The sequence below is a fragment of the Mycobacterium sp. genome (genome assembly GCF_035314905.1).
In the GTDB taxonomy this organism is placed as follows: Bacteria; Actinomycetota; Actinomycetes; order Mycobacteriales; family Mycobacteriaceae; genus Mycobacterium.
Genome location: NZ_DATFYW010000140.1, coordinates 1 through 56,473 on the forward strand (window position 1 = coordinate 1; position 56,473 = coordinate 56,473).

At 67.5% G+C, this 56,473-nt stretch carries 55 protein-coding genes and 1 pseudogene (1 of these 56 cut by a window edge); 22 read left to right on the top strand and 34 right to left on the bottom strand.

What is annotated here, in order from left to right:
* Positions 1-2,249: phosphoketolase family protein (locus tag VKG81_RS11890; RefSeq protein WP_324396131.1), on the top strand; the 2,249-nt coding region annotated here is incomplete at its 5' end.
* Between the two features lie 32 nt (positions 2,250-2,281).
* Positions 2,282-3,181 (top strand): NAD(P)-dependent oxidoreductase, encoded by a 900-nt coding sequence (locus tag VKG81_RS11895; RefSeq protein ID WP_324396133.1) that lies wholly within the window; start codon positions 2,282-2,284, stop codon positions 3,179-3,181.
* Here VKG81_RS11895 and VKG81_RS11900 read toward each other — a convergent pair.
* Complete coding sequence (locus VKG81_RS11900; protein WP_324396135.1) at positions 3,178-4,008, bottom strand: SDR family oxidoreductase; 831 nt, start codon at positions 4,006-4,008, stop codon at positions 3,178-3,180. The two genes, VKG81_RS11895 and VKG81_RS11900, sit on opposite strands and share 4 nt — an antisense overlap.
* A gap of 71 nt (positions 4,009-4,079) precedes the next feature.
* The gene (locus VKG81_RS11905) at positions 4,080-5,003 is read right to left on the bottom strand and encodes an enoyl-CoA hydratase (protein ID WP_414685248.1); all 924 of its coding nucleotides are present in this window, start codon (positions 5,001-5,003) and stop codon (positions 4,080-4,082) included.
* A gap of 26 nt (positions 5,004-5,029) precedes the next feature.
* Between VKG81_RS11905 and VKG81_RS11910 the strand changes: the two genes are divergently transcribed.
* The 4 genes from VKG81_RS11910 to VKG81_RS11925 all read left to right on the top strand — a co-directional run bounded on the left by VKG81_RS11910 (position 5,030) and on the right by VKG81_RS11925 (position 7,971).
* A complete protein-coding gene (locus tag VKG81_RS11910) occupies positions 5,030-5,569 on the top strand; it encodes an RNA polymerase sigma factor (protein WP_414685249.1) in 540 nt (179 codons plus the stop codon).
* Entirely contained in the window at positions 5,566-6,267 is a 702-nt protein-coding gene (locus tag VKG81_RS11915) for a ubiquinol-cytochrome c reductase iron-sulfur subunit (protein ID WP_324396141.1), read from the top strand. Before VKG81_RS11910 ends, VKG81_RS11915 begins: the two co-directional genes overlap by 4 nt.
* Before the next feature lie 78 nt (positions 6,268-6,345).
* Positions 6,346-6,510, top strand: coding sequence for a hypothetical protein (locus tag VKG81_RS11920; protein WP_324396143.1), 165 nt, complete (start codon positions 6,346-6,348; stop codon positions 6,508-6,510).
* Positions 6,511-7,971 (top strand): trehalose-6-phosphate synthase, encoded by a 1,461-nt coding sequence (locus VKG81_RS11925; protein ID WP_324396145.1) that lies wholly within the window; start codon positions 6,511-6,513, stop codon positions 7,969-7,971. It abuts the gene before it with no gap.
* Positions 7,972-7,993: 22 nt separating this feature from the next.
* Here VKG81_RS11925 and VKG81_RS11930 read toward each other — a convergent pair whose 3' ends face one another.
* The 13 genes from VKG81_RS11930 to VKG81_RS11990 form a co-directional block, all read right to left on the bottom strand.
* Positions 7,994-8,476 (bottom strand): mammalian cell entry protein, encoded by a 483-nt coding sequence (locus VKG81_RS11930; protein ID WP_324396147.1) that lies wholly within the window; start codon positions 8,474-8,476, stop codon positions 7,994-7,996.
* Positions 8,476-9,162 carry a mammalian cell entry protein gene (locus VKG81_RS11935; RefSeq protein ID WP_324396149.1) on the bottom strand — a complete coding sequence of 229 codons (687 nt, stop codon included), beginning with the start codon at positions 9,160-9,162 and terminating at the stop codon, positions 8,476-8,478. The genes VKG81_RS11930 and VKG81_RS11935 overlap by 1 nt, the downstream gene beginning before the upstream one ends.
* Complete coding sequence (locus tag VKG81_RS11940) at positions 9,163-10,917, bottom strand: virulence factor Mce family protein (RefSeq protein WP_324396151.1); 1,755 nt, start codon at positions 10,915-10,917, stop codon at positions 9,163-9,165.
* A complete protein-coding gene (locus VKG81_RS11945; protein ID WP_324396153.1) occupies positions 10,917-12,113 on the bottom strand; it encodes an MCE family protein in 1,197 nt (398 codons plus the stop codon). Before VKG81_RS11945 ends, VKG81_RS11940 begins: the two co-directional genes overlap by 1 nt.
* Positions 12,110-13,567 (bottom strand): MCE family protein, encoded by a 1,458-nt coding sequence (locus tag VKG81_RS11950; protein WP_324396155.1) that lies wholly within the window; start codon positions 13,565-13,567, stop codon positions 12,110-12,112. Before VKG81_RS11950 ends, VKG81_RS11945 begins: the two co-directional genes overlap by 4 nt.
* Positions 13,564-14,610, bottom strand: a complete 1,047-nt coding sequence (locus VKG81_RS11955) for an MCE family protein (RefSeq protein WP_324396157.1) — start codon at positions 14,608-14,610, stop codon at positions 13,564-13,566. Before VKG81_RS11955 ends, VKG81_RS11950 begins: the two co-directional genes overlap by 4 nt.
* Positions 14,603-15,670 (bottom strand): MCE family protein, encoded by a 1,068-nt coding sequence (locus tag VKG81_RS11960; protein WP_324396159.1) that lies wholly within the window; start codon positions 15,668-15,670, stop codon positions 14,603-14,605. The genes VKG81_RS11955 and VKG81_RS11960 overlap by 8 nt, the downstream gene beginning before the upstream one ends.
* 159 nt (positions 15,671-15,829) lie before the next feature.
* Positions 15,830-17,032: an MCE family protein gene (locus tag VKG81_RS11965; RefSeq protein WP_324396160.1), complete on the bottom strand. Its 1,203-nt coding sequence runs from the start codon at positions 17,030-17,032 to the stop codon at positions 15,830-15,832.
* An 8-nt stretch (positions 17,033-17,040) separates the two neighbouring features.
* Positions 17,041-17,883, bottom strand: a complete 843-nt coding sequence (locus VKG81_RS11970; RefSeq protein ID WP_324396161.1) for an ABC transporter permease — start codon at positions 17,881-17,883, stop codon at positions 17,041-17,043.
* A 526-nt stretch (positions 17,884-18,409) separates the two neighbouring features.
* Entirely contained in the window at positions 18,410-18,916 is a 507-nt protein-coding gene (locus tag VKG81_RS11975) for a hypothetical protein (protein ID WP_324396163.1), read from the bottom strand.
* 10 nt (positions 18,917-18,926) lie between these two features.
* Entirely contained in the window at positions 18,927-19,640 is a 714-nt protein-coding gene (locus tag VKG81_RS11980; RefSeq protein ID WP_414685252.1) for an MlaE family ABC transporter permease, read from the bottom strand.
* Between the two features lie 294 nt (positions 19,641-19,934).
* On the bottom strand, positions 19,935-20,825 hold the full coding sequence (locus VKG81_RS11985) for a 3-oxoacyl-ACP reductase (RefSeq protein ID WP_324396166.1): 891 nt from the start codon (positions 20,823-20,825) through the stop codon (positions 19,935-19,937).
* 58 nt (positions 20,826-20,883) lie between these two features.
* On the bottom strand, positions 20,884-21,075 hold the full coding sequence (locus VKG81_RS11990; protein WP_324396168.1) for a ferredoxin: 192 nt from the start codon (positions 21,073-21,075) through the stop codon (positions 20,884-20,886).
* 156 nt (positions 21,076-21,231) lie between these two features.
* Here VKG81_RS11990 and VKG81_RS11995 point away from each other — a divergent pair, with 156 nt between their 5' ends.
* The 3 genes from VKG81_RS11995 to fadD17 are packed head-to-tail and all read left to right on the top strand — an operon-like array spanning position 21,232 to position 25,044.
* On the top strand, positions 21,232-22,413 hold the full coding sequence (locus VKG81_RS11995; RefSeq protein WP_324396170.1) for an acyl-CoA dehydrogenase family protein: 1,182 nt from the start codon (positions 21,232-21,234) through the stop codon (positions 22,411-22,413).
* Positions 22,414-22,422: 9 nt separating this feature from the next.
* Complete coding sequence (locus VKG81_RS12000; protein WP_324396172.1) at positions 22,423-23,544, top strand: acyl-CoA dehydrogenase family protein; 1,122 nt, start codon at positions 22,423-22,425, stop codon at positions 23,542-23,544.
* A gap of 3 nt (positions 23,545-23,547) precedes the next feature.
* Positions 23,548-25,044: a long-chain-fatty-acid--CoA ligase FadD17 gene (fadD17, locus tag VKG81_RS12005; protein ID WP_324396174.1), complete on the top strand. Its 1,497-nt coding sequence runs from the start codon at positions 23,548-23,550 to the stop codon at positions 25,042-25,044.
* A gap of 12 nt (positions 25,045-25,056) precedes the next feature.
* Here the strand turns inward: fadD17 and VKG81_RS12010 are convergent, their stop codons facing one another.
* Both VKG81_RS12010 and VKG81_RS12015 read right to left on the bottom strand, forming a co-directional pair.
* The gene (locus VKG81_RS12010) at positions 25,057-26,187 is read right to left on the bottom strand and encodes a nitronate monooxygenase family protein (RefSeq protein WP_324396176.1); all 1,131 of its coding nucleotides are present in this window, start codon (positions 26,185-26,187) and stop codon (positions 25,057-25,059) included.
* A complete protein-coding gene (locus tag VKG81_RS12015) occupies positions 26,187-27,836 on the bottom strand; it encodes an acyl-CoA synthetase (protein ID WP_324396178.1) in 1,650 nt (549 codons plus the stop codon). The genes VKG81_RS12010 and VKG81_RS12015 overlap by 1 nt, the downstream gene beginning before the upstream one ends.
* A gap of 60 nt (positions 27,837-27,896) precedes the next feature.
* Here VKG81_RS12015 and VKG81_RS12020 point away from each other — a divergent pair, with 60 nt between their 5' ends.
* Positions 27,897-28,697, top strand: coding sequence for a crotonase/enoyl-CoA hydratase family protein (locus VKG81_RS12020; RefSeq protein WP_324396180.1), 801 nt, complete (start codon positions 27,897-27,899; stop codon positions 28,695-28,697).
* Between the two features lie 36 nt (positions 28,698-28,733).
* Positions 28,734-29,570: a hypothetical protein gene (locus VKG81_RS12025; protein ID WP_324396182.1), complete on the top strand. Its 837-nt coding sequence runs from the start codon at positions 28,734-28,736 to the stop codon at positions 29,568-29,570.
* Positions 29,571-29,621: 51 nt separating this feature from the next.
* Here the strand turns inward: VKG81_RS12025 and VKG81_RS12030 are convergent, their stop codons facing one another.
* A complete protein-coding gene (locus tag VKG81_RS12030) occupies positions 29,622-30,836 on the bottom strand; it encodes a cytochrome P450 (RefSeq protein WP_414685250.1) in 1,215 nt (404 codons plus the stop codon).
* Positions 30,837-30,873: 37 nt separating this feature from the next.
* On the opposite strand from VKG81_RS12030, the gene VKG81_RS12035 reads away from it, so the two are divergent.
* Positions 30,874-31,596 (top strand): acetoacetate decarboxylase family protein, encoded by a 723-nt coding sequence (locus tag VKG81_RS12035; protein WP_324396184.1) that lies wholly within the window; start codon positions 30,874-30,876, stop codon positions 31,594-31,596.
* A 114-nt stretch (positions 31,597-31,710) separates the two neighbouring features.
* Here VKG81_RS12035 and VKG81_RS12040 read toward each other — a convergent pair whose 3' ends face one another.
* Entirely contained in the window at positions 31,711-32,742 is a 1,032-nt protein-coding gene (locus VKG81_RS12040; RefSeq protein WP_324396186.1) for an LLM class F420-dependent oxidoreductase, read from the bottom strand.
* A gap of 56 nt (positions 32,743-32,798) precedes the next feature.
* Here VKG81_RS12040 and VKG81_RS12045 point away from each other — a divergent pair, with 56 nt between their 5' ends.
* Genes VKG81_RS12045 through VKG81_RS12065 form a run of 5 tightly spaced genes read left to right on the top strand, consistent with a single transcriptional unit; the run spans position 32,799 to position 37,333 of the window.
* On the top strand, positions 32,799-33,791 hold the full coding sequence (locus VKG81_RS12045) for a Zn-ribbon domain-containing OB-fold protein (protein WP_324396188.1): 993 nt from the start codon (positions 32,799-32,801) through the stop codon (positions 33,789-33,791).
* 12 nt (positions 33,792-33,803) lie between these two features.
* Complete coding sequence (locus tag VKG81_RS12050; RefSeq protein WP_324396190.1) at positions 33,804-34,871, top strand: thiolase domain-containing protein; 1,068 nt, start codon at positions 33,804-33,806, stop codon at positions 34,869-34,871.
* Position 34,872: 1 nt separating this feature from the next.
* Positions 34,873-36,042, top strand: a complete 1,170-nt coding sequence (locus VKG81_RS12055) for a thiolase domain-containing protein (RefSeq protein WP_324396192.1) — start codon at positions 34,873-34,875, stop codon at positions 36,040-36,042.
* A 5-nt stretch (positions 36,043-36,047) separates the two neighbouring features.
* Positions 36,048-36,929, top strand: coding sequence for a TIGR03619 family F420-dependent LLM class oxidoreductase (locus VKG81_RS12060; RefSeq protein ID WP_324396243.1), 882 nt, complete (start codon positions 36,048-36,050; stop codon positions 36,927-36,929).
* Positions 36,926-37,333 carry a nuclear transport factor 2 family protein gene (locus VKG81_RS12065; protein ID WP_324396194.1) on the top strand — a complete coding sequence of 136 codons (408 nt, stop codon included), beginning with the start codon at positions 36,926-36,928 and terminating at the stop codon, positions 37,331-37,333. The genes VKG81_RS12060 and VKG81_RS12065 overlap by 4 nt, the downstream gene beginning before the upstream one ends.
* On the opposite strand, the gene VKG81_RS12070 is transcribed toward VKG81_RS12065, so the two are convergent.
* On the bottom strand, positions 37,330-37,860 hold the full coding sequence (locus VKG81_RS12070; protein ID WP_324396196.1) for a gamma carbonic anhydrase family protein: 531 nt from the start codon (positions 37,858-37,860) through the stop codon (positions 37,330-37,332). The two genes, VKG81_RS12065 and VKG81_RS12070, sit on opposite strands and share 4 nt — an antisense overlap.
* Positions 37,861-37,960: 100 nt before the next feature.
* Here VKG81_RS12070 and VKG81_RS12075 point away from each other — a divergent pair, with 100 nt between their 5' ends.
* The gene (locus VKG81_RS12075) at positions 37,961-39,130 is read left to right on the top strand and encodes a Rieske 2Fe-2S domain-containing protein (RefSeq protein ID WP_324396198.1); all 1,170 of its coding nucleotides are present in this window, start codon (positions 37,961-37,963) and stop codon (positions 39,128-39,130) included.
* Positions 39,127-39,582, top strand: coding sequence for a hypothetical protein (locus VKG81_RS12080; protein WP_324396200.1), 456 nt, complete (start codon positions 39,127-39,129; stop codon positions 39,580-39,582). The genes VKG81_RS12075 and VKG81_RS12080 overlap by 4 nt, the downstream gene beginning before the upstream one ends.
* Positions 39,583-39,586: 4 nt before the next feature.
* On the opposite strand, the gene VKG81_RS12085 is transcribed toward VKG81_RS12080, so the two are convergent.
* From VKG81_RS12085 to VKG81_RS12095, 3 genes are read right to left on the bottom strand one after another with little or no spacing between them, the layout of a single operon-like run.
* A complete protein-coding gene (locus tag VKG81_RS12085; RefSeq protein ID WP_324396202.1) occupies positions 39,587-40,747 on the bottom strand; it encodes a sulfotransferase in 1,161 nt (386 codons plus the stop codon).
* Positions 40,747-41,520 carry an SDR family oxidoreductase gene (locus VKG81_RS12090; protein WP_324396244.1) on the bottom strand — a complete coding sequence of 258 codons (774 nt, stop codon included), beginning with the start codon at positions 41,518-41,520 and terminating at the stop codon, positions 40,747-40,749. Before VKG81_RS12090 ends, VKG81_RS12085 begins: the two co-directional genes overlap by 1 nt.
* 2 nt (positions 41,521-41,522) lie before the next feature.
* A complete protein-coding gene (locus VKG81_RS12095; protein ID WP_324396204.1) occupies positions 41,523-42,650 on the bottom strand; it encodes a hypothetical protein in 1,128 nt (375 codons plus the stop codon).
* A gap of 137 nt (positions 42,651-42,787) precedes the next feature.
* Here VKG81_RS12095 and VKG81_RS12100 point away from each other — a divergent pair, with 137 nt between their 5' ends.
* On the top strand, positions 42,788-43,705 hold the full coding sequence (locus tag VKG81_RS12100; RefSeq protein ID WP_324396206.1) for an IclR family transcriptional regulator: 918 nt from the start codon (positions 42,788-42,790) through the stop codon (positions 43,703-43,705).
* Here VKG81_RS12100 and VKG81_RS12105 read toward each other — a convergent pair.
* Genes VKG81_RS12105 through VKG81_RS12125 form a run of 5 tightly spaced genes read right to left on the bottom strand, consistent with a single transcriptional unit; the run spans position 43,702 to position 48,210 of the window.
* Entirely contained in the window at positions 43,702-44,421 is a 720-nt protein-coding gene (locus VKG81_RS12105) for a TIGR03943 family putative permease subunit (protein ID WP_324396208.1), read from the bottom strand. The genes VKG81_RS12100 and VKG81_RS12105 overlap by 4 nt on opposite strands.
* Complete coding sequence (locus VKG81_RS12110) at positions 44,418-45,407, bottom strand: permease (protein WP_414685251.1); 990 nt, start codon at positions 45,405-45,407, stop codon at positions 44,418-44,420. Before VKG81_RS12110 ends, VKG81_RS12105 begins: the two co-directional genes overlap by 4 nt.
* An 18-nt stretch (positions 45,408-45,425) precedes the next feature.
* Positions 45,426-46,490, bottom strand: coding sequence for a 4-hydroxy-2-oxovalerate aldolase (gene dmpG / locus VKG81_RS12115; protein WP_324396210.1), 1,065 nt, complete (start codon positions 46,488-46,490; stop codon positions 45,426-45,428).
* Positions 46,487-47,407 (bottom strand): acetaldehyde dehydrogenase (acetylating), encoded by a 921-nt coding sequence (locus VKG81_RS12120; RefSeq protein ID WP_324396212.1) that lies wholly within the window; start codon positions 47,405-47,407, stop codon positions 46,487-46,489. The genes dmpG and VKG81_RS12120 overlap by 4 nt, the downstream gene beginning before the upstream one ends.
* 17 nt (positions 47,408-47,424) lie before the next feature.
* The gene (locus VKG81_RS12125; protein WP_324396214.1) at positions 47,425-48,210 is read right to left on the bottom strand and encodes a 2-keto-4-pentenoate hydratase; all 786 of its coding nucleotides are present in this window, start codon (positions 48,208-48,210) and stop codon (positions 47,425-47,427) included.
* 78 nt (positions 48,211-48,288) lie between these two features.
* On the opposite strand from VKG81_RS12125, the pseudogene kstD reads away from it, so the two are divergent.
* Positions 48,289-49,959 (top strand): annotated as a pseudogene (gene kstD, locus VKG81_RS12130) (3-oxosteroid 1-dehydrogenase); the annotation flags it as partial.
* A gap of 106 nt (positions 49,960-50,065) precedes the next feature.
* Positions 50,066-50,926 carry a MaoC family dehydratase gene (locus tag VKG81_RS12135; RefSeq protein ID WP_324396216.1) on the top strand — a complete coding sequence of 287 codons (861 nt, stop codon included), beginning with the start codon at positions 50,066-50,068 and terminating at the stop codon, positions 50,924-50,926.
* A 102-nt stretch (positions 50,927-51,028) separates the two neighbouring features.
* On the opposite strand, the gene VKG81_RS12140 is transcribed toward VKG81_RS12135, so the two are convergent.
* The 6 genes in view from VKG81_RS12140 to VKG81_RS12165 are tightly spaced (at most 58 nt apart) and all read right to left on the bottom strand, a layout consistent with a single transcriptional unit that may run on beyond the window.
* Positions 51,029-52,189 carry a lipid-transfer protein gene (locus VKG81_RS12140; protein ID WP_324396218.1) on the bottom strand — a complete coding sequence of 387 codons (1,161 nt, stop codon included), beginning with the start codon at positions 52,187-52,189 and terminating at the stop codon, positions 51,029-51,031.
* Positions 52,189-52,590, bottom strand: coding sequence for a MaoC family dehydratase (locus VKG81_RS12145; protein ID WP_324396220.1), 402 nt, complete (start codon positions 52,588-52,590; stop codon positions 52,189-52,191). Before VKG81_RS12145 ends, VKG81_RS12140 begins: the two co-directional genes overlap by 1 nt.
* Entirely contained in the window at positions 52,587-53,591 is a 1,005-nt protein-coding gene (locus tag VKG81_RS12150) for a bifunctional MaoC family dehydratase N-terminal/OB-fold nucleic acid binding domain-containing protein (protein ID WP_324396222.1), read from the bottom strand. Before VKG81_RS12150 ends, VKG81_RS12145 begins: the two co-directional genes overlap by 4 nt.
* 58 nt (positions 53,592-53,649) lie before the next feature.
* Positions 53,650-54,813, bottom strand: a complete 1,164-nt coding sequence (gene fadE29, locus VKG81_RS12155; protein ID WP_324396224.1) for an acyl-CoA dehydrogenase FadE29 — start codon at positions 54,811-54,813, stop codon at positions 53,650-53,652.
* Positions 54,798-55,829, bottom strand: a complete 1,032-nt coding sequence (locus VKG81_RS12160; RefSeq protein ID WP_324396225.1) for an acyl-CoA dehydrogenase family protein — start codon at positions 55,827-55,829, stop codon at positions 54,798-54,800. Before VKG81_RS12160 ends, fadE29 begins: the two co-directional genes overlap by 16 nt.
* Positions 55,829-56,473, bottom strand: partial view of a cytochrome P450 gene (locus VKG81_RS12165; protein ID WP_324396227.1) — the 3' portion only. Its footprint extends 621 nt past the window's final position; the window shows 645 of its 1,266 coding nt (coding positions 622-1,266); the start codon falls outside the window, past its right edge; the stop codon is at positions 55,829-55,831. The genes VKG81_RS12160 and VKG81_RS12165 overlap by 1 nt, the downstream gene beginning before the upstream one ends.

Here is a 56,473-nt window from a genome sequence, read left to right on the forward strand (position 1 = left end):
AACCGCTGACGGCGGAACACATCAAGCCGCGGCTGCTCGGACATTTCGGCACGGTCCCGGGCCTGAACCTGGTCTGGGCGCACGCCAACCGGCAGATCGTCCGCAGGGACCTCAACGCGGTGTTCGTCGCCGGGCCGGGCCACGGCGGCCCCGGCCCCAACGCCTGCGGCTGGCTCGAAGGCACTTACTCCGAGTTGTACAGCAACATCAGTCAAGACGGCGCGGGGATGAAGCGTTTCTTCGCCCAGTTCTCGTTCCCCGGCGGGGTCCCCAGCCACTGCGCCCCGGAAACCCCCGGCTCGTTTCACGAAGGCGGCGAACTCGGGTACTCACTGCTGCACGCGTTCGGGGCGGCGTTCGACAACCCCGATCTGATCGTGTTCTGCGTCGTCGGCGACGGCGAGTCGGAAACCGGGCCATTGGCCACCAGCTGGCATGCCAAGACCTTCTTGAACCCCGCTCGCGACGGCGCCGTCCTGCCCATCCTCGCGTTGAACGAATACAAAATCGCCAACCCGACGATCCTCGCCCGCATCCCCGAATCCCAGCTGCTGGAGCTGCTGAGGGGCTATGGCTACGAGCCGCACGTGGTGGCCGGGAACAACCCCGCGGCGGTGCATCAAGCGACGACGGCAGCCCTCGACGCGTGCCTTGACCGCATCGCCGAGCTCCAGCGCGCCGTACGGGCCGACGGCGCCGCCGGCCCGTACCGCTGGCCCATGATCGTACTGCGCACACCGAAGGGCTGGACCTGCCCGCCCGTGGTGGACGGCGAACAGGTCGAGGGCACCTTCCGCGCGCACCAAGTGCCGCTGCCCGCGGCGCGGACAGACGACCAACACCGCCTCGTTCTCGAGCAGTGGCTGCAGTCTTACAGGCCCCGGGAGCTGTTCGACGACAGCGGCCGACCCGTGCGCGATCTGCTCGAGATCGCGCCGAAGGGCCAGCGGCGGATGAGCGCCAACCCGGTGGCCAACGGCGGTGCCGATCCGCGCGACCTGCAACTGCCCGACTGGCGGGAATACGGAGTGGAGGTCACCACACCGGGAACCACCAGCCACGAGGCGACCCGGGTGCTCGGCGGCTGGCTGCGCGACGTCACCGCAGAAAACCCGTCGAACTTCCTGACGTTCGCGCCAGACGAGTTGGCAAGCAACCGACTTCAGGACATCCTCGACGTCACCGGCCGCGACTGGCAGGCGCTGGTCGGCCCGTTCGACGAGAAGCTCGACCCACTGGGCCGCGTGATCGAGGTGCTGTCGGAACACATGTGCCAGGGGCTGCTCGAGGGCTATCTGCTCACCGGCCGCCACGGCCTGTTCACCTGCTACGAGGCGTTCATCCACATCGTGGACGCGATGTTCAACCAGCACGCGAAATGGCTCGAAGCCAGCGCGCAAGTGTCCTGGCGAAGGCCCATCGCCAGCCTCAATTACCTGCTGTCATCCCATGTTTGGCGCCAGGACCACAACGGGTTCACCCACCAGGACCCCGGCTTCCTCGACGTGGTCATGAACAAGCGTCCCGAGATCGTTCGGGTCTACCTGCCGCCGGACGCGAACACGTTACTCTCCACCTACGACCACTGCCTCCGGTCGAAGCACTATGTCAACGTGGTGGTCGCCGGCAAGCAGCCCCAACTCGACTGGTTGTCCGTTGCGGATGCGGCGTTGCATTGCGCGCGCGGCACCGGCATCTGGCCGTGGGCCGGCAACAAGGACGACGACGGGACGGTGCCCGACGTGGTGCTGGCATGTGCGGGCGACATCCCCACGCTCGAAACCCTCGCCGCAGCCGCGATTCTGCGCGAACGGCTACCCGAATTGCAGGTGCGGGTGGTCAACGTCGTCGACCTGATGCGATTACTGCCCGAAGCCGAGCACCCCCACGGACTCACCGACCGAGAGTTCGACACGCTCTTCACCAAAGACCGGCCGATCGTCTTCGCGTTCCACGGCTACCCCTGGCTCATCCACCGGCTCACCTACCGGCGCACCAACCACGCCAGCCTGCACGTGCGCGGCTACAAGGAACGCGGCACGACCACCACGCCGTTCGACATGGTCATGCTCAACGACCTGGACCGCTACCACCTCGTCATCGACGTGATCGACCGCGTGCCCACCCTTGGCGCCCGCGCCGCCACGCTGCGCCAAGACATGGTCGACGCACGTCTGCGGGCCAGAACGTGGACCCGCGAGCACGGCGAAGACATCCCCGAGGTCGCCAACTGGACATGGCCAGGGTGATTACCCGGGCCGATACGGGTAAACCTGGACACATGGACGTCGGGTTTATCGGGTTAGGTCAGATGGGTGCGGGCATGGCCGCGAACCTCATCAAGGCCGGTCACGACGTGGCGGTCTACAACAGGTCACCGGAAAAGGCGGAGCCGCTGGTGCGTGATGGCGCACGGGCCGCGGAAACCGTGGCCGACGCGTGTCGCGGCGAAGTGGTCTTCACGATGCTGGCCGACGACGCGGCGGTCGAAGGCGTCGCGTTCGGCGACGGCGGCATCCTCGCCTCGCTGTCCAAAGGCGCAACCCACGTCTCGTCGAGCACGATCAGCACCGCGCTCTCCGAGCGGCTCACCCGGGCGCACGCCGACGCGGGCCAAAACTTCGTCGCCGCGCCGGTATTCGGCCGGCCCGACGCCGCAGGGGCCGGGAAGCTGTTCGTCATCGTCGCCGGCGAGGTCGGTGTCATCGAGAAGCTGTCACCGCTGTTGGATGCGATCGGCCAGCGCACCTTCACCATCAGCGACACACCAAAGAATGCCAACCTGGTCAAGATCAGCGGCAACTTCCTCATCGCAGTGGTGATCGAGTCCCTCGGCGAAGCCATGGCGCTGGTCGGCAAGGCGGGTGTCGACAAGCACGCCTACCTCGAGGTTCTCACCTCGACGCTGTTCGCTGCTCCGGTGTACAAAACCTATGGGGGCCTGATCGCGGACGAAAACTTCGAACCGCCCGGATTCGCGGCCCCGCTCGGCCTCAAGGACATCCGGCTGGCCCTCACCTCCGGAGAGGAGCTACGGGTGCCGCTGCCGTTCGCGAGCCTGGTCCGCGACCGCTTCGTCACGCTGCTGGCCCACGGCGGCGAAAAGCTCGACTGGTCCGCGCTGGGCAGCCTGGCCGCCTGGGAGGCCGCCGCGGGGAGCCTCAAGACGTCGGGCGGTTAGCTCACCACCCCGCGAAGCCCCTCTGCCCCGAACACCGGCTCAAGCATCGCGGTGAAGTCGGGCCCACGCCGCAGGCACTGACCGCCGTCGACGTTGATGACCTGGCCGGTGATCCAGCCCGCAGCGTCACTGAGCAGGAACAGCGCCAACGCCGCGACGTCCTCGACCTCGCCGACCCGCGGCAACGGGGTGTTGATCTGATAATCGTCGAACACCGCCGGAATCTGCATGACCGGGGCGGCGAGATCGGTCCGGGTCAACCCGGGCCGAATCCCGTTGACGCGCACCCAGGACGGGCCCAGTTCGTCCGCGGCGACCATCATCAAGTTGTCGATCGCAGCCTTGGTCGGGCCGTACGCGCCGAAGAAGCGATGGGTGTTGGACGACGCGATCGACGAAATCGCGACGAACGACCCGCCGCCGCCGCGCACGAGTTCGCGCGCCGCGTGTTTCAGCACATACATGGTCCCGTTGAGGTTGAGGTCCACGGTCCGCCGCCAGGCTTCGGAGTCGACCTGCGTGATCGGCCCGATGGTTTCCGACCCCCCGGCGCAGTGCACAGTGCCGTGCAGCCGGCCACTCCACGTCGTCGCCGCGTCGACGACCCGGGCCACCTCGTCCTCGTTCGTGACGTCGGCCGGTTCATAGCGCACCGAGCCGGGGCCCATGGCCCTGACGTCATCCGCGGCCGCGGACAGCCGGTCGGGATTGCGGCCCACGATCATGACCCTGGCGCCGGCGCCGACCAGCGCCTCGGCAACTCCCTTGCCGATGCCGCTGCCACCCCCGGTGACAAGGTACGTCCGGTCGGTCAACAACAGCTGCACCGCGACCCCTCACGCAAAACTGGAACAGGTTGCGCGTAATGGAACCACGTCCGGCGGGTTCCGCACAGCGGTTACGGCGTGTCCCGGCGCGAAACCTTCGGCGGCCCAGCGGTGCGCCAATCCTCGACTTCAGGCGGCCTGGCCACCGCCATCCGGTCGTCGTAGTACGCGCTCCAATGTGCATGGCCGAGCTCGTGTATGTGGAAGGTGTGCCGCAGCGCCTCGGTGAATCCCATGGTGTCGGCGGCCGCGTTGACCGAATCCTTCACCAGCAGCGCCGCGATCGTCGGCCGCTGCGCGATCCGGCGCGCAAACTCGAGCGTGCGCTCCCCGAGCTCGTCGAGCGGGAAGACCTTCGAGACCATGCCGAGGCGGTAGGCCTCGTCGGCGTCGATCGAATCACCGGTCAATAGAAGCTCTTTGGCTTTTCGCGGACCGAATTCCCAGGGATGAGCGAAGTATTCGACACCAGGCATGCCGAGCCTGGCGGCCACCACATCGCTGAACTTCGCGTTGTCCGCCGCGACGATCAGATCGCACGCCCACGCCAACATCAGGCCGGCCGAGATCGCGTTGCCCTGTACCTGGGCGATGGTGATCTTGCGCAGGTCCCGCCATGAGCGCGTGTTGTCGAAGAAGTAGTGCCACTCCTGGTGATAGATCTTTTCGACGATGCTCTTGAGCGTGCCGCCGTGGGAACGGAACGTCGGATGCTGGCCGGGCCCCGGTGTCCGCTCGGCGATCGCCTGCTCCGAGCCCAGGTCGTGGCCGGCCGAGAAGTTCTTGCCGCGTGCCGCCAGGATGACCACCCGCACCACGTCGTCGGCCTCGGCCCGCTTGAACGCCTCGTCAAGCGCGACCAGAAGCGTCCGGGACTGCGCGTTGTGGGCTTCCGGGCGATTCAGCCAGATGCGCGCGATCCGCCCGTCGTCGAGAATCTCGTACTCCACCGAATCGGTCATCCCGGCAGCGTAACCCCGAGCACTATTGATCATTAAGGGCCCTTCGGACAGGCGGGATGATGGCACAAAGCGACCGGGGCGGGCGGCCGGTGCTGCGCGTGGTATCCGACGGTCGCTATGCGGACTGGCAGGACGTCTATGAAGACAACGCCACCTGGGTCTACCGGACCATCTACGCGCGGGTGGGCAACCACGCCGACGCCGAAGACCTCACCGCCGAGGTCTTCCTCGCCGCCCTGCGTCCGCTGCGGATATCGGCCACCGCCGCCGAGGTCCGCGCCTACCTGCGGGCGACCGCCAGAACCGTGCTCGCCGCGCATTGGCGCGAGACGATGGGACGCGAGATCACGTCGATCGACGACATCGCGCTGGCCGCGCCCGACAGCGAGGAAGCGATCAGCACCGCCCCGCGGCGCGTGCGTGCGGTCCTGCAGAACCTGCCCGACAACTACCGCCGCATCCTTGAACAACGGTTCCTGGAGAGCCGCTCGATCAAGGAGTCGGCCGCTGAGCTGGGGATCACCGTCGCCAACGCCAAGGTGCTGCAGCATCGCGCACTGCGGCTGGCTGCGCAGATGAACGAGAAGGACGAGCGATGAACGCCCGCGGACTGCGTCGATACGTTGACGACCTGCTGCGCGGCCGCCGGCCCACGCCGTTTCACCCGGACGATTTCGAGGCGGCGCAGATCCGCACCGCGATCGACCTGAAGGCGGCCCGCCTCGGCGGCGACGCGCCGAGCGAGGAGTTCCTCGCAGACCTGCGCGGCCGGCTGGCCGAACAGATGGACGGCCCTGCGGGGAAGGCGCCGAAGATGTCGGCCACGCGCCGGCAGGTGATCGTCGGGACGTCGGCCGCTGCGGCGGCCGCGGTCGCGGCGGTGTCGGCCGACCGGTTGCTGTTCGGTGAGCACACCGGCGGCGGCCCGAGCACGGCCGATGGTGGCGAGATGGTGCCGAACAAGGGCAGCTGGCAGGTCGTCGCGTCGAGCGCCGACGTTGCCGAGGGTGACATGCGCCCGTTCGAGGTGGGAGCGCTGATCGGGTTCGTTCGCCGCGTCGACGGGCGCGCGGAGGCGATCTCCGGAGTGTGCACACACCAGGGCTGCCGGCTGTGGTTCGACAAGCCCGACGACCTGCTGCGCTGCCCATGCCACACCACGTCGTTCACGCCGGCCGGCCAGGTTCGCGCCCACCAGCTGCCGATCGCACCGAAGCCGTTGCCGCGCCTGGAAGTTCGCGAGGTCAATGGCTCAATCGAGGTGCTCGCGCCGACATCACCGGCCCAGCGGGCGTAACCCGCTCTCGGTCGGGGTGAACCGCCGGCAGGGCCCGGGGCTGTGGGATTCAGGCCGACGTCGCCTACAGTTGGTTACATGCCCGCTAAATCTGACCCCGCCGACATCGGCGACGTGGAGCCGCTGGCCGACAGCACCGCCCGCCAGGCCAGGCGGGTGGTTGCCGCCTACGCCACTGACGCCGATGAATGCCGGATTTTTCTGTCGATGCTCGGTATTGGACCAGCGAAACACGAGTCCTGAATGAACACGGGGGTCGACCCGGGTCGCTCGGAATTCGTGGTCGTCGCCAACCGATTGCCGGTCGACATGGAGCGACTGCCGGACGGCAGCACTACGTGGAAACGAAGCCCGGGCGGCCTGGTCACGGCCCTGGAGCCGCTGCTGCGGCGCCACAAGGGCGCGTGGATCGGCTGGCCCGGCGTCAGCGACAGCGACGAAGAGCCGTTCGTCAAGGATGAGCTGCACCTGTATCCGGTGCGGCTGAGCGACGACGACGTGGCCAAGTACTACGAGGGCTTCTCCAATGCGACGCTGTGGCCGCTGTACCACGACGTGATCGTCAAACCGATCTACAACCGTGAGTGGTGGGACCGCTACGTCGAGGTCAACCGCCGGTTCGCCGAGGCGGCATCGCGAGCCGCCGCACCGAATGCCACCGTCTGGGTGCAGGATTACCAGCTGCAGCTGGTGCCCAAGATGCTGCGGATGTCGCGGCCCGACTTGACGATCGGCTTCTTTCTGCACATTCCGTTCCCGCCCGTCGAGCTGTTCATGCAGCTGCCGTGGCGCACCGAGATCGTGGAGGGATTGCTCGGCGCCGACCTGGTCGGATTCCAGCTGCCCGGCGGTGCCCAGAATTTCCTCTACCTGGCACGGCGGTTGGTCGGTGCGAACACCTCGCGCGGATCCGTCGGCGTGCGGTCACGACTGGGCGAGGTTCAACACGGGTTCCGCTCCGTGAAGGTCGGCGCATTCCCGATATCGATCGACTCGGCGACGCTCGACGAGACCTCGCGACAGCGCAGTGTGCGGCAACGGGCCAAGGAAATACGTGCCGAGCTGGGCAATCCCCGCAAAATCCTGCTCGGCGTCGACCGGCTGGACTACACCAAGGGCATCGACGTCCGGCTGCAGGCCTTTTCGGAGTTGCTGGCGGAAGGGCGGGCCAAACGTGACGACACCGTCCTGGTGCAGCTCGCCACCCCCAGCCGGGAACGTGTCGAGAACTACAAGCTGCTGCGCAACGACATCGAGCGCCAGGTCGGCCACATCAACGGCGAATACGGTGAGGTCGGCCATCCGGTGGTGGACTACCTGCACCGGCCGGTTCCGCGTGAAGAGCTGATCGCGTTCTTCGTCACCGCCGACGTGATGCTGGTGACCCCCCTGCGCGACGGGATGAACCTGGTGGCCAAGGAATACGTCGCATGTCGCAGTGACCTGGGAGGCGCCCTGGTGCTCAGCGAATTCACCGGCGCTGCAAACGAATTACGCCAGGCATATCTGACCAACCCGCACGACCTCAACGGGGTCAAGGACGCGATCGAGGCCGCGCTGAACCAGACACCCGAGGAGGGGCGTCGGCGCATGCGCGCATTGCGACGACAAGTCCTGGCTCACGACGTCGACCGCTGGGCCCGGTCGTTCCTCGATGCGCTGGCGGCGCCGAGCAGCGGCCAAGTCGAATCCGTGATTGACTGACGGGTCGCCGCCGTAGGGGCGCTCATATCGGCTGCATGTAGCTGATCAGCCACTTACCGTTGACGCGCCGATATTCGACCCGCAGCCGACTGCCGTCGTAGATGGGCTGTTTGGACTTGTCGGTCACCGTGCGGTTCAGATACACCATCACCGATCCCGAGTTGCGGTGGGCATCAAGCACGCCCACGCCGACGACATTCGCCTGGCTGACGACCTGCCGGTCACGGGCCTGCGGGATTATCTCCTGGTCCGCGCGTTGCTCGAACTCGCGCCGATAGTCGGGCGTCAGCATCGAATACGCGTTCATCAGGCTGCGTTCGACCGTTTGATAGTCGTAGGTGAACACAACCGGAATCTGTTGTTTGGCAAGCGGTCCCAGCTCGGCACGGGCGGCCTGCTCGGCCCGCGTCTCGACCCGGTTCCAATACAGCCAACCGCCCGCGCCGGCCAGCGCGACAAACGCGACAGCCAGCAGCCCGACCAGGCCGGTGACCAACCAGCGCATCAGTTGCCCCCGTCGGGATACTTCAGGTCATAGGCGGTCATCCGCCCGCTGTCGTCCTCGTGGACGATGACCCGCATCCGGTAAGGCTGCGACGGCTTGTTGTTGCCGTTCTGGTCGCTCACCGTCACCCGCACCGACACCAGCACCGCCGCGTTGTCGGCCACGGTGTCGATGCTCTCCAGCGCGGCGCCGTTGATCACCGCCTCCGAACTGCCCCCGGTGTCACGGAAGATCGCCTCGAGGTTCTCCACGTTGTTGCTCTGGGAGAGCATGTCCCGCAGCGGACCGCTGGTGCCGCTGTAGAAGCGGTTGACGCTGTCTTCGACGCTGTCCTGCTTGAACGAGAACATGTTGACGACCGTTTGCGACGCGGTGTCGACGAACCTCTGGTTGCGTTCCTGCTGAGCCTCCGCGTGATTCTGCTGGATGAGCATGAGCACCACCACCGCGGCCACCGCGGCTGCCGCGACGAAACCGCTGACCAGCGCCGCGATGGCGACCAACCGTCGGTTCGCGGGCCGTCGCGGGGGTGGTCCCGCGGGCCGCGCCGGCTTCGAGGTCCTCGGCTTGGGCGCATCGACCTTGACGGCGCCGGTGGACGCCTCACCGCCCGCCGCAGGTCCGGCCGCCCGTGACGCGCGGCGGCGGGACGCCGCCTTCTTCGGCGCCGACGAAGGCGACGTCATCTAGGTCTGCCTCGGATCAAGCATCAGATCAACCCAATTCTCCTGTGGCCGCATGCCAGCGGCACCCGGCGCGTACACCGCGGCCTTGCCCGCGGGGTCGACGAACGCGCCGCTGTGCTGGTCGTAGGTACCGTACGCCGTCCCACTTGCCTGCGGCGGGGTCACGTCGGCCGGCGGCAGGTCAGCCGGGTTCGGTGGCGGCGGCGGTGCCGGTGCGGGACCCGGGGGCGGCACCACCGGGTTGTACGGCTCCGGTGACAGCGGCCCCGGCGGCGGCTGCGGGTTCGCCGGCGGCGGCCAGGCGTTCGGGTACGGCGCCGGCGGGATCCACGCCGTCTCCGGAGGCGGCGGCCCGTTGTTGTTCGGCGGCGGTGGGACCGGCCAGGGCTGATTCGGTGCCGGGCCCGGTCCCGGCTGAACACCGGGGGGTACCGCCCCGGGCGGAACCGGATACCCCGGATCCGGAGCGGCTTCCGGCGGGATGTACGGATACTTGTTCGGCGGCAGAATGTTCCGCGGGTCGGTGATCGGCGTGCCGGTCGGGACCGGCGGTCCACGCCAGGGGTTGTTGCCAATCGGAACGTAGCCGCGGGGATCGCGGCACAGCTGGACAGTGGGTGCCCGCTTGCCGGGGAACTCCTGGCACGGGTAGTTTCGGGCCCCCCGCACCGCGCTCGGATCGTTCTGCGGGACTTTGCAGTACATGTCCGCGGGCAACTCCCGCACGGTCTCGTCGGCCGGCGACCGGATGAACTGCGGCGGCAAAAAGCCCGTGCTGCACGGCGGCGGATCACCCAGGTCGACCTTGAAGTCCAGCTTGCCGCCTTCATCGAACGGGACACCGCCGGCCACTGTGAGGAGCGTCGCGATCAGGGCCGGGAAAATCACCAGGGCCTGCTCGATGGACTTGTTGTAGATCACGCCGATCCGGCCGAGGTTGGCCAGATTCGCCGCCAGCACCGGGAAAGACGGCCGGATGCCGCTGAACGTGGTGCTGGCTACGTCGGCCGCTCCCGGCGCAGTCGCCAGTGTGTCGCGCAGCTGCGGGTCCGCCTGGCGCAGCTCGGTGGTGAACCGCGCCAGCCCGTCCGCCAACGACTTGATGTCGTCGCCGCTTCGGATCTGCGCGTCCAGGAAGGGGCCCGCCTGATCGATCAGTTGAGAGGTCTCGGGCCAGTTAGCGTTGGCCTCGTCAACCAGCAGCCGCGCCGACTGAATCAGCCGTGCCAGCTCCGGTCCGGACCCGTTGAACGCCGTGAAGGTTTCACGCAGCAGATCCTGCAGCCGGGTGTTGTCGACGCTGCTCACCAGCTGGTCTGCTTGCTGCAGCAGCCCGGCTATGTCCTGGCCGATCGCGGTGCGGTCTTTGCCGATGAACGCACCGTTGTGCAGCGAGGCCGTCGACGGACTGTCGGGCGGCACAAGGTCGACATACTGCTCGCCCACCGCCGACACGCTCTTGACCGTCGCCGTCACGTTCGCGGGAACGTTGACGTCACTGTTGAGCCGCATATGTGCGTCGACGCCATCGTTGGCCAGCGTCACCGACTCCACCCGCCCGATCGTCACTCCGCGGTAGGCGACGTTGGCATTCTTGTACAGGCCGCCACCGGAGACGAACTCGGCGGTGACCTTGTATGCGCCCATGCCCAGCTGCGCGGGAAGGTGCAGGTAATACGCCGCGATCGCGCCGACGGTCAGCACCGTGACAATCGCGAAGACCGCCAGCTGAATGCGTGCCATTCGGTCCAACATCAGCTCGGTGGCACCTCCTCACCGGACGCGGTGCCGGGCGGGATCTTGAACGGATCGGCCGCCTGCCCGGAGAGGTTCGCCATCCCGCCGGTCAACCAGTCAGGCCCATTGACCACCTCGTCGAGGTGCTTCATGTTCGGATCGAAGAACGACGTGGTGAAGACCGACTCGCCCAGCCGGCGCAACGTGAGGTCAAACGTGACGAACACGTTGAGGTAGTCGCCGCGCACCGCCCGTTTCAAATACCTTGCGGTGAACGGGAAGGTCGGCAACAAGTCGAGGTCGTTGACGAAGTCGCCGCGGTTGTCGTTGAGGGGTTTGATGACCGCATACAAGTCTTTGAAATCGGCGGCGAAATCGTCTTTCGTCTGCGACAGAATGCGCGAGGCCACCGTGGCGAAACCCTGGAGCGCACCGAACGCGTCGACGATGTTGGTCCGGTCGGCGTTGAGTACCTTGAGTGCGCCGGGCAGGCTGTCGAGGGCGCGGCCCAGGCTGTCCTTGTTGCGCGCCAGGATCCCGGCGAAGCGGTTCAGTCCGTCAGCGGCGGCGATGATGTCGTTGGTCTGCTGATTCAGCTGTGACGTCAGCTCAGCGAGCCGCGGCACCAGGTCGACGAAGCTCCCCGCGCGACCGGCGACCGCCGCATACGCCTCATTGGTGATGTCCTGGAGCGCACCGAGATTGCCCTTGTTCACCACCGTCCCCAGGGCCGACAGGACTTCCTCCGTGGTCGGGTACCGGCTTGACTGGTCCAGTTGAAGCCTAGAGCCTGGGCCCAGCCTGCCGATCGGCGGCTGATTCGTCGGCGGGGCGAGATCGACATGCAGGGAACCCAGCAGCGACGTCTGCGCGACCTTGGCGGTCGCGTTGGCCGGCAACTCGACGTTCTTGTCCAGCGAAATCTTCAGCGTCGCATAGAAACTGCCGTCGGGCCGCTGGGCCGCCTCGACGCCCGACACACTGCCGACCGTAACGTCGCTGACCATCACCGGCGAGTTCTGGGGCAACGTCGCCACGTCGGGCATATCCACCGACACCGTGAACGATCCCGGACCATGACCTGCGGTACCCGGCATGTTCAGCGAGTTCAACCCGCCGAACTGGCAACCGGCGAGCAGCAACGCACCAGAGCCGACCGCGGTCGTGCGGACGCCCACGCGGCTCAGCTTGCGGCGCAGCGCTGTTCGTATCATCCGCCGGCTCCCGGCGCTGGTGGGGGTGGGCCGCCGGCCTCCCCGGGGAACTGACCGTCAACGGGTCCGGGTGCCGGTCCCGGTGGTGGACCAGGCGGGTTCGGCATGTCCGGCGGTACGACGGGGCCCAACGTGAACGGCTGTGCCGGTGGCGGCGGGCCCGGCGCGGGGTTGGGCGGCAGCATCAGCGACGTGATGTCCCCGCCGGCCCCGGATCGGGGCGGCGTGTGGCCCTGCGCCGGTATCCACTGCAGGTACGGGATATACGTCTCCGATTTGGCCTGCGTGGCGGGCGTGTCGTAGATGATCTGGCCCTTGTAGGCGGTGATGCTGTTGATCGGGTGAAACAGCAGAGGCGGGAAGTTCATGCTGATACGCCGCAACACCGGCGCCATCCGCTCACGGCAGATCTCCGCGCGCTTGAAGTAGTCGGGGGTCGAGCCGATGTCGAAGTTGCCGCCGCAGATGAACTGCACGGGGTTGGCGAAGTTCGGCAGGGACAGCAGACCCGTCAACGCGCCCTGAGCCGGGTCGTAGATGTTGTAGAAGTTCGCCAGCCCGTTCGGGGTGATGTGCAGCACCTGCTCGATGTCGTCGTGCTGATCCGACAGGATTTTGGTGAAATCGGTGAGCTTGTTGATCTGACCGATCAACGCATCGTTGTTCTTCTGCAAGAACCCGCGAATGTCGGACAGCGCCTGGTTGAGTGTGCCCAAAGTCTGGTCGAGGTTAGTGGAGGCGTCCGCCAGCACCTGCGACACCGACGCCAGGTGACCGCTGAACTGGACGATCTGCTCGTTGCTGTTGGACAGCGCGTTGATCAGGATCTGCAGGTTCTTGACGGTGCCGAACAGGTCGGTGCGCGAGTCACCCAACCGGCCTGCGGTCTGAGACAGCTCCCGCAATGCCTGGCGGAAGGAGTCGCCGTTGCCGTCGAACGTCTCCGCGGCCTGGTTGACGAACCTGCTCAACGGCCCCTGCACGTCGCCTTGTTGCGGGCCGAGTTGTTGGCTGAGTTGGGTCAACTCCGTCTTGACCTCGTCCCACTCCACGGGCACGCCGGTGCTGTCCAGATCGATGGTGCCGCCGTCGGGCATGGCAGGTCCCCCGGTGTAAGCGGGAGTGAGCTGAATGAACCGGGCCGACACGATGTTGGGCGCCATGATGATGGCGTGTGCGTCGGCGGGGACGTTGACGCCGTCCTGCAAGGTCATCGTGATCTTGACGGCCTTTGCCTGAGGCTCGACCGAGGCGATCTTGCCAACGGGCACGCCGACGATCCGCACCTCATCGCCGGGGTAGATCCCCACCGCTGAGGTGAAGTAGCCGATGAGCTTGTGGCCCGACTTCGCCGGCCACACCAGGTAGATGCCGCCGATCAGTGCCACCACCAAGGCGGCGATCACGCCGTAGCGCAGCCACCTGTTGTCGCGGGTCACGGCGTGTGAACTCATGGCGACTTGGGCCTGATGATCAGTCGTTCGGAGATGAAGCCGCGCAGGTAGTCGGCGAGGCTGTCGGGAAGCTTCCCGGGCTGGAAGTACGTATCCAACAGGACAGCGGCAAGGGTCGCGGGCGGCAGGCCATAGAGGTTGATGTGGAAACCGGGGCCCGACGCGACCACCTCGCCGAGCGTCGTGGCGTACGGCGGCAGGCGCTTGAGCGCCTCGCTGATGTGCTGGCGACGTTCCAGGAGGTCGTCCAGCACCGAGTTCAGCCTCTTCAATGCGGGGCCGAACTCTCTGCCGTTGTCGGCGACAAATCCCGAAATCTGTCGGGAGACGGGCTGGATTCCGGCGATCAGGTTGCTCAGCGCGGTGCGGCGCTCGTCGAGTGCGGCGAACAACTGGTTGCCGTCGACGACGAGCTGGTTGACCTGGCCGGCCCGGTCGGCCAGCAACTTGGTCACCGACCTGGCGTGAGCCAACAGTTGGGCGAGCGCCTCGTCGTTGGCGTTGATGCTGCGTGACAGCGCCGCCACCCCATCCAGTGCGCCGCGCAGCGGCGGCGTCGCGTCGTGCAGCGAATCGGTCAGCACATCCAGCGCCTGGGTGAACTGCTGCTTGTCCAGCTCGCCGGAGTCCTGGCCGAGATCTTGCAGCGCCTGGTTCAACGTGTACGGCGTCGTCGTGCGCCCGATCGGGATCACCGTCGACTCGCCGCCCCCCTTCGGGGTCACCGACAGCGACTTCTGGCCCAGGATCGTGTCGGTCTTGATCGACACCAGCGACTGGTCACCGACCCTGATGTGGCGGTCCATCGTGAACGTGACTTTCGCGGTGGCGCCGGCCAACGCGACCCCAGAAACCTGACCGACCCTGATCCCGGACACGTTGACGTCGTTGCCTGGGGAGATTCCGCCGGCGTCGGCGAAATACGCTTCGTACGTCTTGCCCTGCGGCCAGAACGGCAGCTTGCTGTATCCGAACGACACCAGCACCACGCTGAGCACCAGGACGATGCCGACGATCCCGGTGCGGAGGGGGCTTTTATCCATTTTCTGAGCACCTCCCCTTCGACGGATCGGGCGGCCCGCCAAACGGGATCAAGATGTCGCTGTCGCCGCCGAAGGGGTTACCGCCCGTGGCGGCGAAACCGTTGATCTTGATGCGAATCGAACAATAGAAGATGTTGAAGTACGCGCCGTAGGCGCCAAGGGCGTTGAGCCGCAGGTAGTTCTCGGCCAGCGGCTCGACGACGTTGTTGATCTCGGCTTTGCGGTTGTCCAACTCGGTGGCGAGCGGCCGCAGGTTTTCGATCACGCCCTGCACCGGACGACGGCCCTTCTGCAGCATGTCGGTGAGATCGTTCGCTGCCGAGGCCAGCGGCGGGATCGCGCCGGCGATCGGGTCGCGACCCTGCGCCAGCCCGGTAACCAGCTGCTGGAGCTGATCGACGCTGGTGTCGAATTCGGCGCTCTTGGCGTCAACGGTCGCCAACACGTCGTTGAGGTTGTGAATGACGTCCGAGATGACCTGGTAGCGGTCGGCAAGGGTTTGGGTGAAGGACCCGGTGTTCATCAGCAAGTCGTTCAACGCGCCGCCCTGGCCTTGCAGCAACTCGATGATGGCGCTGGTGATCTCGTTGATTTTGTTGCCGTCCAGGCCTTTCAGCACCGGCCGCAGGCCACCGAGCAGCGCGTCGAGATCGAGCGCCGGCTGGGTGTGGTTCTTGTCGATGGTGCCGCCCGGGGGTAGCTTGCGCAGTTCGCCAGGTCCGGAGGTGACTTCCAGATAGCGGTCGCCGACCAGGTTTTCGTAGCGGATGAGCGCCCTGGTCGACGTATAGAGCTGGTAGCGCTTGTCGATGTCGAACGTGACATCCACGCTGTTGTCGGGCTTAAGTGCGACGGCTTTGACCGAGCCCACATTGACACCGGCGATGCGCACCTTGTTGCCGCCCTTCAGCCGTGAGGCCGTGTCGAAGGTGGCGTGATAGGAGTTGGTTGACGAAAACCGGAACTGACCGAACACGATCACCAGGCCGGCGGCGACCAGCAGCATCACCACCGCGAAGATGGTGACCTTGATCAGCGTCGATCGTGGGGTGGTGCCCATCAGCGTTGTCTCTTCTTCGCGCAAGCGCTCATCAGCGTTGTCTCTTCTTCGCGCAAGCGCTCATCAGCGTTGTCTCTTCTTCGCGCAAGCGCTCATCAGCGTTGTCTCTTCTTCGCGCAAGCGCTCATCAGCGTTGTCTCTTCTTCGCGCAAGCGCTCATCAGAAAGCGTCCCGTTCCGCGAACGCGCCGTTGAACAGGAACTGCAACGTCGAAGGGGCATCCACCTGCATTTCGGTGAACGGCTGGTAGGGGATGTATGCGTTGTCCATCACCAGGAACGACGGGTGATACCAGGAGCCGCCGAACTGCTTGCTGGGCATGTTGGGGAGACCGCGACAGCTGGGGCCGCCGGTGGCGTTCACGATCGGCAGGCTTTCGGGGTAGGTGTACGACGGCGCGCCAAGGATGAAGTTGGATGATACGAACAGGCCGGGCTTGGTGCCGCCGATGACCGGGCCGAACGTCGTAAGGGCTTTTGAGGTGGCCTGGAGGATACAGCCGAATTCGGGCGAATAGTCGGCGAGCACTTTCAGCGGCGCACGGAACCTCTGGATCGCGGCGATGTAGTCGTTCTCGGCGGGGGCCAGCGTCGCATATCCGTTGTTGGCCAACCCTGTTGCGGCTAACAGCGTAGCGTTCAGGTTGTCCCGTTGGTCCACGATGGTGTTGCTGATCGTCGGCACGTTGTTGATGACGGTGACGAGGTCGGGACCCGCGTCGGCGTAGATGTTGCCCACTGCGGCGGTTCCCTGAAAATCGGACCGCAGGGTCGGAAGCTTTGGATTCAGTTGCGGCAAGTACTGATTCAGCCCTGCCAGGGTGGCGCCGAGATCGTCGCCGTGGCCGCGCAACCCCTCACTGACCGCGCTCAACGTGGCGTTCAGGTCGACCGGGTCGACCTTGTCGAGCACATCGACAAGGGTCTGGAACAACGTGTTGACCTCCAGCTGCACCGCGGAGGCCTGCACGTGGGCGCCCGGACGCAGCGACGTGCCCGAGGGATTGTCGGGCGGCAGGAACTCCACCGACTTGGCACCGAAAACCGTGGAGCTCGCGATGTGCACGGGCGCGTTCGACGGGATGTATCGCATTTGGCCGCTGTCGATCGCCAACGTCAACTGCGCCTCGTCATCGGAGAGGGAAATGCCTTCGACCTTGCCGACCTGGATGCCGCGGTATCTGACCTTGGCGTCTTTGTCCATCACCAGTCCGGCCCGCGGGGAGGTCACCGTGACGGTGTCGGTGGACGTGAACGCCCCGGTGTAGGACAGGTAGGTGATCACGGCGAACACGAGGATCAGCGAGCCGAGGATTGCCGCGGCAATCCTGACGTTGCGTTTCGTCGACGCGGTGCCGTCCATGTCCCCCTCTATCCCGAGAGGTTGAAGTTACCGGACGCGCCGTAGACGGCGAGGGAGATGAACAAGGTAATAACCACAACGACAACCAGCGATGCGCGCACCGCCTGGCCGACCGCGATGCCGACCCCGACCGGACCGCCTGCCGCGTTGTAGCCGTAGTACGTGTGGATCAGCATCACCGCGATCGCCATCACGATTGCCTGCAGGAACGACCACAACAGGTCCGTCGGATTCAGGAAGGTGTTGAAATAGTGGTCGTACAGGCCAGCGGACTGTCCGTTGATGTACACCGTGGTGAACCGCGCGGCGAAGAATGCCGCCAGCATCGACAGCGAATACAGCGGGATGATCGCGATCAGACCGGCGACCAAACGGGTGGACACGAGATAGGAGATCGAGTCCACGGCCATCGCTTCCACGGCGTCGATCTCTTCTGCGACCCTCATCGCGCCCAATTGGGCGGTGGTGCCTGCGCCGATCGTGGCGGCCAGCGCGATGCCGGCGATCACCGGTGCGACGATCCGCACGTTGAGAAACGCCGACAAGAACCCAGTCAGCGCCTCGATGCCGATGTTGCCCAGAGACGAGTAGCCCTGCACGGCGATGACACCGCCGGAAGCCAATGTCAGGAATGCCGCGACGCCGACGGTGCCGCCGATGATGGCCAGCGCCCCGGCGCCGAGGGTCATCTCGGCGATCAGCAGAACCGTCTGCTTGCGGTACCGGTTGATCGCGTTCGGGATGTGGCGGAAGCTCGCGCCGTAGAACAGCGCCTGCTCACCAAAGGCGTCAACCAGCCGCGAAGGCCCTCGCAAGAGGTGGCGCAGGCGCAGTGTGGCGTCGTAGCTCATCGGCGGCCCGAAACGCCGGAGCGGCAGGCGCGCGGTGACACAACAGCCCAATCGGTGACCGCGAGCTGCTGCCTCAACTCAGCTCCCTTCTCAGGCATGGGCGAGTCACATGCCATCCCCGGGGGAAACTTCTCGCGCCCTCCGCCCGGTGCGTTCTGACCCCTGTGACGGACCTCTCGCTTAGTGAGCCGGATCATAGTAACTAGAACAAGTTCGCAGTGTCAAAGACCTGCAAAATGAGACATAACATGAGTAAATGTCCAGTTCACAGCAATCTACCAAGATCGACTCTGGAACGTGTTCTAGTACGGGGGCCAGTGTCGAAACCAAGGGATCGCCCGGTCCGGCAACACCTCCTTGGCCCGCTGTCAGCAAAGCATGACGCTGGCTCGTCGCGGTCCGGTACCACCCAGAGAGTGGTCCAGACGACCCCGACCTGCTGAAGCGCTGTACCGAATGGCGTGCACGGAGAATAGCGCGCATGCCCTGCCGGTGATCTGGTGTCCGAAAAATCGCCCGGCGAAGCCTAGAAACATTGCTTGGCGAAGTCGCATATCAGCGGGTCCTGGTTCACCGGGAACGGGATCGGGGCCTGGAACGCCAGGGTGAATGGTGCTTTGGTGAGCCCAGGCTGCGTACCACAGACGGCGGCATGGGTAACGGTATGGGTGCCGGTGAGCGTCACGTCGTCGAACGAGTAGATGTCCGTCGATGGGGCTTTGCTGCCGTCCGCGCAGGTGAAGCCGTCAATCTTGTTGACGGGCATGGTCCAGATGCCATTCACCAACCGGGCATCGCCGGCGTAGGGCGGCTCGTCGCTTTCCGGCCCCTTATGGGGCGTTTCACCTCCCACGTGCAGTACGCAGCCGGCTGCAACGCAGGTGGGAAAAATCGTCCAGGTGGAAGGATCGACCCCAGCCTGTGTGTAGGTGTATATGCCCTGCATCGGATCTGACGCCGAAGCGGGGTTCGCCGACGCGACAGCGATGCCAACGGCGATGACGGCCGCGGTGATTCCCCGGATGATCGTCATCGCGTTCCCCCTAACGGTGCAGCATTCGGACGCCGATCGCGGTCATCAGCACGTTGATCACGAACAGGCAGATGAAGGCGTAGACGACGGTCTCGTTGACGGCGTTGCCGACGCCCTTGGGACCGCCCTTGACCGTGAGCCCGCGGTAGCAGCCGACCAGGCCCGCGCACAGACCGAACAGCAGCGCCTTGACCTCGGCGAGGACCAGTTCACCCAGACCGGTGAGCACGGTCAACCCGTTGATGAACGCCCCCGGGTTGACACCTTGAAGCAGCACCGAGAAGACGTATCCGCCGGACAGGCCGATCGCGCACACGAGGCCGTTGAGAAGCAGCGCCACGAATGTGGACGCCAGCACGCGGGGGACCACGAGGCGGTGGATCGGATCGATGCCCAGCACCCGCATCGCGTCGATCTCATCGCGGATGGTGCGCGCGCCGAGGTCGGCGCAGATCGCGGTCGCACCCGCCCCGGCCACGACCAGCACCGTGCACACCGGACCCAGTTGGGTGATCGTGCCGAACGCGGTGCCAGCACCGGACAGGTCGGCGGCGCCGATCTCGCGAAGCAGGATGTTGATCGTGAATGCCACCAGCACGGTGAACGGGATCGCCACCAGCAATGTCGGAACGATTGACACCCGCGCGATCATCCACGTCTGCTCGAGGAACTCGCCAAGCTGGAAGGGCCGGCGGAACATTGCGCGGAAGGTGTCCCCCGACATTTCGAAGAACCCGCCCACAGCCCGGGCCGGAACCGCGAGCTGTTCTTTCACTCGGCCCCCTTCACAGCCAGCGGACGGTCGAATCGACGGCGGGCGAAGACCACCGGCGCCGCTCCCACCCCCTCAAACACGACGAAGCGCTCCGTGGAACGGATCATAGTAACTAGAACGGGTTCCGGTGTCGAAGAACGGCGAAATAAGACACGAACCGGCGGTTTGGCCAGCCACCCACCGCTTTCCGCCATCGCTTTGTCACGCGTTCCAGTTCGTCGGTGACCGCTCTACAGGTGGCTGTCAGGGCTGCGACTCCATCAGCCCCGTCGCGCCGAAGGTCAGTCCCTCGTCCCTATCAGCAAAGTACTTCTGCAGCGTCGTGCTGAGGTCCGCCGGGGCCCATGCGGGGCCGTCGGCGGTGAACCGGTGCTCCGCGGTCGGCGCCGCCACCAGCGTCACCGAGGGCCCGTAGACGATGAACAACTGGCCGTTGACCGCCTCGGCAGCCGGCGACGCGAGGAATTGGACCAGCGTGACGACGTGGTCGGTGGACAGCGGATCGACCTCGCCATCGGGGGCCTCCCCGAAGACGTCGGCGGTCATCGCGGTGCGCGCCCGCGGGCAGATCGCGTTCGCGCAAACCCCGTATCGGCCCAGTGCCCGCGCCGCCGACAAGGTCAGCGCGGTGATGCCCGCTTTCGCGGCGCCGTAGTTGGCCTGCCCGACGGGGCCCGACAACCCGGCCTCAGAGGACGTGTTGACGAGCCGGCCGTAGACCCGGCCCTCCTCCTTGGCCTTCGACCGCCAGTACGCGGCGGCGTTGCGGGTGAGCAGGAAGTGTCCGCGCAGATGGACATCGATGACCAGGTCCCAGTCCTCGTCGGACATGTTGAACAGCATCCGGTCGCGGGTGATGCCGGCGTTGTTGACGACGATGTCGAGCCCGCCCTCGCCGGTCGCGGCGGAGAGCAGCTCGTCGGCGGTCGCGCGCCGGCTGACGTCACCCGGCACCGGGACGCCCCGGCTGCCGACGGCGCTGATCTCGTCCAGCACGTCGGAGTTCTTCAGCGCCGAGTCGATGTCGTTGACCACCACGGTGGCCCCGGCGCGGGCCAGGCCGATCGCCTCGGCGCGGCCCAGCCCGGCGGCCGCGCCGGTCACCACCGCAACGCGCCCGGACAAATCCGTCATCTGATCAGCCTCCCGGCCAGCGTCCAACGGCTCAACTTATGAATACCTCTAGTTCTTGCTAATCCTTGCGCAGCAACGCCGCGCGCGGGCACTCGGCGACGGCCTGCTCGGCCAGCTCCTCCTTGTCAGCCGGAATCGGGTCGGCCTTCACCACCGCGTAGTCCTCGTCGTCGAGATCAAACAGGTCCGGCGAGATGCCGACGCACACCGCGTTGCCCTCGCACCGGTCACGGTCCACTTCAACTCGCACGACAACCTCCTCGTACTCGCCAATTCCACAGGCAGCACCACAATACGACCGGACCGGGACGCTGGGGGCGGCGAACCGTCGCTGGACCCCAACACTAGAACGTGTTACAACCGGGGTGGTCGACCGGGTACCCACATCAGACTTAAGGACGAGGCGATGCGGATCAGCTACACCCCCGAGCAAGAGGAGTTGCGCCGCGAACTGCGAGCCTACTTCGCCCAGCTCATGACGCCGGAACGCACCGAGGCGCTGAACATGACGTCGGGCGAGTACGGCACCGGCAACGCCTACCGGGAAACGGTTGCGCAGATGGGCCACGACGGGTGGCTGGCCCTGGGCTGGCCGAAGGAATACGGCGGTCAGGCGCGCTCGGCGATGGACCAGCTGATCTTCACCGACGAGGCCGCGGTCGCCGGTGCGCCGGTGCCCTTCCTGACCATCAACAGTGTCGCGCCCACGATCATGGCGTACGGCACCCACGAGCAGAAGCACTTCTACCTGCCCAAGATCGCGGCGGGCGAGCTGCACTTCTCGATCGGCTACTCCGAGCCCGGCGCGGGCACCGACCTGGCGGCGCTGCGCACCGCCGCGGTACGCGACGGCGACGAGTATGTGATCAACGGCCAGAAGATGTGGACGAGCCTGATCCAGTACGCCGACTACGTGTGGCTGGCGGCCCGCACCAACCCGGAGGCCAAGAAGCACCGCGGCATCTCGATGCTGATCGTGCCCACCGACGCACCCGGTTTCTCCTGGACGCCGGTGCACACGATGGCCGGGCCGGACACCAGCGCCACCTACTACCAGGACGTGCGGGTACCCGCGGCCAATCTGGTCGGCGAGGAGAACGGCGGCTGGAAACTGGTGACCAACCAGCTCAACCACGAACGCGTCGCGCTGGTGTCGGCCCAGCCGATCTTTCTGGCGCTCAACGCGGTTCGCGAATGGGCGCAGAACACCAAGGACACCGGCGGAGCGCGGCTGATCGACTCCGAATGGGTGCAGCTCAACCTGGCGCGGGTGCACGCCAAAGCCGAGGTGCTCAAGCTGATCAACTGGGAGCTGGCGTCGTCGGACGCCGCGGCGCCGTCACCCGCCGATGCGTCGGCGGCCAAGGTGTTCGGCACCGAGCTGGCCACCGAGGCCTACCGCCTTCTGATGGAGGTGCTCGGCACGGCCGCCACGGTTCGGCAGGACTCACCCGGGGCGCTGCTGCGCGGACGGGTCGAGCGGATGCACCGGGCCTGCCTGATCCTGACGTTCGGCGGCGGCACCAACGAGATTCAGCGCGACATCATCGGCATGGTCGCGCTCGGCCTTCCCCGCGCCAACCGCTGAGAGGACACCATGGATTTCACGACAACCGAGGCGGCCGACGACCTGTCGGGTTTGGTGCGCACGATCACCGAATCGGTGTGCACGCCCGAACACCAACGCGATCTGGACAAGCTCGACCAGCGGGTGGACCGGGACCTGTGGCGCAAGCTGATCGACGCCGACGTGCTCAATGCCGTCGCGCCGGAGTCGCTGGGCGGCGCCGGTTTCGGTGTGCTCGAGCAGGTGGCGGTGCTCACCGCGCTGGGCCGTCAGCTGGCCGCGGTGCCCTACCTGGAGTCGGTCGTGCTCGCGGCGGGGGGGCTTGCGCGGTTCGGGTCGAAGGAGCTGCAGCAGAACTGGGCGGTGCCCGCGGTCAGCGGCGACAAGATCCTCACCGTCGCCCTGTCGGCCGAGATGGGCCAGGGACCGGTGCAGGCCAGGACCGTCGCCGAGGGCTACCGGCTGACCGGCACCCGCACGCTCGTCGGCTATGCCCCGGTCGCGGATGCGTTTCTGGTGCCCGCCGAAACCGACTCGGGGGTCAGGGTTTTCCTGGTACCGACCGAGGATGCCGGGGTGACGGTGACCGGACTGGAAACCACCGGACGGGGCAGCGTGGGTCAGCTCGACCTGCAAGGTGTCGGAGTCGGCGCCGAGCGGCTGGTCGGCGGCGTGAGGGCAGCTCCCGCCAGCGGGGAAGACGTGGTCGAATGGCTGACCGCGTTGAGCACGTTGGGGCAGACGGCATTTGCGCTCGGTGTGCTCGAGCGCGCGCTGGAGCTGACCGCCGAATATGCCCGCGAGCGTGAGCAGTTCGGGCGGCCGATCGGCAGCTTCCAGGCGGTGGCGCAGCGGTTGGCCGACGGCTACATCGACATCAAGGGCCTGCGGTTGACGCTGAGCCAGGCCGCGTGGCGGCTGTCGGAGAATCTCCCCGCCGACGTGGAGGTCGCCACGGCCGCGTTCTGGGCGGCCGACGCGGGACACCGCGGTGCGCACACCACTGTGCACGTGCACGGGGGGGTCGGCATCGACATCGACCACCCGGTGCACCGCTACTTCCTCGCCGCGAAGCAGACCGAGTTCGCGCTGGGCAGTGCCACGGGCCAGCTGCGGCGCATCGGCCGCGAGTTGGCCGACACGCCAGCCTGATCTGTGCCCACCGTCACCGGGCTGTTGACCGCGATCGCCGACGTCGACGATCGGGGCGTGTACTTCGAAGACTCGTTCACCAGCTGGCGCGACCACATCCAGCAAGGCGCCGCGGTGGCCGCCGCGCTGCGGGAGCGCCTCGATCCGCGGCGGCCGCCGCACGTGGGGGTGCTGCTGCAGAACACGCCGTTCTTCTCCGCGGTGCTCATCGCCGCCGGGTTGTCCGGGCTAGTTCCGGTGGGCCTCAACCCGATCCGCCGCGGCGCTGCGCTGGCACGGGATGTGCGTCATGCGGACTGCCAGGTGGTGTTGGCGGATTCCGCCGCTGCGGCGGTGCTGGACGGCATCGAACACGTGGACGTCGACTCCGAGCACTGGGCCGCGGAATTGGCGGCGCACAAGGACGCTCCGGTGATCGCCCGGGCCGCCGAGCCGACGGACGTGTTCATGCTGATCTACACGTCGGGCACGAGCGGCGATCCCAAGGCGGTGATCTGCAGCCACGAGAAGGTCGCGATCGCGGGCGTGACGATGACCGAACGCTTCTCCCTCGGGCCGGGCGACGTGTGCTATGTCTCGATGCCGCTGTTCCATTCCAACGCGGTGCTGGTCGGGTGGTCGGTCGCGGTGGCCTGTCGCGGTTCGATGGTGTTGCGGCGCAAGTTCTCCGCGTCGCAGTTCATCCCCGATATCCGTCACTACGGCGCGACATATGCAAACTATGTGGGCAAGCCGCTGTCGTATGTGCTCGCGACCCCGCAGCGTCCCGACGACGCGGACAATCCGCTGAGGGCCGTCTACGGCAACGAGGGCGCGCCCGCCGACACCGAGCGTTTCGCCCGCAGGTTCGGCACGGTGGTGTTGGACGGATTCGGTTCCACCGAGGGCGGCGTGGCGATCAGCCGGACGCCGGAGACCCCCCAGGGCGCGCTGGGACCGCTGCCCGAGGGGGTGGACATCGTCGACCCCGACACCGGTGAGTCATGCCCGCCCGGGGTGACCGGCGAGATCGTGAACATCTCGGGGGTAGGCCGTTTCGAGGGCTACTACAACGACCCCGACGCCGACGCCGAACGGATGGCCGGCGGCGTCTACCACAGCGGTGACCTCGGCTACCGCGACGAGGACGGGTACGTGTACTTCGCGGGCCGGCTCGGCGACTGGATGCGCGTCGACGGCGAGAACCTCGGCGCGGCGCCGATCGAGCGCGTGCTGCTGCGCCACCCCGACGTGGTGGAGGTCGCTGCGTACGGGATCCCCGCACCCGACATCGGCGATCAGGTGATGGCGGCGCTGGTGCTGGTCGACGGTGCGAAGTTCGACGCCAACACATTCCGGGACTTCCTCGCCGCGCAACCCGACCTCGGGGGTAAGCAGTGGCCGTCGTTCGTGCGGATCAGCTCCGCGCTGCCGCGCACCGAGACGTTCAAGGTGATCAAGCGGCAGTTGGCCGCCGAGGGGGTCGACTGCGCGGACCCGGTCTTCACGATTTCGCGCTGATCGGGCGCGGCGCTACGCGTCGGCGATCCGGCCCAGCCGCCGCGTTGATTCCTCGAACCCACTGACCAACTCGGCGATGATGTCGGAAACGGGACGGATCTCGTTCATGCGCCCCACGATCTGGCCCACCGGCATCGCCACGGCCGTCGGGTCGGTGGACTCGTTCATCCGCTGATGGGCCTCGCTGACCAAGATGTTCTGCAGCGGCATCGGCAGCGGTTCCGGGGCGTCGGGGGCGTCCCAGGCGTCGGTCCAGCGGCTCCGCAGCAGACGCGCCGGCTTGCCGGTGTAGATGCGACGGCGCACGGTGTCGCCGGATGTCGCGTTCAGCAGCGCCTGCTGAATCACCGAAACACCCGATTCGCGGCGCACGCCGAGGTCGTATTCCGCCGAGGTCAGGAACGCCGAACCCAGCCAGACCCCGGACGCTCCGAGCGCCAGCGCCGCGGCGACCTGCCTGCCGGTGCCGATGCCGCCCGCGGCGAGCACAGGGACCGCGTTCTTGCGCGCGGCCATCTGATCGCAGACCTCGGGCACCAGCACCATCGACGCGATCTCACCGGTGTGCCCGCCTGCTTCGTAACCCTGCGCGACCACGATGTCGACACCGTTTTCCACATGGCGCAGCGCGTGTTTGGCACTGCCGGCCAACGCCGCGACCGGGACACCGGCGGCATGGGCCTGGTCGATGACGTCCTTCGGCGGCGAGCCGAGTGCGTTGGCGATCAACTTGATCGGATGTTTCAGCGCCACCTCGACGTGCGACCGGGCCACCGAGTGCAGCCAGCCGAGCACCCCCTCCGACCGGTTCTCGTCGTCGGGCAGCGGAGGCACGCCGAGGTCGGCCAGGGTCTTGTCGACGAAGTCGCGATGTGCCTGCGGGATGAGCTTGTCGATGTCGACAGCGGTGCCCTCGGTGGGGATCTTGGCCGGCATGACCACGTCGACCCCGTAGGGCTTGGCGCCGGTGTTCTCGTCCATCCAACCCAGCACCGTCTCGAGTTGGTCGGCCTCGTTGAACCGCACACAGCCCAGCACGCCGAACGCGCCGGCCCTGCTGACCGCGGCGGCGACCTTCTCCGACGGCGTGAAAACGAAGATCGGGTAGTCGATGCCGAAGCGGTCACACAGCTCGGTTCGCATCAGAGGTTCGCCCCAACATGTTTGGAGCTGACGTCGTCGGGGGGCCGCGACTCGGTCTGTTCTTTGGCCCAGCGGTAGTCGGGCTTTCCGGCGGGCGACCGCTTCACCTCGCCGACAAGCCAGAGACTGCGCGGCACTTTGTATCCCGCGATCTCGCTGCGCACGAACGCATCGAGGTCGGCCAGCGTCGGACGGGTGCCGTCGCGCGGCTGCACGACCGCGGCCACGTGCTGGCCGTAGCGGGGATCGGGCACTCCGACCACCAGCGCGTCGAACACGTCAGGATGTCCCTTGAGCGCGGCTTCGACCTCCTCGGGGTAGACCTTCTCGCCGCCGCTGTTGATCGAAACCGAGCCGCGGCCCAGCATCGTGACCGTGCCGTCCTTTTCGACCTGCGCGTAGTCGCCGGGGATCGCATACCGGACGCCGTTGATGACCCGGAACGTCTCGGCGGTCTTCTTTTCGTCCTTGTAGTAGCCGACGGGAACATGGCCGCGCTTGGCGATGACGCCCCGCACACCCGAGCCCGGCTGGACTTCGTTGCCGTTCTCGTCGAGCACGACGGTCCACTTGTCGATGTTGACCCGCGGTCCGCCGGTGTGCGCCTCGCCCTTGGCCACGACGCTGGTGCCGCCGAACCCGGTCTCCGACGAACCGATGGAGTCGGTGATGACCCGGTTGGGCAGCAGCTCGAGCAGTTTCTCCTTGATGCTCGGCGAGAACAGCGCCGCGGTGCTGGCGAGCAGGAACAGCGATGACAGGTCGTAGTCGTTCTCGGCGCTCAGCGCATCGAGCAACGGCCGCGCCATCGCGTCGCCGGTGAAGAACAACAGGTTCACCTTGTGCTCGTGGATCGTCCGCCACACCTCGTCGGCGTCGAATTCCGGTGCCAGGACCACGGTTCCGCCGCTGAACAGCGCCATCCAGGTGGCCGACTGCGTCGCGCCGTGAATCATCGGCGGGATCGGGAAGCGGATCATCGGCGGCCCGGCGGCGGCCTGCCTGGACAGGTCGTACTCGTCTTCGACGTATTCGCCCGTCGCGAAGTCGGTCCCGCCCAGCAGCACCCGGTAGATGTCCTCATGGCGCCACATCACGCCCTTGGGGAACCCGGTGGTGCCGCCGGTGTAGAGCAGGTAGATGTCGTCGGCGCTGCGCTCGCCGAAGTCACGCCCGGGTGAGCCCTGCGCGATCGCGGAGTAGAACTCGACACCGCCGTAGCGCTGGTGGTCGTTTTCGCTGCCGTCCTCGACCACCAGGACGGTCTTCACGTTCGGGGTGTCGCCGAGCACGTTCGCGACGCGATCGCTGTAGCGGCGCTCGTGCACCAGCGCCACCATGTCGGAGTTGTCGAACAGGTAGCGCAGTTCGCCCTCGACGTAGCGGAAGTTGACGTTCACCAGGATGGCGCCGGCCTTCACGATGCCGAGCATCGCGATCACGATCTCGATACGGTTGCGGCAGTACAGTCCGACCTTGTCGTCCTTCTTGACGCCCCGGTCGATCAGGTAGTGCGCGAGGCGGTTGGACTTTTCCTCGAGTTGGGCGTAGGTCAACCGCTCGTCGCCGCAGATCAGGGCGACACGGTCGGGCACAGCGTCGATGGCGTGCTCGGCGAGATCGGCAATGTTGAGGGCCACGGACCCCAAATTAGAACGTGTTACATTTTCTGACAAGTCTGTGTCGATCGCGTAGAAAGGCGGGCACCCGTGAGCGAGGCCGACAAGGGACCCGACGCCATCGTCGAGCAGCGCGGACACACCCTCATCGTGACGCTCAACCGGCCGGAGGCGCGTAACGCGCTCTCCACCGAGATGCTCTCGACAATGGTGGCGGCCTGGGACCGCGTCGACAACGATCCCGGCATCCGGTCCTGCATCCTGACCGGCGCAGGCGGCTACTTCTGCTCGGGCATGGACCTCAAGGCGGCGACCAACAAGCCGCCCGGTGACTCGTTCAAGGACGGCAGCTACGACCCGTCGCGCATCGACGGCCTGCTGAAGGGCCGACGGCTGAAAAAGCCGCTGATCGCCGCCGTCGAGGGTCCCGCGATCGCCGGCGGCACCGAGATCCTGCAAGGCACCGACATCCGCATCGCCGGCGAGAGCGCCAAGTTCGGCATCTCCGAGGCCAGGTGGAGCCTGTACCCGATGGGCGGCTCGGCGGTGCGTCTCGTCCGGCAGATCCCCTACACGGTGGCATGCGATCTGCTGCTGACCGGCCGGCACATCAAGGCCGCCGAGGCCAAGGAGATCGGCCTGATCGGGTATGTCGTCCCCGACGGCCAGGCGCTGGCCAAGGCGCTCGAGATCGCCGAGATGATCAACAACAACGGGCCGCTGGCGGTGCAGGCGATTCTGCAGTCGATCCGCGAGACCGAGGGCATGAACGAGAACGACGCGTTCAAGATCGACACCCAGCTCGGCATCAAGGTGTTCCTCAGCGAGGATGCGAAGGAAGGGCCGAGGGCGTTCGCCGAGAAGCGGACCCCGAAGTTCGGCGGTCGCTGATCGGGCCGTGTCGGTGGCCTTCGGCACAGTGTCGGAATGGCGCAGGCATTCATCGGCAGTGAGGCGCTGGCCACCGGAGACCTGACGCCGTACGCGCTGCGGAGCCGGTTCGTCGCGGTCTATCCGGATGTGTACGTCGGAAAGAACGTCGAGATGACCGCACGACTGCGCGCACGGGCGGGTTGGTTGTGGTCGCGGCGACGGGGGGTGCTCGCCGGCTTGTCGGCGTCGGCGCTGCACGGCGCCAAGTGGATCGACCCGCGCCTGGCCGAGCTTCTCCACGACAACCGGCGCCCGCCGACCGGAATCCGGACCTATTCAAACCGGGCCGGTGAGGACGAAGTCGGCGTCATCGATGGCATGCGCGTGACGACACCGGCACGCACCGCGCTGGACCTGGCGTGCCGCTATCCGGTCGACAGCGCGGTCACGGCGATCGACTCGCTGGCGCGCGCGACCCGGCTGAAGCTCGGCGACGTCGACCTGCTGGCGGGGCGCTACGCGGGCCGCCGCGGCATGAGGCGCGCCCGACTGAGCCTCGGTCTGGTCGACCCGGGCGCCGAGTCACCCCGGGAGACGTGGCTGCGACTGCTGCTCATCCGGGCGGGTTTCGGGCCGTTACGGACGCAGATCCCGGTGTACGACGTGTTCGGTGCGCCGGTCGCCGTGCTCGACATGGGCTGGGAGGACATCCGCGTCGCTGCCGAGTACGACGGCGATCATCACCGGACGAACCGCAGGCAGTTCAACGGCGACATCCGCCGAATGGAGGCGTTGAACGATCTCGGCTGGCGGGTGGTGCGGGTCACCGCGGAGGACACCGTGGGCGGCATCATCGGCCGGGTGGCCGCCGCCCGGGAACGCCGAGCGTGAACACACTGCGAGAAATCGGGCCGGATTTCGCAGTGGGTTCACGCTCGCGGCTCAGGAGCCCGTCGGCTTGGTCGGGCTGAACGCCACCGGCATCTGCTCCAGTCCGCTGACGAAGTTGGCCGGCCGCAGCGGCAACGCGTCGCCGGAGGCGAGCCGCAGGTCGGGCAGGCGCCGCAGCAGCCGGCGCTGCATCAGCGTGAGCTCCAGGCGCGCCAGCTGGTTGCCCAGGCAGAAGTGGGTGCCGAAGCCGAACGCGACGTGATTGTTCGGATAGCGGTCGATGCGGAAGTCCTCCGGATCGTCGAACACCCGCTCGTCGAAGTTGGCCGACTCGAACAGCAGCATGATCTTCTCGCCCCGCCGCAGCCCCGTGCCGTGGAACTCGGTGTCCGCGGTCAGCGTGCGGCACATGTTCTTCACCGGGGAGGTCCACCGCAGCATCTCCTCGACGGCGTTGGGCAGCAGCCCCTCATCGCCGACCAGGCGGCGGTGCTGGCCCGGATGGCGCAGCAGCTGGGCGGTGCCACCGGAGAGCGTGTGGCGGGTGGTCTCGTCGCCGCCGATCAGGATCAGCAAGGTCTCGACGACGATCTCGTCGTCGGTCAGCCGCTCGCCGTCGACCTCCGAGTGAATCAGCACGCTGATCAGGTCGTCGGTGGGCTCCTTGCGCCGCTGCGCGATCATGTCCGTCGTGAACGCGTAGTACGCGGCGTAGGCGTCCATCGTGACCTGAAAGTCCTCGCCGGACACGTGCGAGCTGAGGAAGGTCACCAAGTCGTCGGACCACTTCAAGAACATCTCGCGCTGTTCGGGTCGCACGCCGAGCATGTCGCCGATGACCGCCATCGGCAGCGGCGCGGCGAGGTCGCGGACGAAGTCGCACTCCCCCCGCTCGCACACGGCATCGATAAGCGCGTCACACAACGCACCGATCGACTCCTCTTTGTCGCGCACCCGCTTGCGGGTGAAACCCGCGTTGACGAGCTTGCGCCGCAACAGATGTGCGGGATCGTCCATGTCGATCATCATCGGCATCGCGGGCTGGTCGGGCCGGATGCCGCCCGCGTTGGAGAACAACCCGGGCCGGCGTTCCGCCTCGATCACCGCCTCATAGGTCGTGGCGCCGGCCAGGCCGTTGCGGTCCCGGAACACCGGCTCGTTGGCGCGCATCCATCGGTAGGCGGCGTGGGAATCGCCGGCGTAGAAGTTGCCGTCGGTCAGGTCCACGTCGGGCCGTATCCCGGTCACGGTATCGGTCACAGGCACTCTCCAATTCGTCGCGGCCCCGCACTACAGTGAGGCCATGCCAGCCTCGCAGCACACCATCGCCGGCACGGTGCTTACCATGCCGGTCAAGATCCGGAAGGCCAATCAGCACACTGCGATGTTTTCGGTGTCCGCCGCGACGGCGCAGCGGCTGATCGACTACAGCGGCCTCGAGGTGTGCCAGTACCTGCCCGGCCGGGCGATGGTGATGCTGATGCTGATGCGCTACGTCGACGGCGACCTCGGGCGCTACCACGAATTCGGCACAGCGGTGATGGTCAACGCGCCCGGGTCGCGGGCCAAGGGCCTGCGGGCGCTGGGCGACGCGGCGGCGTTCATCCATCACCTTCCGGTCGACCAGGCGTTCACGTTGGAGGCCGGGCAGCGGATCTGGGGCTTCCCCAAGGTGATGGCCGACTTCACGGTCCGCGACTGCCGCCAGTTCGGCTTCGACGTCAGCATCGACGGGCAGCTGGTCGCGAGCATGGAGTTCCGCGCGGGCCTGCCCGCGCCGTCGACCCTGATGGCCCGGAAACAGGTGCTGCGCACCTACTCCCATCGCGACGGCACCACCCGCGAAACTCCGTGGGAGATGAGGATGACCGGGGTCCGGGCCCGGCCGGGCGGCGTTCGACTGCTGCTCGGTGAGCATCCCTACGCCAAAGAGCTTGCCTCGCTGGGCCTGCCGGAGCGGGCGCTGGCATCGGCTTCCGCTGCCAACGTGGAGATGACGTTCGGCGACGCACACGAGCCGGGCTAGATCCCGGCCTCGCGCCCGGCGAACGCATCCGGCGCGCTCGGGGCGATGTTGCACAACCCGGCGTGTGTCATCCGGCCAATCTAGAACGTGTTCTAATACCGCCGCAACCGCCGCTCAGGTCAGCGTCGCCAGCTCCCTCACCTGCTCGGCCGCGCGACCGCTGACCACCATCATCGTGACGCCCGCCGCCTCCCAGACCGCGATCTGCTTACGCACATAGTCGAGGTCCCCGACGATCACGGCGTCGTCGACGAGCTCGTCGGGAATGACCCGGGCCGCCTCGTCCTTGCGGTTGCCGCGGAACAGCCTGGTGACCTCGTCGACCACGTCGCCGTAGCCCATCCGCCGGTAGACGTCGGCGTGGAAGTTGGTGTCCTCGGCGCCCATCCCGCCCATGTAGAGCGCCAGGAACGGCTTGATGCCCGCGAACGCGGCGGCGCGGTCTTCGGTGATCACCACCTGCGCCGTCGCGCAGATCTCGAAATCCTCGCGGCTGCGCCGCGCGCCCGGACGCGCGAAGCCCTCGTCGAGCCACTCGTCGTACATGCCGGCCAGCCGCGGCGTGTAGAAGATCGGCAGCCAGCCGTCGCAGATCTCGGCCGCCAGCGCGACGTTCCTGGGTCCCTCAGCGCCGAGGAAGACCGGGATGTCGGCGCGCAGCGGATGAGTGATCGGCTTGAGCGCCTTGCCCAGGCCGGTGGTGCCCGCACCGGTGAGCGGCAGCGGGTAGTGCGGCCCGTCGCTTCGCACCGGCTTCTCCCGTGCCCACACCTGGCGGACGATGTCGATGTACTCGCGCGTGCGGGCCAGCGGCCTGGGGAACGGCTGCCCGTACCAGCCTTCGACCACCTGGGGCCCGGACACGCCGAGGCCGAGGATGTGCCGGCCGCCCGAGAGGTGGTCGAGGGTCAGCGCGGCCATCGCGCACGCGGTCGGGGTGCGCGCCGACAGCTGCACCACCGACGTGCCCAGCCGGACCCGACGCGTCGACGAGCCGTACCACGCCAGCGGCGTATAGGCGTCGGAGCCCCACGCCTCCGCGGTGAACACCGCGTCAAAACCCGACTCCTCGGCCGCGGCCACCAGCTCCGCGGCGTTATCCGGCGGCTGCGCGCCCCAGTAACCCAGTTGCAAGCCAAGCTTCATTGCAGCCTCCTCAACGCTTCTTGCCACACTTGTTAGAACCTGTTCTACTCGTTGGCGTGACCGTCAGCCAAAGTCGCCCGGCGCTGCTCGACGCCCATGAGCCGCCCCTTTCGGCGCCGTTGAAACTGTCCTTCGACTACACCCGTTCGGTAGGCCCGACGCTGAGTGCGTTCTTCACCGCGCTGCGCGAGCGCCGCATCGTCGGCATACGTGGCTCCGATGGCCGGGTCCACGTGCCGCCGGCCGAATACGACCCCGTCACCTACGAACGGCTGACCGAGATCGTACCGGTGGCCAGCGTCGGGACGGTGGTGTCGTGGACCTGGCAGGCCGCGCCGCTGGAGGGCCAGCCGCTGGCACGCCCGTTCGCGTGGGCGCTGATCAAGCTGGACGGCGCCGACACCGCGCTGCTGCATGCCGTCGACGCCGGGTCGCCGGATGCGATCGGCGCGGGCACACGCGTCCACGCCCACTGGGTCGACGAACCGGCCGGCGCGATCACCGACATCGCGTACTTCGCGCCGGGCGACGCCGCCGAGCCCGTCGAGCCGGCCACCGAAGAACGGGACCCGGTGAAGATGCTGGTCACGCCCATCAGCATCGAGATCACCCACAGCGCCTCGCACGAGGAGAGCGCTTATCTGCGCGCGCTGGCCGAGGGCAGGCTGCTGGGGGCGCGGACCGGCAAGGACGGCAAGGTCTACTTCCCGCCGCACGGCGCGGACCCGGCCACCGGCCTGCCGACGACCGAGTTCGTCGAGCTGCCCGACAGGGGCACGGTGACGACGTTCGCGATCATCAACATCCCGTTCGCCGGGCAGCGGATCAAGCCGCCCTATGTCGCGGCCTACGTGCTGCTCGACGGGGCCGACATCCCGTTTCTGCACCTGATCTCCGAGATCGACGCCGCCGAGGTCCGGATGGGCATGCGGGTGGAGGCGGTCTGGAAACCGCGCGAGGAGTGGGGGCTCGGCATCGACAACATCGAGTACTTCCGCCCCACGGGTGAACCCGACGCCGACTACGACACCTACAAGCACCACCTGTGAAGGCAGCACAGCATGACTGAACGCGACATCGCGGTCGTGGGCTTCGCGCACGCGCCGCACGTACGCCGCACCGACGGCACCACCAACGGCGTCGAGATGCTGATGCCCTGCTTCGCGCAGCTCTACGACGACCTCGGCATCACCAGGGCCGACATCGGTTTCTGGTGCTCGGGTTCTTCGGATTACCTTGCCGGCAGGGCGTTTTCGTTCATCTCGGCGATCGACTCGATCGGTGCGGTGCCGCCGATCAACGAGTCGCACGTCGAGATGGACGCGGCATGGGCGGCCTACGAGGCCTACATCAAGCTGCTGACCGGCGAGGTGGACACCGCGCTGGTGTACGGCTTCGGCAAGTCGTCGGCCGGCGTGCTGCGCCGGATTCTGGCCCTGCAGACCGACCCGTACACCGTCGCGCCGTTGTGGCCCGACTCGGTGTCGATGGCCGGACTGCAGGCCCGGTTCGGGCTCGACGCCGGGAAATGGACCCCCGAGCAGATGGCTCAGGTCGCGCTGGACTCGTTCGCGGTGTCCGGCCGCACCGATTCCGTCGAGCCCGCCAAGAGCATCGACGAGCTGCTGGCCCGGCCGTTCTTCGCCGACCCGCTGCGCCGCCACGACATCGCGCCGATCACCGACGGCGCGGCGGCGATCGTGCTGGCCGCCGGCGACCGGGCGCGTGAACTGCGCGAGAAACCGGCCTGGATCACCGGTTTCGAGCACCGCATCGAATCCCCCGTGCTCGGCGCGCGGGATCTGACGGTGTCGCCGTCGACCGCCGCGTCGGCCAAGGCGGCCACGGGAGACGACGCCGGCGCCGTGGAGGTGGCGGAGATCTACGCGCCGTTCACCCATCAGCAGCTGATCCTCACGGAGGCGATCGGGCTGCCGGCGTCGGCGAAGGTCAACCCGTCGGGCGGTGCGCTGGCGGCCAACCCGATGTTCGTCGCCGGCCTGGAGCGAATCGGGTTCGCCGCACAGCACGTCTGGGACGGCTCCGCGCAGCGGGTGCTGGCGCATGCCACCAGCGGGCCCGCGCTGCAGCAGAATCTGGTGGCCGTCATGGAAGGGAAGGACCGCTAGCATGGCCGGTCGACTCGCCGCGGTCCTGGGGACCGGGCAGACCAAGTACGTCGCCAAACGCCAGGACGTGTCGATGCCCGGCCTGGTGCGCGAGGCGATCGAGGCGGCGCTGGCCGATTCGGGCTCGACGTTCGACGACATCGACGCGGTCGTGGTGGGCAAGGCGCCGGACTTCTTCGAAGGCGTCATGATGCCCGAGCTGTTCATGGCCGACGCGGTCGGTGCGACGGGCAAACCGCTGATCCGGGTCCACACCGCCGGCTCGGTGGGGGGCTCGACCGGCGTGGTGGCCGCCAGCCTGGTGCAGTCGGGCAAGTACCGCCGGGTGCTGGCGATGGCGTGGGAGAAGCAGTCGGAGTCGAACGCGATGTGGGCGTTGTCGATTCCGGTGCCGTTCACCAAACCGGTCGGCGCCGGGGCCGGCGGCTATTTCGCGCCGCACGTGCGGGCGTACATCCGCCGGGCGAACGCCCCGACACACATCGGGGCGATGGTCGCGGTCAAGGACCGCCTCAACGGCGCGAAGAACCCGCTGGCGCACGTGCAGCAGCCCGACATCACGCTGGAGAAGGTGCTGTCGTCGCAGATGCTCTGGGACCCCATCCGTTTCGACGAAACCTGCCCGTCGTCGGACGGCGCGTGCGCGGTGGTGATCGGCGACGAGCAAATCGCCGACGCGCGGGTCGCCGACGGCCACCCGGTGGCATGGATCCACGCCACCGCGCTGCGCACCGAGCCGTTGGCGTTCTCCGGCCGCGACCAGGTGAACCCGCAGGCGGGCCGCGACGCGGCCGCGGCGCTGTGGAAGGCGGCCGGAATCACGAGCCCGATCGACGAGATCGACGCCGCCGAGATCTACGTGCCGTTCAGCTGGTTCGAGCCGATGTGGCTGGAAAATCTCGGCTTCGCACCCGAAGGCGAGGGATGGAAGCTCACCGAGGCGGGCGAAACCGCGATCGGCGGGCGACTTCCGGTGAACGCGTCGGGCGGGGTGCTGTCGTCGAACCCGATCGGCGCCTCGGGACTGATCCGGTTCGCGGAGGCCGCGATCCAGGTGATGGGCAAGGCCGGCGCCCACCAGGTCCAGGGCGCCCGCAAGGCCCTCGGCCACGCGTACGGCGGTGGCTCGCAATATTATTCGATGTGGGTGGTAGGAGCGGACAAGCCGTGACGCGCATGAAGTACACCTGCAGCATCGCGATGGGGCCCATCGACGAGCTGCCCGCCATCGCCAGGACCGCAGAGGAACTCGGCTTCGACGCGATCGCGTTGCCGGACTCGCTGTTCTACATGGAGAAGGCGGCCGCGGATTACCCGTACACCCCTGACGGCTCGCGGATGTGGAACGAGAACACACCCTGGGTGGACCCGCTGATCGCGGCGGGTGCGATGGGCGCCGTCACGTCGACGTTGCAGTTCTACACCAACGTGATGAAGCTCGGCTCACGCAACCCGCTGCTGCTGGCGCGCCAGGTGGGCTCGGTGGCCAACCTGACCAACAACCGGTTCGGGTTCGGCATCGGAATCGGATGGGCACCCGAGGAATTCGAGTGGTGCGGGGTGCCCTACAAGCGTCGCGGCGCTCGTGTCGACGAGATGATCGAGGTGATCAAGCTGGTCCTCGGCGGCGGCATGGTCGAATTCCACGGGGAGTTCTACGACTTCGACAGGCTGCAGATGAGCCCGGCGCCAACCGAGCCGGTGCCGATCTACGTCGGCGGGCACACCGACGTCGCCCTCAAGCGCGCCGCCCGCATCGGCGATGGCTGGACCAGCGCGATGATGACCCGCGACCAGCTCGCCGACACGATCGACACGCTGAACAAATACCGGCAGGGATTCGGGCGGGACGGGTTGCCGTTCGAGTTCCAGGCCGTGTGCATCGACCGGTTCGGCGTCGACGGGCACCGTGAACTCGCCGAGATCGGGGTGACCGACAACATCGTGATCCCGTGGGTGTTCGACGGGCTGGGCTTCGACGCCCCGCTCTCGGCCAAGCAGGAATCGATGAAGCGCTTCGCCGAGACCTACATCCACTCGGGCTGGCAGGACACATGACCGAAAACCCCGCGCACGCGGCGGGGCGCCGCTCCCGTGAGGCAGTGATCGCGCGCGACAAACAGGCCTGGCTGGACGTGTTCGCCGACGACGCGATCGTCGAAGACCCGATCGGCCCGTCCGCGTTCGACCCGGAGGGCAAGGGGCATCGCGGGAAGGAGGCCATCTCGGCATTCTGGGACAAGGCGATCGCGCCGACCGAGAAGATCGAGTTTCACTTCGCCGACACGTTCTCGTGCGGCAACGAAGAAGCCAACACCGGGTCGATCGTCATCACCATGGGCGGCCACCAGATCACCACCGAAGGCGTGTTCACGTACAAGGCCGACAGCGACGGCAAACTCGTTGCGCTGCGCGCCTACTGGGAGATGGACCGCGCCGCGGCCACCGCGCGCGCGGTCTAGAGCGGCGCGTTCCGGAAGCCTTCGAGGTAGCGGCGGGCCAGCGCCTGGTACGCGCCGGGGTTGAGGTTCACCCACATCTCCGCGCCGGTGCCGGCGATCGGACCCTTGACCTTCGCCGGCGCGCCGGTAACCAGCACCCCGTCGGGGATCTTGGTGCCGCCGACGACAAGCGAATGCGCCGCGATCAGGCTGCGCGCCCCGATCACCGCGCCGTCCAGCACGGTGCAGTGGTTGGCGATCAGTGCCTCGGCGCCGACGTGCACGCCGTGGATCGTGCACATGTGCGCGACCGTCGCACCCGGCCCGATGTCGACCGGGATGCCCGGCGGGGCATGCAGCACCGAACCGTCCTGCACATTCGCGCCTTCGCGCACGACGATCGGCGAGTAGTCGGCACGCAGCACCGCGCTGAACCACACCGACGCGCCGGCCTCGACGGTCACGTCGCCGACCAGCACCGCGGTGGGCGCCACGAACGCCTCCGGGTGCACGTTCGGCGCCTTGCCTTCGAACTCAAATAGGGCCATAGGTCACATATACAGGACATCCGGCCTGCATTTATTGCATAGTCGCCGGCCAAAACTGTAACGTGTTCTAGTTGGAGGGACCACCGACTGGAGGCGCAAAGTGACTACGGACACCGCCGGCAGCGGCATTCGTGAGATCGACGCCGGCACCCTGCCGGACCGGTATGCGCGGGGCTGGCACTGCCTCGGACCGGTCAAGGGCTACCTGGACGGCGAACCGCATGCCGTCGAGGCGTTCGGCACCAAACTGGTGGTGTTCGCCGACTCCCACGGCAACCTGAACGTGCTGGACGCCTACTGCAGGCACATGGGCGGCGACCTCACCCAGGGCACCATCAAGGGCGACGAAGTGGCCTGCCCCTTCCACGACTGGCGCTGGGGCGGCGACGGCAAATGCAAGCTGGTGCCCTACGCCAAGCGGACGCCCCGGCTGGCGCGCACCCGGGCGTGGCACACCGATGTGCGCAGCGGGCTGCTGTTCGTCTGGCACGACGTCGAGGGCAACCCACCCACGCCCGAACTGCGGATCCCCGACATCGGAGAATGGGCCAGCGACGAGTGGACCGATTGGCGCTGGAACACCGAGCTGATCCCGTCGAACTGCCGCGACATCATCGACAACGTCACGGACATGGCGCACTTCTTCTACATCCACTTCGGCTTCCCGACGTATTTCAAGAACGTCTTCGAGGGCCACATCGCGTCGCAGTACCTGCGCACGGTCGGCCGGCCCGACGTCGACCTGGGCGGGTCCGCCTACACCGGCGAGCAGGTCCTCGACTCCGAGGCGTCCTACTTCGGGCCGTCGTTCATGATCAACTGGCTGCACAACAACTACGGCGGGTACAAGGCCGAGTCGATCCTGATCAACTGCCACTACCCGGTGACGCAGGACTCCTTCATGCTGCAGTGGGGCGTGATCGTCCAGAAGCCCCAGGACATGGACGACGAAATGACCGACAAGCTCGCCGAGGCCTTCACCGCAGGTGTCAGCAAGGGGTTCCTGCAGGACGTCGAAATCTGGCGCAACAAGGCGCGGATCGAAAATCCCCTGCTCGTCGAGGAGGACGGCGCCGTCTATCAGTTGCGCCGCTGGTATCAGCAGTTCTACGTCGACGCCGCCGACGTCGCGCCCGAGATGACCGATCGCTTCGAGATCGAGGTCGACACGACCAAAGCCAACGAGGCGTGGCACGCCGAGGTCGAAGAGAACATGCGGCGCCAGTCCCAGGACGAGCCAAAGGGACAGGCCACGCAGGTATCAGGATGAACCCCGCCGACGAGCAGGCCGTCGATCGGCTGGCGCGCTCGATGCTGCTGCTGCACGGCGCCCACGACGACGACGAGACACCCGGTCGGCGCGGCGCCGACGCGAGGCCCAAACCTGCTGGCGCCGCCCCGCGATGCGCCGAGGCGTTGCGCGAGGCCACCCAGAACGACCGCGAACGCTATCTGAGCTCGGGCCTGCAGCGGGTGGACTGCCGGTTCTGCCACGCCTCGGTGCTCGTCAAGAAGCCGGGTCCGGGGCATACGTCCGTGCAATGGAATTCGGACGCGACCCAGCGCTGCGCGTACTTCGCCGAGGTCCGCGCGGCAGGCGGTGACACCGCGCGCAGCCGGTCGTGCCCGAAGCTGGCCGACAGCATCGAGCACGCGATCGCCGAAGGCATCCTGGAACGGGTCTCGACCGCCCCGGCACCGGGCGACGGCCCTGCGAGCTGAAGCTCTACAGCCCTGCGAAGCGCGCTCTGACCTGTTCGACGGTGAGGCCGTAGTCGGCCAACGAGTACGTGTGCTTCGGCGCGCGGGGGCCCTTCCTGCTCTCGGCGTGGATGTCGTGCATCGCCCGCAGCGCCGGTTCGGTGAGGGGCAGGCCGAAGTGGGCGTAGATGGCCTCGACGGTGCCGATCGGGTCGGCGACGAAGTCGGCGTAGTCGACATCGTAGAACTGCGCCGGATCATGCTCGGCCCGTACCGCGTTGAACCGCTCGAGCCCCCTGGCCCAGGTGTCCAGCGAGTCGGCGCCGATGGTCGCCCCGACGTAGGTGTTCGACCACCCCTCGGTGGCGTGCTCGGCCAGCGAGCACATCGAGCCCATCAGCGTCTCCGCGGGCCGATGGCATTGCACGACAAGCGCGTCGGGGAAGGTGGCCATCAACGCGTCCAGCGCGTGCAGGTGGCTCGGGTTCTTCAGCACCCAGCGCTTGCCGACATCGTTGAGGCCGATCAGCTGCAGGTTCTTGCGGTACCGCCGATACGCCGGCGTCCAGTCCTCTTGCGCCAGCCATCGGGCGTACGTCGGCAGGTGCGCCAGCGTCTCGTACGCGACCGCGTGCAGCGACTGGCGCAGCAACTGCCAGCACTCCTCGACCTCGTCGGCGCTCATGAAGTGCAGCCCCATGAATTCCGGGTTCTGAACATGGTGCTGCTCGAACTGGGCGTTCAGCTGCGCGAAGACGGGATTGTCCTGCCAGGTGTCCCGCGGCGGTCGCGGCTGCGGGTATTCCGCCAACCACATCTGGATGCCCTGATGCGCCGGGTCCGCGCCCAGCAGGCGGTGCAGCGCGGTGGTGCCCGTGCGGGGCAGCCCGGTCACGAAGATCGGCCGCTCGACCGGCACGCCGGCATACCGCGGATATTGCTTCCACCCCGCTTCAGCCAGCAGCCGGGCCGCCAACGCACCCCGCAGGTACACGCGAGAGATCTTGCTGCCCAGCGGCGTGAGGCCCGCCTCGCGCCGATAGGAGTCCAGGATGACGGCGAGGCCCTCGAGATAGTTGTCATCGTCCGCACCGAAGTCGTCAAGACCGACCAGCCGCGACGCGGACTCCAGCAGGTCGTCGACCGTACCGACGTCGGTGCGCAGATGTGCGCCTGGATCCGCCATCAGGCCTTGTACTCCCCGCAGTTCACGTCCAGGGTCTGGCCGGTGATCCCGCTGGCCAGGTCACTGGCCAGGAAGATGATCGCCGACGCGACCTCGTCTTCGGTGGGCAACCGCTTCAGGTCGGAGGCCGCGGCGGTGGCCGCGTAGATCTGCTCGACGGTGGTACCGTACTTGCCGGCCTGATGGCTGAAGTACCCCTTCAGGGTGTCACCCCAAATATAGCCCGGCACAACGGAGTTCACCCTGATTCCTTGTTCTCCGAGCTCGGTGGCCAGCGACTGCGACATCGCCAGCAGCGCCGACTTGGCCATCTTGTAGGCACCGTACTTGGCCTGCGAGTGCCGGAGAACCATCGAGTTGACGTTGACCACCGCGCCCGCCGATTCGGCAAGCGCGGGCGTGAATCCCTGGATCAGCCGCAACGCGCCGAGCACGGTCAGTTCGATCGCATCACGGATGTGCTGAAACGTGGTGTTGGCCAACGGTTTCATCGACGGCACGCGGAATGCGTTGTTGATCAGCACGTCCACCCTGCCGTACGCGGCCAGTGATGCGTCGACCAGCTTGTCGACCTGGTCCTGGTCCGTGATGTCGGTGGCCACCGCGACCGCACGCCGACCGGTGTCGGTGATCTGCTTGGCGACATCGTCGAGCCGCTCGGGGGTGCGCGCGGCCAGCACCAGGTCGGCACCCGCCTGCGCGCACCGCCGCGCCAACGTCGTGCCCAGGGCCGGACCCACGCCGCTGATGCACACAACCTTGTGCTCTAGCATCTTCACCCCAGCATCCTGGCGGCGATCGCGTGCTGCCGGCCGGCAATCCGCGCTCGCCAGTCCTCGTCGGTGATCTTGTTGCGTTCGTAGAACGGCAGGGCCGCGGGCAGCGTGTCGAAATCGATCAGCTCGGCGGTCGGACCGTCGGCCCCGGTCAGCGGGCGCGACACCCGCTGCCAACGGAACTGCATGATGCCCTTGCGGTGGCCCAGCGTCTCCACCCAGTTCGTGACGCCGGGATTCTGCCCGGCGATCAAGATCCGGATCTTCCCGTCGGGATCGGCTTGCGCCTGAACGGCGTTCAACGACGTCTGGTGGTTGATGTAGTCCAGCGAGATGTACCACATGCTACCGAGCTGGAAGCCGAGGTACGGCGCGTCGGGCTGCGGAATCGTGATCAGCAGCGCCTGGTCTGCGGCCAGCTCGTAATGGCCCACCGACGAGTACTGCGTCGCAAGGCCGCCCGGGGTCAGCCGCGGCGCCACCAGCGTGTTGACCGGGATGTTGAGGTAGAACCACTGTGGGAACGCCAACCAGGTCTTTATCCGGTTGATCAGCTGCTTAGCGGCCGTGGCATAACGCTTTTCGACGGTTTCCCTGGTCTGCGGCGGCGGGGCCGTGCCGGCGGTGTCCACGCGCCGGATCGCGATGCTGCCGCGACGCTGTGACCAGTCGCCATACACTTCGCGCACGACGAGCTGCGCCGGCGCCTCCGGCCGGAACCGCCACTCGAAGGTCCTGTCGTCGGCGATTTCGAGCTCGCGGTCGTCGAACGCCGCCTCGCTTTTTGGCACACCCTCGTCGGTGTATTCGCCGCCCAGCAGCTGAAAGCTGAGATCCGTCGTCGTTCCCCTGATTCCGGAGACGACATAGTCGTGGCCAGGTCGCACCCGGGCGCCGAAATAGAGGGTGTCGGGATTGTCCAGCCCCATTTTGGTGAAAGGTCCGGTGCCGCTGAGGAAGAACGGGTGATCGCGGTCGTAGTGGAATGCCACGTGCGTGCACGCGGCGATCCCCTGGGCCAGGTACTGCATCCCTTCGAGAAGATCCGCCTCCGACTCGATGTGCGGGGCAGCGGCAACGAGCCGCTCGGCTTCGGCGATCGCTTCGGTCAGCGGGTCGGTGAACATCGGTTGTCGTCGCCTCCCGTCGGTCCAATATTGAACCGCGTCGGTAGAGTATCGTTGCGTAGAGGCTAGAACTTGTTCTAACTTTGCGTCAACATGGTGTGCGGTCCACATCTGGACCGGCTCGTACCATTATCAGAATGCCGACCGCCGAGCCGTCCGGCCGGGCGTCTCCTCCTACCGCCCGGGTGGTGCGGGTGCTTGACTTCCTCTCCCGCCATCCGCACGAACGATTCGGCGTCTCGGAGTTGGCCCGCCACACCGAGCTGAGCAAGCCCACCTGCCTGGGCATCGTCACGACGCTGAGCGAGGCGGGCTATCTGGTGCGCGACGAGCGGGACAAAACCTACCGGCTCGGCCCGTCGCTGATCACTCTCGGCCACACGGCCCAGGAGGCGATGCGGGTGAGCCCGGCCGCGCGGCAGGAACTGCGCAGGCTCTCGTCGCGGTTCGCCACCGTGGCGGCGTTGTCGGCGGTGGTCGACGACCGGATCACTCTGTTGGAACTGGTGGCGCCGCCGACCGTGCGGGTGCCGGTGCAGGTCGGCCAGAGCTATCCGTTCGCGCCACCGGTCGGGTTGATGTTCGTGCTGTGGGACGACGAGGCGGTGCGCAACTGGCTGGCCAAGGAGCCGACCATCCCGCTGCGCACCGACACCGAGCGGCTGCACCGCGTCATCGCCGAGTGCCGCTCCGACGGCTACCTCGTCGAACGCCTGACTCGCGGCGGGCGGCGGCTGTATGCGCTGATGGCGGGCATGTCGAGTCACCTTCCCGACGAATTGCGCGCGCTGCTGGGCGAGATGGTGTCCGACATCGGCGAGCGGGTCTACCTGCGAAGCGAAAACCCCGCCGCCGGCCCGGGCCGCCGCCAGCGCCACGACATCAGCGTCATCTCCGCGCCGGTCTACGACCACCACCAGCGCCAGGCGATGGTGGCATCGTTACAGATCGGGCGACCCCTCACCGACGGCGAGATCACCGACCGAGCGCAACGACTGATCTCGGCCGCGGACGCGCTGACGGCGCAACTGGGCGGCACCAAGCCCGCCTTCTAATACGCGTAGGTGTTGGTGGGTCGGTCGATCCTCGTGACGCTGCTCACCGCCATCGTCGGCACGAAGGACGTCTGCGGGGTCGAACTCTTCGGGACGACCTTGCCCTCGACGCGCAACCACGTGTCATCGGGGTAGCCCGCGAGGCCCGGACCGGTCAGCCGCACCCGGGCCAGCTGCGCGTCGGCCGCACAACAGATGATGACCACCCGCCCCAGGTCGACGGCGCCGCCGTCGGACATCGTGAAACCGACGACGGTGATCAGCCGGTCGTCGAGCGTGCCCGCCGAGTCCGTCGCCGCGCGCATCATCACGTCGGGAAGCGACACCACCGGCGCCCGCCCGGCGGGCAGCGGCGGGAACGGCCGGAGGTGCGGCGCCGAGGCAGCGGCGACCTCCGGCGTGGCCCCGCGGGCGCCCAGCGGCGGCGGGACGACGAACGCCAGCACGGCGATGGGCACCAGCAGCAGCCAGACGATCCACGGGCGATGACGATGACCGTCGTCGTGTTCCTCGTCGTTTTCTTCGGCATCGGTGCCCACGCGGCGCACATCGCGCACGATCGCGACCACCGCGAGCACCACCAGCACCGCCGACGCGACGAGCAGCCACGGCAGCAGCTGGGGCCTGACATAGTGCAGGTAGGTGCCCTTCAGCGCGATCAGCGCGGTGGCCAGGCCGAGCAGCAGCAGCAGCGAGTTCTGGGTGATGCGGCTCAATGCGCACCGCCCAGGACCAGCAGCCCGATGCCGGTCGCCGCCAGCGTTGCCACCAGCAGGGTCAGGGGGGCGAATCGCAGCGCGAACCGGCGGCCGAACATACCGGCCTGCATCGCGAACAGCTTGACGTCGACAGCGGGCCCGACCACCAGGAACACCAGCCGGGGCAGCAGCGGCAGCATCGTCAGGCTGGCCGCCACGAACGCGTCAGCTTCCGAGCACAGCGCGAGCACGACGGCCAGCAGCGCCATCACGACGATCCCCGCTGCGAGCTGACCGGCCAGATGCTGGAACACCCACGGCGGCACGAGCACCCGCAGCGCGGCCGCCGCGGCGGCGCCCACCACCAGATACGACGCCGCCTGCAGGAAGTCGTGCCGGGCGGCCTCCAGGAACACCACCCATCGCGGCGCCGCGCCGTGCGCCGCCGGCAGCGAGCGGGTGACCCACTCGGGCCGGCCCCACCGCGACCAGAGCAGCCCCATCACCACCGCGGTCGCGAGGGAGGCCAGGCAGCGGCCGATCACCATCTTCGGCTGGCCCGGGAACGCCACGGCGGTGGCCACCAGCACCACCGGGTTGATCGCCGGGGCGGCCAACATGAACGTCAGGGCCGCGGCGCCGGCCGCGCCCGAGGCGTAGAGGCGCCGGGCGACGGGCACGGAACCGCATTCACACCCGGGCAGCGCGGCTCCGCCGACCCCGGCCACCACGATCGCCAGGCCGGCGCGCCGCGGCAGCCACCGGGCCAGCCGTTCGGGCGACACAAACGCCGCGACCAGCCCGCTCACCAAGACGCCGATGACCAGGAACGGCAGCGCCTGGACGAAGACCCCGCAGAACACGGTCGCCGCGACGCTGGCGGCCGGCCGCTGCGCGACGATCCGGCTGAGGATGCCGCCGGACAGCGCGAGCGCGATCAGCGCCGCGAGCAGCATCTCCATCGAGCCGACGCGACGCCGGCTCGTTGTCGGGGCGGCGACCACCGCCCCATCTTGCCTGCCCTACCTGATTGAGCTGGTACTGCCGGCCTGGGACTGCTCGCGCTTGATCTCCAGCGCGATGTCGATCAGCTGATCCTCCTGGCCGCCGATGAGCTTGCGTTTGCCGGCACGGTGCAGGAGCTGGTGCGCGGGCACGCCGTAGCGCTCCGCCTGACGGATCGCGTGCTTGAGGAAGCTCGAGTACACCCCGGAGTAGCCCATGATCAGCGCGTTGCGGTCGAGCAGGCATTCGGCGGGCATGGCCGGCGCGACGACCTCTTCGGCGGCGTCGGCGATGTCGAAGAAGTCGATGCCCGTCTTGACGCCGATCTTGTCGAACACCCCGATCAGCGCCTCGACCGGCGCGTTGCCCGCGCCGGCGCCGAAGCGCCGGCAGCTGCCGTCGATCTGCTTGGCCCCTGCCCGCACCGCCTCGACCGAGTTCGCGACGCCGAGGCCGAGGTTCTCGTGGCCGTGGAAGCCGACCTGGGCGTCGTCGCCGAGTTCGGCGACCAGTGCGGCGACGCGGTCGGCGACCCCCTCGAGGACCAGCGCGCCCGCGGAGTCCACGACGTAGACGCACTGGCATCCGGCGTCGGCCATGATGCGGGCCTGCTGCGCGAGCTTGTCCGGCGGGATGGTGTGGGCCATCATCAAGAACCCGACGGTTTCCAGCCCCAACTCGCGGGCCAGGCCGAAGTGCTGGATGGACACGTCCGCCTCGGTGCAGTGGGTGGCGATCCGGCAGATCGAGCCGCCGTTGTCCCGGGCTTCCCTGATGTCGTCCTTGGTGCCGACCCCGGGAAGCATCAGAAACGCGATCCTGGCTTCTCCGGCCGTCTCGGCGGCCAGCTTGATCAGTTCCTGTTCGGGTGTCCTGGAGAACCCGTAGTTGAAGCTCGAGCCGCCCAGGCCGTCGCCGTGGGTCACCTCGATGACCGGCACACCCGCGGCGTCGAGGGCGGCGACGATCGCGCGGACCTCGTCGGTGGTGAACTGGTGACGTTTGTGGTGCGACCCGTCCCGCAGGCTGGTGTCGGTGATGCGGACGTCCCACAGATCGCTGGAGAAGATGTCGGTGCTCATGACTGGGCTCCTCCCGCCGTTGTGGTCAGGGACTCTCTGGCGATCTCCTCGCCGACCCTGGTGGCCGCCGCGGTCATGATGTCCAGGTTCCCAGCGTAGGGCGGCAGGTAGTCGCCTGCCCCCTCCACCTCGATGAACGTGGTGACGACCGCCTGGCCGCCGGAGTTGAGCGACGGGTCGTCGAACTGCGGTTCGTTGAGCAGCCGGTAGCCCGGCACATAGGTCTGCACCTCGGCGACCACGTCGTTGATCGACTTCGTGATCGCGCCGCGGTCGGCGTCCTCGGGGATCGCGCAGAAGATGGTGTCGCGCATGATCATCGGCGGGTCGGCGGGGTTGAGGATGATGATCGCCTTGCCGCGCCTGGCGCCGCCGATGGTCTCGACGCCGCGGCTGGTGGTCTTGGTGAACTCGTCGATGTTGGCGCGTGTGCCGGGCCCGGCGGACACCGACGCCACCGACGCGACAATCTCCGCGTACGGCACGTCGACCACCCGCGAGACCGCGTACACGATCGGGATCGTCGCCTGCCCGCCGCAGGTGATCATGTTGACGTTCGGAGCGCCGAGGTGTTGGCGAAGGTTGGCCGGCGGGATCACGGCGGGCCCGATCGCCGCGGGGGTCAGGTCGATCGCGCGGATGCCGGCATCGGCATACTTCGGCGCGGCCGCCCGGTGGACATAGGCCGACGTGGCCTCGAACACCAGGTCCGGCTTCTCGTCGCGGGCCAGCAGCCAGTCGACACCCTCGTGGGTGGTTTCCAGGCCGAGGCCGCGGGCGCGCGCGAGGCCCTCGCTGTCCGGGTCGATGCCCACCATCCAGCGCGGCTCCAGCCATTCCGAGCGCAGCAGCTTGTAAAGCAGGTCGGTGCTGATGTTGCCCGAGCCGACGATCGCGACACTTGCTTTGGAGGGCATGAGAGCTCCTATTCGTCCTATTCGAAAGTCAACCGGACGGACCCGAGTCCGTCGAACGTGGCGACGAAATTGTCGCCCGCACGCGCGTCGATCGCACGCGTGCACGAACCCGGCAACACGATGTCGCCGGCCTTGAGGCGCACGCCGAAGTCGTGCACCTTGCGGGCCAGCCACGCCACGGCGGTCACCGGGTTGCCCAGCACGGCGTCGCTGCGGCCCTCGGCCACCACGTCACCATTGCGCGTCAGGACCGCGTCGATCGCCCTGATGTCGACGTCCTTCGGCGACACCCGGTCCGTGCCGAGCACGTAGCCGGCCGACGACGCGTTGTCGGCGATCGTGTCGCACAACTTGATCGTCCAGTCGGTGATCCGGGTGTCGATCAGTTCGATCGCCGGGGCGAACGCCGCCGTCGCCGCGAGCACGTCGTCCTCGGTGCAGCCGGCGCCGGGAAGGTCGTCGGCGAGCAGGAAGGCGACTTCCACTTCCACCCGCGGGCAGAGATAGCGCCCGGCCTTCACCGGGGTGTCCTCGAAGACCTGCATCTCGTCGAGCAGATGGCCGTAGTCGGGCTCGTCGACGCCCATCATCTGCTGCATCGCCTTGCTCGACAGGCCGACCTTGTGGCCGACGACGCGGGCACCTTCGGCGACCCGCTGACGGATGTTGATCAGCTGGATCTCGTAGGCGTCGACCACGTCGATGTCGGGGTTGGCGCCGGTCAGCGGGGCGATCGGAACCCGGCTACGCCCAGCCTGCGCCAGGTCGGCCGCGAGTTCGTCGCGCGTCTGCACACTGAGCATTTTCGAGGGCCCCTCAATAGGTCGATGCGTGCGGGGTGGGTAGCGCCCAGCCACGGCAATTCTATAACGTGTTCTAGTATGACAGGACAGGAGTACGACGTCGTCGTCGTGGGCAGCGGCGGAGCGGGCATGGTGGCCGCACTGACCGCGGCTCACCAGGGGTTATCGGCGGTGGTCGTCGAGAAGGCCCCGCACTACGGCGGCTCGACCGCCCGGTCCGGCGGCGGCGTGTGGATCCCGAACAACGAGATCCTCAAGCGAGACGGCGTCACCGACACGCCAGAGGCCGCGCGCACATATCTGCACGGGATCATCGGCGACGTGGTCGATCCCAAGCGCATCGACACCTACCTGGACCGCGCGCCCGAGATGCTGTCCTTCGTGCTGAAGCACACTCCGCTCAAGATGTGCTGGGTGCCGGGCTATTCCGACTACTACCCGGAGTCTCCGGGCGGCCGGCCGGGTGGACGCTCGATCGAGCCGAAACCGTTCAACGCCAAGAAGCTCGGGCCCGACCTACCGGGCCTGGAGCCGCCGTACGGCAAGGTTCCGCTCAACGTCGTTGTCATGCAACAGGACTACGTTCGATTGAACCAGCTCAAGCGACACCCCCGCGGCCTGCTGCGAAGCGTGAAAGTCGGGGCGAGGACCATGTGGGCCGGGGCGACCGGCAAGAACCTGGTCGGCATGGGGCGGGCCCTTATCGCGCCGCTGCGGATCGGGCTCCGCAAGGCCGGCGTCCCGGTGCTACTCAACACCGCGCTGACCGATTTGCACGTCAAGGACGGCGTCGTACGCGGGATCTATGTCCGCGACACGAACGCGCCGGAAAGTGCCGAGCCGCAACTGATCCGGGCCCGTCGCGGGGTGATCCTGGGATGCGGCGGCTTCGAGCACAACGAGCAGATGCGGGTCAAGTATCAACGCGCCCCGATCACCACCGACTGGACCGTGGGGGCGAAGGCCAACACCGGCGACGGCATCCTGGCGGCCGAGAAACTCGGCGCTGCCCTCGAATTGATGGAGGACGCGTGGTGGGGACCGACGGTGCCGCTGGTCGGCGCACCGTGGTTCGCGCTCTCGGAGCGCAACTCCCCCGGGTCGATCATCGTCAACCTGGCCGGCAAGCGGTTCATGAACGAGTCGATGCCCTACGTCGAGGCGTGCCACCGGATGTACGGCGGGGAGTACGGCCAGGGCCCCGGGCCCGGCGAGAACGTCCCGGCGTGGCTGGTTTTCGACCAGCGGTACCGCGATCGCTACATCTTCGCCGGATTGCAGCCAGGGCAACGTATTCCGAACAAATGGCTGGAGTCGGGCGTGATCGTCTCGGCAGACACGCTGCCGGAGCTGGCTTCGCGCGCGGGACTGCCTGCCGGTGAGGTGGTTGCCACGGTCTCACGCTTCAACGGCTTCGCGCGCTCGGGTGTCGACGAGGACTTCCACCGCGGCGAAAGCGCCTACGACCGGTACTACGGCGACCCGACCAACAAGCCCAATCCGAACCTCGGTGAACTCAGCCATCCGCCCTACTACGCGGCCAAGATGGTGCCGGGCGATCTGGGCACGAAAGGCGGCGTCCGCACCGACGAGTTCGGGCGGGCGTTGCGTGACGACGGCAGCGTCATCGGCGGGCTGTACGCCGCGGGCAACGTGAGCGCGCCGGTGATGGGTCATACCTACCCCGGGCCCGGCGGTACGATCGGGCCGGCCATGGTGTTCGGTTACCTGGCCGCGCTGCACATCGCCGGGACATCGCCAGGACTGACATCGCCGGGACTGATATCGCCGCGAAGGACATCGCCGGGAAGGACTGAGGTGCCGGGTAAGACTGATATCGCCGGGAAGGACTGAGGTGCCGATCGATCTCGCCGCCGCGATGGGCGCGGAGTTGCCGCCTGCCGAGTTCTCGTGGAGCAGCAGCGATGTGCAGCTCTACCACCTGGCGCTGGGGGCGGGCGCCGATCCGATGAACCAGCGAGAGCTGAGCTACCTGGTCGACAACACCCCGCAGGTGCTGCCGACGTTCGGGAACGTCGCGCAGTCGTTCCACCTGACCGAGCCGCCGAGCGTCCCGTTCCCCGGCATCGACATCGAGCTCGCGAAGATCCTGCATGCCTCGGAGGAGGTGGCGGTGGCCGGGCCGCTGCCGCCTTCCGGCACCGCGCGGGCGACCGCCCGCATCGTCGACATCTGGGACAAGGGCAAGGCCGCGGTGATCGTCAGCGAGTCGACGGTGACCGCGCTGGACGGCACGCCGCTGTGGGCCACGCGGCGGTCCATCTTCGCGCGGGGCGAAGGCGGGTTCGGTGGCGAGCGTGGCCCGTCCGCGGCCGTTGCGCCGCCCGAGCGTGCATGCGACTACGAAGTGCCGCTGCCGATCCTGCCGCAGCAGGCGTTGTTGTACCGGTTGTGCGGCGACCGCAACCCGCTGCATTCCGACCCGGAATTCGCTGCGGCCGCGGGCTTTCCCCGGCCGATCCTGCACGGGCTGTGCACGTACGGCATGACGTGCAAGGCGATGGTCGACGCATGCCTCGGCAGCGATGTGAGCCGGGTGCGCTCGTACGGCGCGCGGTTCGCCGGCGTGGTCTACCCCGGCGAGATGCTGCTGGCCCGCATCTGGGCGGAGGACTCGCGCCTGGTCGCTGTGGTGACCGCGCCGTCGCGGGACGAGGGGCCGGTGCTGTCAGGCGTTGAGCTGGTTCCGGCGTAGCTCGCGGTCTCGGCGTGTGGAGCTGAGCGCGAAACTCAAGCTACTGCGGCCGTCGTCGGCGTGTCGCCGCAGCAGGTTGAGTGTCGCGGAAGAAGCCAGCAATCAGCCGAGGACGATGCCCGACGTGGGGACGCCGGTTCCGGCGGTGACCAGAACATGCTCGACGTCGGGAACCTGGTTGACCGACGTCCCGCGCAACTGACGCACGCCTTCGGCGATGCCGTTCATCCCGTGGATGTAGGCCTCCCCCAGCTGGCCGCCATGCGTGTTGATCGGCAGCCTGCCGCCGACCTCGATCGCGCCGTCGGCGATGAAGTCCTTCGCCTCGCCCCAGCCGCAGAACCCCAACTCCTCCAGCTGAATCAGCGTGAACGGGGTGAAATGGTCATACAGCACCGCGGTCTGGATGTCGGTCGGCTTCAGGCCCGACTGCAGCCACAGCTGCCTGCCGACCAGACCCATCTCCGGCAGCCCGTCCAGCTCGGGCCGGTAGTAGCTGACCATCGTGTACTGGTCGGGGCTGGATCCCTGCGCCGCCGCCTCGATGACCGCGGGCCGGTGCCTGGTGTCCTTCGCCCGCGCGACGGACGTGACGACGATCGCCACCGCGCCATCGGTCTCCTGGCAGCAATCCAGCAGCCGCAGCGGCTCGGCGATCCACCGCGAGTTCTGGTGGTCCTCGATGGTGATCGGCTTCCCGTAGAAGTACGCCTTCGGGTTCTTGGCCGCATGCTTGCGGTCAGCGACCGAGATCGCACCGAAATCCCGGCTGGTCGCGCCCGACAAATGCATGTACCGCTTGGCGATCATCGCCACCTGCGCCGCGGGCGTGCTCAACCCGTGCGGGTAGGAGAACGAGTTGTCCACCCCGGTGGAGTCGGCGTTCTCGGTCAGCCTGGTCTGCACCTGGCCGAACCGCATGCCCGAGCGTTCGTTGAACGCCCGGTAGGCGACCACCACGTCGGCGACCCCGGTCGCCACCGCGATCGCGGCCTGCTGAATGGTCGCGCAGGCCGCCCCGCCGCCGTAGTGGATCTTCGAAAAGAACTTCAGCTCACCGATTCCCGCGGCTCTGGCCACCGCGACCTCGGTGTTCGAATCCATCGTGAACGTGGTCAGACCGTCGACGTCGGCGGGGCAAAGCCCCGCGTCGTCGAGCGCGTCGCGCACCGCCTCGGCCGCCAGCCGCAACTCGCTTCGGCCCGAGTTCTTGGAGAAGTCGGTGGCACCGATGCCGACGATCGCCGCCTTGCCGGAAAGCATCACCGTCCCCCGATCGCCAGGGTCACGGTGGCGATCACGTGATCGCCAAGACTGTTGCGGCCGAACACCTTCACCGTCACCACACCGTCCTCGACCGCGGTCACCTCGCCGGAGAACGTCACGGTGTCATTGACGTACCACGGCACACCGAGCCGCAACGAGATCGACTTGATCAGCGCGGACGGTCCGGCCCAGTCGGTGACGAACCGCTGCACCAGCCCGGTGTCGGTGAGGATGTTGACGAAGAAGTCCTTGGACCCCTTCGCCTGCGCCTTGTCGCGGTCATGGTGGACGTCCTGGAAATCCCGAGTCGCCAGCGCCGTTGAAATGATGAACGTCGGGTCTCCGAAGAGACTCAGCTCGGGCAGCTTCGTACCCACCTCGATGGCCGGGGCGCTCATGCCGCGGGCTCCCATGCGTACAGCGTCCAGGCCGGCGCCGCGTCGGTCGCCGGAAAGTTGATATACATCGCCTGCACCGGCATCCCGATCTCCACCATCGCGGGGTCGACGTTGCGAAGCTCGCCGAGCATGCGCACCCCCTCCTCCAGTTCGACGAGGGCGATCACGAACGGCAGCGTGCGGCCGGGCACCTTGGGCGCGTGGTGCACTACGAAGCTGAACACCGTCCCGCGTCCGCCGGCCACCAGGTAGTCGATCGGCGCCTGTTTGTCCTGCCAGAGCGCCGGAACCGGCGGGTGTTGCAGGGTGCCGTCCGCGCGCCGCTGGATGCGCAGCTCGTGGTCGGCGACGCCCTCCCAGAAGAACGCGGTGTCGCGCGACGCGGCGGGCCGCATCATGTTGGCGGGGTCGAGGTCGTCCGGCACGCCGTGGTCGCCGTTGTCCCGGAGCTCTTGGGGCTCTTGGGGCTTTCGGGGCTCTTGGGGCTTTCGGGGCTCTTGGGCCGGCCGAAATTTCAGGATCCGCCAGTTCATTTCGGCGACGTCCTCGTCGCCGACCTGCCAGGTGATCCGCTGGTTGATGAAGTAGCCCTCGCCGAGCGCGGTCTGCTTGGGCCCGACCACGTCGGTGAGCTCGGCGCTGACGCTGACCTCTTCGCCGGGGCGCAGGTAGCGGTGGTAGGTCTGGTCACAGTTGGTCGCGACCACCCCGATGTAGCCGGCGTCGTCGAACAGCCCGATGATGCGACCCAGCGGATCGTCGTCGGGGCGGGTGCCGCCGAGCCCCATCATCGTCCAGACCTGGATCATCGCTGGCGGGGCGACGATGCCGGGATGTCCCGCGGCGCGGGCCGCCGCCTCGTCGACGTAGATCGGGTTGCGGTCGCCGATGGCCTCCAGCCAGTTGTTCATGATCGGCCGGTTCACCGGATCCCGTCCCGTGCGCGGCTTGCTGCGGCCCGCCGCCTTCACCTGCGCGACGGCCTCGTCGATATCTTTCATCTGTTTCCTCGGCTGTTTCCTCGGCTCATCGGTGTCCTCGGCTCATCGGCTCATCGGCTCATCGCGGGACCCTGGGGACCTTCAGCCCCGCAGCGGCCACCATCTCCCGCATCACCTCGTTGACGCCACCACCGAACGTGATCACCAGGTTGCGTTTGGTCTGCAGGTCCAGCCAGTGCAACAGGTCCCCGGTGTCCGGCTCGGCCGGGTTGCCGTAGCGGCCCACGATCTCCTCGGCGAGCCGACCGACGTACTGGACGCGTTCGGTGGCAAAGACCTTGGTGGCCGAGGCGTCGGCGACGTCGATGTGCTCTCCTGCCGCAGCCACCTGCCAGTTCAGCAACTCGTTGATCCGCCAGATCGAGTAGATCTCGCCCAGCGCCCGCTTCACGTCGTCGTGGTCGATCGGCGTCACGCCGTCACCGCCGGGCTTGGACGCCCACGCGTGCACGCGGTCGTAGATGCCGGCAAACCTTCCGGCCGGACCCAGCATCACGCGCTCGTTGTTGAGCTGCGTCGTGATCAGCTTCCAGCCGGCATTCTCCTCGCCGACCAGCATGTCCACCGGGACCCGCACGTCGTTGTAGTAGCTGGCATTGGTGTGGTGGGCGCCGTCGCTGGTAATGATCGGCGTCCACGAGTAACCCGGATCCTTGGTGTCGACGATCAGGATCGAAATGCCCTTGTGCTTAACCGCTTCCGGGTCGGTGCGGCACGCGAGCCAGACGTAGTCGGCGTCGTGGGCACCGGTGGTGAAGATCTTCTGCCCGTTGACGATGTACTCGTCGCCGTGGCGCACCGCGGTGGTGCGCAGCGACGCCAGGTCGGTGCCCGCCTCCGGCTCGGTGTAGCCGATCGCGAAGTGGACCTCACCGGCGAGGATCGCCGGAAGGAACCGTTTCTTCTGGGCATCGCTGCCGAAGATCTGCAGCGTCGGGCCGACGGTCTGCAGCGTGACGGCGGGCAGCGGGACGTCGGCGCGCTGCGCTTCGTTGACGAAGATCTGCTGCTCGAGGGGACCGAAACCTCGTCCGCCGAACTCGACGGGCCAGCCGACCCCCAGCCACCCGTCGCGGCCCATCCGCCGGATCACCTCGCGGTAGGCCTTGCCGTGCCGGTCGGCCTCCATCTCGGCGGCCTCTTCGGGGGTGATGAGGCCGGAGAAGTATTGGCGCAGTTCGGCTTGCAGTGCCCGCTGTTCGGGCGTCAGGTCGATGAACATTGTGCTCCCACCAGCTCAAGACGATGCAACGGACCGCCCAGCAGGCGGGTGAGGTCCTTGACAGTCGAGTAATACCGCGTCATCGGATAGGTGATGTCCACCCCGATGCCGCCGTGCAGATGATGGCAGATCTGCATGGCCGGCGGAGCCTCCGACGCCAGCCAGTAGCCCAGAACGTCGAGGTCCCCGTCGGCGTCGCGGCCTTCGGCCAGCCGCCAGACGGCCGACTTCGCCGCCAGATCGATGGTGCGCGAGGCAATGTAGACGTTCGCGAGATGAGCCGCCACGGTCTGGAAGGTCGACAGCGGCCTGCCGAACTGGTGGCGGTTGGCGACGTAGTCGGCCGTCAGCCGCAACGCCCCGGCCACCAGGCCGCTCCCGTATGCGCCGACCATCGCCAGCGCCAGCCGGTTGATCTTGTGTGCGTCCACGCCCGCCAGCACATCAGAGTCGGGCACCGCCACATCGGAGAACGTCACCACGTACTCGTCGCTGTTGTTGGATGCCGGCGTCGGCTCGACCTTCACGCCGTCGGCCTTCGGGGACACCACGACGACGGCGTTGTCGGCAGTCACGATCATCCAATCCGCCCGCGCCGCATACGGAACCCCGACCTTCGTGCCGGTGAGCCGGTTGCCGACGAACGTCGTCGACGGCCGGTCCGGCAATGCGGTCCCGGGTTCGTTCAGCGCGGCGGTCAGCACCCCGCCGCCGGCCACGCGGGAAAAATAGGTGTCCTGCTGCTGGTCGGTGGCGAACTGCAGAAGCGGCACCACGGACAGGCCGAGCGTGGCCAGCGCAGGCGTGACCGCTCCGTGCCGACCCAGTTCGGTGAGAACCGTCGCGACCTCGGAAATGCCCAGGCCGTCGCCGCCAAGACGCTCCGGCAGCGCCAGCGTGGTCACGCCGCTGGCGGCCAGTGCCGACCACAGATCGCCGGACTCGGCGTTGCGATCCATGACCGACGTGACGACATCCGCGACAGCCCGCTGCGCGGGTTCGGGGCTGAAGTCCATCAGTGGGCCACCGGGCACTTGGCAGCCGAATCGCCGTGGTAGTCAACCTGCCAGTGCTTGATGCCGTTGAGCCACCCGGAACGCAGCCGCTCCGGCTTGGCGATCGGAGTCAGGTCGGGCATCTGGTCGGCCACCGCGTTGAAGATCAAGTCGATGGTCATCTTGGCCAGGTTGGCGCCGATGCAGTAGTGCGCACCGGTGCCGCCGAACCCGACGTGGGGGTTGGGGTTGCGCAGGATGTCGAACGTGTAGGGGTCGTCGAAGACCTCTTCATCGAAGTTGGCAGAGCGGTAGAACATCACGACCCGCTGCCCCTTCTTGATCTGGGCACCGGACAGTTCGTAGTTCTCCAGCGCCGTGCGCTGGAAGCAGGTCACCGGCGTGGCCCAGCGGACGATCTCGTCGGCAGCCGTCTCCGGGCGCTCCGCCTTGAACAGCTCCCACTGGCCGGGGAAGTCCATGAACGCCATCATGCCCTGGGTGATGGAGTTGCGGGTGGTCTCGTTGCCCGCCACCGCGAGCATCACGACGAAGAACCCGAACTCGTCGTCGGAGAGCTTCTCGCCGTCGATGTCGGCGTTGATCAACGTCGTGACGATGTCGTCGCCCGGGTTCTTCGTCTTTTCCTCGGCCATCTGCATGGC

Bases quoted from the DNA above. Each gene is read 5' to 3' on its own strand.
- VKG81_RS12070 (WP_324396196.1), bottom strand. From the start codon at position 37,860: ATGGCCCTATTTGAGTTCGAAGGCAAGGCGCCGAACGTGCACCCGGAG.
- VKG81_RS11910 (WP_414685249.1), top strand. From the start codon at position 5,030: ATGGCACAAAGCGACCGGGGCGGGCGGCCGGTGCTGCGCGTGGTATCC.
- VKG81_RS11965 (WP_324396160.1), bottom strand. From the start codon at position 17,032: ATGGACGGCACCGCGTCGACGAAACGCAACGTCAGGATTGCCGCGGCA.
- VKG81_RS11970 (WP_324396161.1), bottom strand. From the start codon at position 17,883: ATGAGCTACGACGCCACACTGCGCCTGCGCCACCTCTTGCGAGGGCCT.
- VKG81_RS12120 (WP_324396212.1), bottom strand. From the start codon at position 47,407: ATGCCCTCCAAAGCAAGTGTCGCGATCGTCGGCTCGGGCAACATCAGC.
- VKG81_RS12125 (WP_324396214.1), bottom strand. From the start codon at position 48,210: ATGCTCAGTGTGCAGACGCGCGACGAACTCGCGGCCGACCTGGCGCAG.
- VKG81_RS11950 (WP_324396155.1), bottom strand. From the start codon at position 13,567: ATGAGTTCACACGCCGTGACCCGCGACAACAGGTGGCTGCGCTACGGC.
- VKG81_RS12095 (WP_324396204.1), bottom strand. From the start codon at position 42,650: ATGTTCACCGACCCGCTGACCGAAGCGATCGCCGAAGCCGAGCGGCTC.
- VKG81_RS12090 (WP_324396244.1), bottom strand. From the start codon at position 41,520: ATGCTAGAGCACAAGGTTGTGTGCATCAGCGGCGTGGGTCCGGCCCTG.
- VKG81_RS11915 (WP_324396141.1), top strand. From the start codon at position 5,566: ATGAACGCCCGCGGACTGCGTCGATACGTTGACGACCTGCTGCGCGGC.
- VKG81_RS11945 (WP_324396153.1), bottom strand. From the start codon at position 12,113: ATGATACGAACAGCGCTGCGCCGCAAGCTGAGCCGCGTGGGCGTCCGC.
- VKG81_RS11920 (WP_324396143.1), top strand. From the start codon at position 6,346: ATGCCCGCTAAATCTGACCCCGCCGACATCGGCGACGTGGAGCCGCTG.
- VKG81_RS11995 (WP_324396170.1), top strand. From the start codon at position 21,232: ATGCGGATCAGCTACACCCCCGAGCAAGAGGAGTTGCGCCGCGAACTG.
- VKG81_RS12050 (WP_324396190.1), top strand. From the start codon at position 33,804: ATGACTGAACGCGACATCGCGGTCGTGGGCTTCGCGCACGCGCCGCAC.
- VKG81_RS11955 (WP_324396157.1), bottom strand. From the start codon at position 14,610: ATGGATAAAAGCCCCCTCCGCACCGGGATCGTCGGCATCGTCCTGGTG.
- VKG81_RS12160 (WP_324396225.1), bottom strand. From the start codon at position 55,829: ATGGACTTCAGCCCCGAACCCGCGCAGCGGGCTGTCGCGGATGTCGTC.
- VKG81_RS11895 (WP_324396133.1), top strand. From the start codon at position 2,282: ATGGACGTCGGGTTTATCGGGTTAGGTCAGATGGGTGCGGGCATGGCC.
- VKG81_RS12100 (WP_324396206.1), top strand. From the start codon at position 42,788: ATGCCGACCGCCGAGCCGTCCGGCCGGGCGTCTCCTCCTACCGCCCGG.
- VKG81_RS12060 (WP_324396243.1), top strand. From the start codon at position 36,048: ATGAAGTACACCTGCAGCATCGCGATGGGGCCCATCGACGAGCTGCCC.
- VKG81_RS11935 (WP_324396149.1), bottom strand. From the start codon at position 9,162: ATGACGTCGCCTTCGTCGGCGCCGAAGAAGGCGGCGTCCCGCCGCCGC.
- VKG81_RS12035 (WP_324396184.1), top strand. From the start codon at position 30,874: ATGCCAGCCTCGCAGCACACCATCGCCGGCACGGTGCTTACCATGCCG.
- VKG81_RS12080 (WP_324396200.1), top strand. From the start codon at position 39,127: ATGAACCCCGCCGACGAGCAGGCCGTCGATCGGCTGGCGCGCTCGATG.
- VKG81_RS11975 (WP_324396163.1), bottom strand. From the start codon at position 18,916: ATGACGATCATCCGGGGAATCACCGCGGCCGTCATCGCCGTTGGCATC.
- VKG81_RS12140 (WP_324396218.1), bottom strand. From the start codon at position 52,189: ATGCTTTCCGGCAAGGCGGCGATCGTCGGCATCGGTGCCACCGACTTC.
- VKG81_RS12010 (WP_324396176.1), bottom strand. From the start codon at position 26,187: ATGCGAACCGAGCTGTGTGACCGCTTCGGCATCGACTACCCGATCTTC.
- VKG81_RS11940 (WP_324396151.1), bottom strand. From the start codon at position 10,917: ATGTTGGACCGAATGGCACGCATTCAGCTGGCGGTCTTCGCGATTGTC.
- fadE29 (WP_324396224.1), bottom strand. From the start codon at position 54,813: ATGTTCATCGACCTGACGCCCGAACAGCGGGCACTGCAAGCCGAACTG.
- VKG81_RS12145 (WP_324396220.1), bottom strand. From the start codon at position 52,590: ATGAGCGCCCCGGCCATCGAGGTGGGTACGAAGCTGCCCGAGCTGAGT.
- VKG81_RS11980 (WP_414685252.1), bottom strand. From the start codon at position 19,640: ATGTCGGGGGACACCTTCCGCGCAATGTTCCGCCGGCCCTTCCAGCTT.
- VKG81_RS12055 (WP_324396192.1), top strand. From the start codon at position 34,873: ATGGCCGGTCGACTCGCCGCGGTCCTGGGGACCGGGCAGACCAAGTAC.
- VKG81_RS11985 (WP_324396166.1), bottom strand. From the start codon at position 20,825: ATGACGGATTTGTCCGGGCGCGTTGCGGTGGTGACCGGCGCGGCCGCC.
- VKG81_RS12025 (WP_324396182.1), top strand. From the start codon at position 28,734: ATGGCGCAGGCATTCATCGGCAGTGAGGCGCTGGCCACCGGAGACCTG.
- VKG81_RS11930 (WP_324396147.1), bottom strand. From the start codon at position 8,476: ATGCGCTGGTTGGTCACCGGCCTGGTCGGGCTGCTGGCTGTCGCGTTT.
- VKG81_RS12065 (WP_324396194.1), top strand. From the start codon at position 36,926: ATGACCGAAAACCCCGCGCACGCGGCGGGGCGCCGCTCCCGTGAGGCA.
- VKG81_RS12150 (WP_324396222.1), bottom strand. From the start codon at position 53,591: ATGAAAGATATCGACGAGGCCGTCGCGCAGGTGAAGGCGGCGGGCCGC.
- dmpG (WP_324396210.1), bottom strand. From the start codon at position 46,490: ATGAGCACCGACATCTTCTCCAGCGATCTGTGGGACGTCCGCATCACC.
- VKG81_RS12040 (WP_324396186.1), bottom strand. From the start codon at position 32,742: ATGAAGCTTGGCTTGCAACTGGGTTACTGGGGCGCGCAGCCGCCGGAT.
- VKG81_RS11960 (WP_324396159.1), bottom strand. From the start codon at position 15,670: ATGGGCACCACCCCACGATCGACGCTGATCAAGGTCACCATCTTCGCG.
- VKG81_RS12085 (WP_324396202.1), bottom strand. From the start codon at position 40,747: ATGGCGGATCCAGGCGCACATCTGCGCACCGACGTCGGTACGGTCGAC.
- VKG81_RS11925 (WP_324396145.1), top strand. From the start codon at position 6,511: ATGAACACGGGGGTCGACCCGGGTCGCTCGGAATTCGTGGTCGTCGCC.
- VKG81_RS11905 (WP_414685248.1), bottom strand. From the start codon at position 5,003: ATGATCAATAGTGCTCGGGGTTACGCTGCCGGGATGACCGATTCGGTG.
- VKG81_RS12000 (WP_324396172.1), top strand. From the start codon at position 22,423: ATGGATTTCACGACAACCGAGGCGGCCGACGACCTGTCGGGTTTGGTG.